General features: G+C 43.9%; 51 protein-coding genes (2 of these 51 cut by a window edge). 39 read left to right on the top strand and 12 right to left on the bottom strand.

The features are described from left to right. The 5 genes from LF822_RS16895 to LF822_RS16875 form a co-directional block, all read left to right on the top strand. Positions 1-1,232: the 3' portion of a sodium:solute symporter family protein gene (locus LF822_RS16895; protein WP_253925257.1), read on the top strand. Its footprint begins 337 nt before the window's first position; 1,232 of the gene's 1,569 nt are visible here — the last part of the coding sequence; its start codon lies beyond the left edge, outside the window; it ends in the stop codon at positions 1,230-1,232. Between the two features lie 231 nt (positions 1,233-1,463). Further along, positions 1,464-2,360, top strand: a complete 897-nt coding sequence (locus LF822_RS16890) for a VanW family protein (protein ID WP_253925256.1) — start codon at positions 1,464-1,466, stop codon at positions 2,358-2,360. A 130-nt stretch (positions 2,361-2,490) separates the two neighbouring features. Further along, positions 2,491-3,012 (top strand): hypothetical protein, encoded by a 522-nt coding sequence (locus tag LF822_RS16885; protein WP_253925255.1) that lies wholly within the window; start codon positions 2,491-2,493, stop codon positions 3,010-3,012. A gap of 229 nt (positions 3,013-3,241) precedes the next feature. Next, positions 3,242-3,652: a hypothetical protein gene (locus tag LF822_RS16880; RefSeq protein ID WP_253925254.1), complete on the top strand. Its 411-nt coding sequence runs from the start codon at positions 3,242-3,244 to the stop codon at positions 3,650-3,652. 207 nt (positions 3,653-3,859) lie between these two features. After that, the gene (locus LF822_RS16875) at positions 3,860-4,699 is read left to right on the top strand and encodes a deoxyribonuclease IV (RefSeq protein WP_253925465.1); all 840 of its coding nucleotides are present in this window, start codon (positions 3,860-3,862) and stop codon (positions 4,697-4,699) included. Between the two features lie 35 nt (positions 4,700-4,734). Here the strand turns inward: LF822_RS16875 and LF822_RS16870 are convergent, their stop codons facing one another. Further along, on the bottom strand, positions 4,735-5,625 hold the full coding sequence (locus tag LF822_RS16870; protein WP_253925253.1) for a fructose bisphosphate aldolase: 891 nt from the start codon (positions 5,623-5,625) through the stop codon (positions 4,735-4,737). Positions 5,626-5,849: 224 nt separating this feature from the next. On the opposite strand from LF822_RS16870, the gene LF822_RS16865 reads away from it, so the two are divergent. The 3 genes from LF822_RS16865 to LF822_RS16855 all read left to right on the top strand — a co-directional run bounded on the left by LF822_RS16865 (position 5,850) and on the right by LF822_RS16855 (position 9,148). After that, on the top strand, positions 5,850-6,692 hold the full coding sequence (locus tag LF822_RS16865; protein WP_253925252.1) for an aldo/keto reductase: 843 nt from the start codon (positions 5,850-5,852) through the stop codon (positions 6,690-6,692). Between the two features lie 233 nt (positions 6,693-6,925). After that, a complete protein-coding gene (locus tag LF822_RS16860) occupies positions 6,926-8,347 on the top strand; it encodes an aldehyde dehydrogenase family protein (RefSeq protein ID WP_253925251.1) in 1,422 nt (473 codons plus the stop codon). 150 nt (positions 8,348-8,497) lie between these two features. Then, on the top strand, positions 8,498-9,148 hold the full coding sequence (locus LF822_RS16855) for an SDR family oxidoreductase (protein WP_253925250.1): 651 nt from the start codon (positions 8,498-8,500) through the stop codon (positions 9,146-9,148). 51 nt (positions 9,149-9,199) lie between these two features. Here the strand turns inward: LF822_RS16855 and LF822_RS16850 are convergent, their stop codons facing one another. Beyond that, positions 9,200-11,077 carry a terpene cyclase/mutase family protein gene (locus tag LF822_RS16850; RefSeq protein ID WP_253925249.1) on the bottom strand — a complete coding sequence of 626 codons (1,878 nt, stop codon included), beginning with the start codon at positions 11,075-11,077 and terminating at the stop codon, positions 9,200-9,202. A 174-nt stretch (positions 11,078-11,251) separates the two neighbouring features. Here LF822_RS16850 and dcuS point away from each other — a divergent pair, with 174 nt between their 5' ends. The 5 genes from dcuS (at position 11,252) to LF822_RS16825 (ending at position 18,197) form a co-directional block, all read left to right on the top strand. After that, positions 11,252-12,856 carry a DcuS/MalK family sensor histidine kinase gene (gene dcuS, locus LF822_RS16845; RefSeq protein WP_253925248.1) on the top strand — a complete coding sequence of 535 codons (1,605 nt, stop codon included), beginning with the start codon at positions 11,252-11,254 and terminating at the stop codon, positions 12,854-12,856. Beyond that, positions 12,853-13,554, top strand: coding sequence for a response regulator (locus LF822_RS16840; RefSeq protein WP_253925247.1), 702 nt, complete (start codon positions 12,853-12,855; stop codon positions 13,552-13,554). The genes dcuS and LF822_RS16840 overlap by 4 nt, the downstream gene beginning before the upstream one ends. 317 nt (positions 13,555-13,871) lie before the next feature. Next, entirely contained in the window at positions 13,872-15,053 is a 1,182-nt protein-coding gene (locus LF822_RS16835) for an NAD(P)-dependent malic enzyme (RefSeq protein WP_253925246.1), read from the top strand. Positions 15,054-15,094: 41 nt separating this feature from the next. Further along, positions 15,095-16,423, top strand: a complete 1,329-nt coding sequence (locus tag LF822_RS16830) for a 2-hydroxycarboxylate transporter family protein (RefSeq protein WP_253925245.1) — start codon at positions 15,095-15,097, stop codon at positions 16,421-16,423. 202 nt (positions 16,424-16,625) lie between these two features. Continuing rightward, positions 16,626-18,197: a phosphodiester glycosidase family protein gene (locus LF822_RS16825; RefSeq protein WP_253925244.1), complete on the top strand. Its 1,572-nt coding sequence runs from the start codon at positions 16,626-16,628 to the stop codon at positions 18,195-18,197. A 153-nt stretch (positions 18,198-18,350) separates the two neighbouring features. Here LF822_RS16825 and nhaC read toward each other — a convergent pair whose 3' ends face one another. Together nhaC and LF822_RS16815 are read right to left on the bottom strand one after the other, a co-directional pair. Beyond that, on the bottom strand, positions 18,351-19,808 hold the full coding sequence (gene nhaC, locus LF822_RS16820) for a Na+/H+ antiporter NhaC (RefSeq protein WP_253925243.1): 1,458 nt from the start codon (positions 19,806-19,808) through the stop codon (positions 18,351-18,353). A 19-nt stretch (positions 19,809-19,827) separates the two neighbouring features. Beyond that, entirely contained in the window at positions 19,828-21,018 is a 1,191-nt protein-coding gene (locus LF822_RS16815; RefSeq protein ID WP_253925242.1) for a trans-sulfuration enzyme family protein, read from the bottom strand. 135 nt (positions 21,019-21,153) lie between these two features. On the opposite strand from LF822_RS16815, the gene LF822_RS23140 reads away from it, so the two are divergent. Continuing rightward, positions 21,154-21,846 (top strand): FadR/GntR family transcriptional regulator, encoded by a 693-nt coding sequence (locus tag LF822_RS23140; protein WP_253925241.1) that lies wholly within the window; start codon positions 21,154-21,156, stop codon positions 21,844-21,846. A gap of 55 nt (positions 21,847-21,901) precedes the next feature. Here LF822_RS23140 and LF822_RS16805 read toward each other — a convergent pair whose 3' ends face one another. The 5 genes from LF822_RS16805 to LF822_RS16785 form a co-directional block, all read right to left on the bottom strand. Next, entirely contained in the window at positions 21,902-22,120 is a 219-nt protein-coding gene (locus tag LF822_RS16805; protein WP_253925240.1) for a twin-arginine translocase TatA/TatE family subunit, read from the bottom strand. A 20-nt stretch (positions 22,121-22,140) separates the two neighbouring features. Next, a complete protein-coding gene (locus tag LF822_RS16800) occupies positions 22,141-23,574 on the bottom strand; it encodes an alkaline phosphatase PhoX (protein WP_253925239.1) in 1,434 nt (477 codons plus the stop codon). Positions 23,575-23,601: 27 nt separating this feature from the next. After that, entirely contained in the window at positions 23,602-24,339 is a 738-nt protein-coding gene (tatC, locus tag LF822_RS16795; RefSeq protein ID WP_253925238.1) for a twin-arginine translocase subunit TatC, read from the bottom strand. A gap of 11 nt (positions 24,340-24,350) precedes the next feature. Continuing rightward, positions 24,351-26,099 carry an alkaline phosphatase D family protein gene (locus tag LF822_RS16790; protein WP_253925237.1) on the bottom strand — a complete coding sequence of 583 codons (1,749 nt, stop codon included), beginning with the start codon at positions 26,097-26,099 and terminating at the stop codon, positions 24,351-24,353. Between the two features lie 829 nt (positions 26,100-26,928). Then, positions 26,929-27,714: an SDR family oxidoreductase gene (locus LF822_RS16785; protein ID WP_253925236.1), complete on the bottom strand. Its 786-nt coding sequence runs from the start codon at positions 27,712-27,714 to the stop codon at positions 26,929-26,931. A 236-nt stretch (positions 27,715-27,950) separates the two neighbouring features. On the opposite strand from LF822_RS16785, the gene LF822_RS16780 reads away from it, so the two are divergent. From LF822_RS16780 to LF822_RS16745, 8 genes are all read left to right on the top strand, one after another. After that, a complete protein-coding gene (locus tag LF822_RS16780; RefSeq protein WP_253925235.1) occupies positions 27,951-29,159 on the top strand; it encodes an iron-containing alcohol dehydrogenase in 1,209 nt (402 codons plus the stop codon). A gap of 155 nt (positions 29,160-29,314) precedes the next feature. Next, the gene (locus LF822_RS16775; protein ID WP_253925234.1) at positions 29,315-29,638 is read left to right on the top strand and encodes a nucleoside triphosphate pyrophosphohydrolase; all 324 of its coding nucleotides are present in this window, start codon (positions 29,315-29,317) and stop codon (positions 29,636-29,638) included. 22 nt (positions 29,639-29,660) lie between these two features. Continuing rightward, positions 29,661-30,644 (top strand): HNH endonuclease domain-containing protein, encoded by a 984-nt coding sequence (locus tag LF822_RS16770; RefSeq protein ID WP_253925233.1) that lies wholly within the window; start codon positions 29,661-29,663, stop codon positions 30,642-30,644. 145 nt (positions 30,645-30,789) lie between these two features. After that, positions 30,790-32,169 carry a sigma-54 interaction domain-containing protein gene (locus LF822_RS16765; protein WP_253925232.1) on the top strand — a complete coding sequence of 460 codons (1,380 nt, stop codon included), beginning with the start codon at positions 30,790-30,792 and terminating at the stop codon, positions 32,167-32,169. 201 nt (positions 32,170-32,370) lie between these two features. Then, positions 32,371-33,681 (top strand): CitMHS family transporter, encoded by a 1,311-nt coding sequence (locus LF822_RS16760; protein WP_253925231.1) that lies wholly within the window; start codon positions 32,371-32,373, stop codon positions 33,679-33,681. 35 nt (positions 33,682-33,716) lie between these two features. Next, on the top strand, positions 33,717-35,039 hold the full coding sequence (locus LF822_RS16755; RefSeq protein WP_253925230.1) for an acyclic terpene utilization AtuA family protein: 1,323 nt from the start codon (positions 33,717-33,719) through the stop codon (positions 35,037-35,039). An 8-nt stretch (positions 35,040-35,047) separates the two neighbouring features. Continuing rightward, positions 35,048-35,353: an AtuA-related protein gene (locus tag LF822_RS16750; protein ID WP_253925229.1), complete on the top strand. Its 306-nt coding sequence runs from the start codon at positions 35,048-35,050 to the stop codon at positions 35,351-35,353. Positions 35,354-35,536: 183 nt separating this feature from the next. After that, positions 35,537-36,358 carry a carbonic anhydrase gene (locus LF822_RS16745; RefSeq protein ID WP_253925228.1) on the top strand — a complete coding sequence of 274 codons (822 nt, stop codon included), beginning with the start codon at positions 35,537-35,539 and terminating at the stop codon, positions 36,356-36,358. Positions 36,359-36,479: 121 nt separating this feature from the next. Here the strand turns inward: LF822_RS16745 and LF822_RS16740 are convergent, their stop codons facing one another. Further along, positions 36,480-36,974 carry a hypothetical protein gene (locus LF822_RS16740; protein ID WP_253925227.1) on the bottom strand — a complete coding sequence of 165 codons (495 nt, stop codon included), beginning with the start codon at positions 36,972-36,974 and terminating at the stop codon, positions 36,480-36,482. Between the two features lie 218 nt (positions 36,975-37,192). Here LF822_RS16740 and LF822_RS16735 point away from each other — a divergent pair, with 218 nt between their 5' ends. Beyond that, a complete protein-coding gene (locus tag LF822_RS16735; RefSeq protein ID WP_253925226.1) occupies positions 37,193-37,372 on the top strand; it encodes a CsbD family protein in 180 nt (59 codons plus the stop codon). Between the two features lie 244 nt (positions 37,373-37,616). Here LF822_RS16735 and LF822_RS16730 read toward each other — a convergent pair whose 3' ends face one another. Then, positions 37,617-38,261: a glycosyltransferase gene (locus tag LF822_RS16730; RefSeq protein ID WP_253925225.1), complete on the bottom strand. Its 645-nt coding sequence runs from the start codon at positions 38,259-38,261 to the stop codon at positions 37,617-37,619. A gap of 205 nt (positions 38,262-38,466) precedes the next feature. On the opposite strand from LF822_RS16730, the gene LF822_RS16725 reads away from it, so the two are divergent. Together LF822_RS16725 and LF822_RS16720 are read left to right on the top strand one after the other, a co-directional pair. Next, complete coding sequence (locus tag LF822_RS16725; RefSeq protein WP_253925464.1) at positions 38,467-38,895, top strand: VOC family protein; 429 nt, start codon at positions 38,467-38,469, stop codon at positions 38,893-38,895. 108 nt (positions 38,896-39,003) lie between these two features. Beyond that, the gene (locus LF822_RS16720) at positions 39,004-39,375 is read left to right on the top strand and encodes a VOC family protein (RefSeq protein ID WP_253925224.1); all 372 of its coding nucleotides are present in this window, start codon (positions 39,004-39,006) and stop codon (positions 39,373-39,375) included. Between the two features lie 138 nt (positions 39,376-39,513). On the opposite strand, the gene LF822_RS16715 is transcribed toward LF822_RS16720, so the two are convergent. Next, entirely contained in the window at positions 39,514-39,726 is a 213-nt protein-coding gene (locus LF822_RS16715) for a hypothetical protein (RefSeq protein ID WP_253925223.1), read from the bottom strand. A gap of 198 nt (positions 39,727-39,924) precedes the next feature. Between LF822_RS16715 and LF822_RS16710 the strand changes: the two genes are divergently transcribed. The 14 genes from LF822_RS16710 to dgoD all read left to right on the top strand — a co-directional run. Beyond that, positions 39,925-40,353: an Rrf2 family transcriptional regulator gene (locus LF822_RS16710; protein WP_253925222.1), complete on the top strand. Its 429-nt coding sequence runs from the start codon at positions 39,925-39,927 to the stop codon at positions 40,351-40,353. A 17-nt stretch (positions 40,354-40,370) separates the two neighbouring features. Then, positions 40,371-40,967, top strand: coding sequence for a class I SAM-dependent methyltransferase (locus LF822_RS16705; protein ID WP_253925221.1), 597 nt, complete (start codon positions 40,371-40,373; stop codon positions 40,965-40,967). Positions 40,968-41,347: 380 nt separating this feature from the next. Then, positions 41,348-42,856 (top strand): response regulator transcription factor, encoded by a 1,509-nt coding sequence (locus tag LF822_RS16700; protein ID WP_253925220.1) that lies wholly within the window; start codon positions 41,348-41,350, stop codon positions 42,854-42,856. Between the two features lie 8 nt (positions 42,857-42,864). Next, entirely contained in the window at positions 42,865-44,682 is a 1,818-nt protein-coding gene (locus tag LF822_RS16695; protein WP_253925219.1) for a cache domain-containing sensor histidine kinase, read from the top strand. Positions 44,683-44,790: 108 nt separating this feature from the next. After that, a complete protein-coding gene (locus tag LF822_RS16690; RefSeq protein WP_253925218.1) occupies positions 44,791-46,095 on the top strand; it encodes an ABC transporter substrate-binding protein in 1,305 nt (434 codons plus the stop codon). A 130-nt stretch (positions 46,096-46,225) separates the two neighbouring features. After that, complete coding sequence (locus LF822_RS16685) at positions 46,226-47,152, top strand: carbohydrate ABC transporter permease (protein WP_253925217.1); 927 nt, start codon at positions 46,226-46,228, stop codon at positions 47,150-47,152. Next, the gene (locus tag LF822_RS16680; RefSeq protein WP_253925216.1) at positions 47,149-47,976 is read left to right on the top strand and encodes a carbohydrate ABC transporter permease; all 828 of its coding nucleotides are present in this window, start codon (positions 47,149-47,151) and stop codon (positions 47,974-47,976) included. Before LF822_RS16685 ends, LF822_RS16680 begins: the two co-directional genes overlap by 4 nt. Before the next feature lie 19 nt (positions 47,977-47,995). Next, positions 47,996-51,100: a beta-galactosidase, LacZ type gene (lacZ, locus tag LF822_RS16675; protein WP_253925215.1), complete on the top strand. Its 3,105-nt coding sequence runs from the start codon at positions 47,996-47,998 to the stop codon at positions 51,098-51,100. Between the two features lie 194 nt (positions 51,101-51,294). Next, positions 51,295-53,364: a beta-galactosidase gene (locus tag LF822_RS16670; protein ID WP_253925463.1), complete on the top strand. Its 2,070-nt coding sequence runs from the start codon at positions 51,295-51,297 to the stop codon at positions 53,362-53,364. Beyond that, on the top strand, positions 53,364-55,112 hold the full coding sequence (locus LF822_RS16665; protein ID WP_253925213.1) for a glycoside hydrolase family 35 protein: 1,749 nt from the start codon (positions 53,364-53,366) through the stop codon (positions 55,110-55,112). The genes LF822_RS16670 and LF822_RS16665 overlap by 1 nt, the downstream gene beginning before the upstream one ends. Before the next feature lie 149 nt (positions 55,113-55,261). Further along, positions 55,262-56,005 (top strand): IclR family transcriptional regulator, encoded by a 744-nt coding sequence (locus tag LF822_RS16660; protein WP_253925211.1) that lies wholly within the window; start codon positions 55,262-55,264, stop codon positions 56,003-56,005. Positions 56,006-56,019: 14 nt separating this feature from the next. Beyond that, positions 56,020-56,973 (top strand): sugar kinase, encoded by a 954-nt coding sequence (locus tag LF822_RS16655; RefSeq protein ID WP_253925209.1) that lies wholly within the window; start codon positions 56,020-56,022, stop codon positions 56,971-56,973. Between the two features lie 12 nt (positions 56,974-56,985). After that, entirely contained in the window at positions 56,986-57,639 is a 654-nt protein-coding gene (locus tag LF822_RS16650; protein ID WP_253925208.1) for a bifunctional 4-hydroxy-2-oxoglutarate aldolase/2-dehydro-3-deoxy-phosphogluconate aldolase, read from the top strand. Then, positions 57,626-57,671: the 5' end (the start) of a galactonate dehydratase gene (dgoD, locus tag LF822_RS16645; protein ID WP_253925207.1), read on the top strand. Its footprint extends 1,103 nt past the window's final position; only the first 46 of its 1,149 coding nucleotides appear in the window; the start codon lies at positions 57,626-57,628; its stop codon lies beyond the right edge, outside the window. Before LF822_RS16650 ends, dgoD begins: the two co-directional genes overlap by 14 nt.

Below are 57,671 nucleotides of genomic sequence, written 5' to 3'. Positions count from 1 at the left end.
CCTTTCGAAAGGTAAGTCATTTACGCACCATAGTAGGAGCTATCATGTTTATCGGATACTTTTTATTTGTCCATTTACAGGTAGTCGGATTTGGTATTGTCTTCTCGACGATCACCGGATTTGATTATCAGTATGCGATATTCGCATTTTTAATTTTCCTGCTTTTTACAAGCATCGGAGGCTTCTGGTCAGTTGCTGCAACAGATACATTAAATACGCTCTTAATCGTGTTGGGTGTCATTTTAGGTGGAGCTTCTGTGTTAGCTGCCACAGGTGGATTGGCAAACATAGTGGACACCATTTCCGCCACTACTCAACCTACAAATTTGGGTGGAAGTGAAATACCAGAAGGATCAATGATTTCCCCGGTGGGTACATTTGGTTTAGGGGCTTTGCTTGCTATTTTTATGTCAAATGCAGTCGGGTCTATTGTGTCCCCTCACTGGGTTACGAGAATGCTGGCTCCTAGAAATGTTAAAGTTGCTGTCTTGCAAGTCATGGGTTCGCTTCTCGTATTAATCGTCATCTTTATACCATTAATCATAATGGGGCTGGGTGCGAAGACATTAATCCCTAGTTTACCGGCAGATCAGACTACGGATTATATCATTCCCTTAATTGTACAGGAGTACACCCCGCCTTTAGTTGGTGCCTTAACATTAGTGGCATTATGTGCCGCCGCGGTCTCGTCAGCGAATTCAATGCTTTTACACTGTGCAACTTCCTTATATTATGACGTATACTTAAACATTTTCTCGAAAAAGCAAATAACTGAAAAGAAGTTCAACATGAATCTTAGAATTGGAATGTTTGTCATTGCGGTCATCGCAGTGGTCAGCTCCATTACTCCACCCTGGTTCCTTGCCATGGGATTCACCTACGTTTATGGAGGCTTTGGAGCAGTATTTTTTGCTGTAGTCATCTTAGGGCTGTATTGGAAGCGGATGAATAGAGCCGGAGCCTATGTATCTATGCTCGTTGGGCTTTTTACGTATATTATTGCTCAATTTCTTAATGCAACCAACCCGTTCTTGATCGCCCTGTCAGCTTCGTTAATAGGTGTTCTTCTCGTAGTCTTTTTCACCAAGAGATCTCCGGTTGAGGCCTATGAGCCTTATTTCAAAGCAGAAATAAGCCAATCAACAAAGCAGACCATTCTCGATATACAAAAAAACGAAACAGATCCAAGTGTCATTAGTGACGAGCCAAAAATTACGAAGAAGGACGCATAAACTACAGATCGAAGGGTTTGCTTGCGAGACTGTTGTTGATCAAACAGTTGAACTTGTTGAAGCAGCTGCCGGCGCTGTAAATAGATGAGACTAAAAAGCTGGGCTCTTCCATAGTGTCCAGCGTTTTCACGCTATCAAGCCCCGTTTAGAGAAATTATGAATAGTAAAGTCAAAAGTTCCCCACATGATTCATTCACCTTCTACTCATACTAGCATGTAGGAGGTTTTGTTATGAAATTTGCCTTTTTGTCTTTATGCTTACTCTTAGCACAACCCTCTATACAAGATGACCGCTTAACCATCACTGAGGATGACAAAGAAGTTATGTCTGTGAACCGAAAGGACTTCGAAGCCGAGTTTCTGGGGGAGCCCTTTGTGAATCATTCTAAAATCCAGCAGCTCATTGACCGGCTGGATGAACAAATTGGCCGGGAACCAGTAAATGCCAAAATAGGGGACTCCGGTGAAATCATACCTGGAGAGGATGGAACCAGGGTTTATCAGAAGAAATTCATGGAGAAATTCTATGAGTACCTCTATGCAAATGAAGCGTCCTCAATCTCGGTGCCGAAGCTGGCTGTCCGTCCTGAGGTGGATAGTGAACTGCTTGCCAACATCCGCACACAGCAGATCGGGCAATATGTCACCTATTTCAACTCCAACAATAAAGAACGATCTCATAACATCCGCCTGGCTGCTGAAGCTCTGGATAGTCACGTGGTCTTTCCCGGAGAGGTATTTTCGTTTAATAAGGCCGTTGGAAAAAGAACGAAAGAGAAGGGCTACATGAATGCGCCGGAGATTGTGAAAGGGGAATTGACCGAGGGAATTGGCGGGGGGATCTGCCAGCTTTCTTCTACCCTGTTTAACTCGGTCGATAAGGTGGGCGTAAAGATTTTGGAACGTTTTTCCCACAGCAAGCGGGTCCCTTATGTTCCTCCCGGCCGCGATGCGACAGTGAGCTGGTATGGTCCTGATTTTACATTTAAGAACCAGTTTAATCAGCCGCTTTTAATCAGGTCAAGAGTGGATGGGGGCCAGGTAAGTGTGACAATCTATTCTTCTGATGTGATTAATTATGACCCGCAGAAGATGGCTGAGGCCCGCGAAGGAGATATAAGTGTTTAGGTATATCAACCTAAGTCATCTCCAGGCAACCGGTGTTTTTTTAATCAATCAAAAGGCTTAGGCATCTTCTCTCTTTTTTAGTATGCTATGATATTTTATAGTCATTACTATTAAAGGAGGCCTCCCTGCTATGTTTACGTTACGAAACGCTATAGGGATGCGGTTAGAGGATATACAAGAGGAAAAAAAGCATCTGCGGGAGATGCTCAAGGAGCTTACCAGTGAACAGCATGAGCTCATAGCCCGGCTGGAGCGTATGGAGGAGAATGGTGAGAACAATGACCATTCTGTGGAGATGGCCGATGAATTAAAAGGCCCGGACCCTGAGATTAAATCTGATCTTTCAATAGATAAAGCTGAGGAAGCGTTGAAAAATGACTATATCCTTCCCACTGACCCAATAGCCTTTTCAGCGGATCGATCCAAAAACATGACATACAAGGAATTGACGCATATTTTAATAAACTATGCGAAGGACCATAATAATCAGGTGGATCACGAAGCATTTGAGCAATATTTAATCGATCAACACAACTTTACACCGGCCAATTTCTCTCATATTATATGGAGAGCAAGAAAAATGGACCGGCGGTTAAGAAGTGTCATCAGTGGAAATAGGAAGATAACGATATTAGATGAGAGCAATCGATAACAGGGAGCTTCTTCGCGTTCTTGAAACGTAGAAGGAGCTTTTTTATTATTTTATCCAGTGCATTCCAAGCTGTTGATAAATTTATTGGAGAACGACATCCAGTTCCCAGACAATTGCACCATTGTTCTTTGTGATGCTAAAACTAGCCAGAAGTCTACAATCTTCATCGAAGGAATTAAGCTTCACATCTAGAATTAGAAAGGTAAGCATATGACATGGAGGTCGATGTATGAAAAAATATTTAGCTATACTCGGTTTAGCTGCCTTGCTCGGCTGCTCAGAGGATACCAGTGCGAATGAAAGTAAGGAGCAGCCGTCTCAACAGGATTTGGAAGAACAATTAAGGGAAGAAGCGGTACCAATTGATTTTGCGACTGTTAATGCAGGGGAAGTGGAAGAGGGCGACAAGGTATTCATTCAAGGTTATATTTCCGCTGCAGCACCTGCGGATGAGGCGGCAGCCGTTTTCTCGGTAACAGCGGATGAAGAGGCTGGAGAAGGGACTTATTCGGTGGAAAATAAGGATGAAGGTGCAGAATTTATGATTAAAGATATAGTGGAAGTGTATGGAACCTATCAGGGGACAGACGATGCAGGCACGCCTGTTATTGAAGGGACCATTATTGAAAGTGTAAAATAAGGCCCTGCCGTATGTAAATTAAGTGTTTTCGCCCATAAAAAAGCATAATCGCCCGTAAACTAAGATATTCGCCCACAAAATCAAATAAACGCCCATAAAAAAGATCAGCCGCCGCAACTAAGCGAAGGCTGAACTTTTTTGTATGATGAATTATTAACTTTTGGAGAAAATAATATCTACGTACGTTTCGAGAAGAAGGGGATTAATATGATTTTTGGCAGCCACGTTTCAATTAGAGAGGGTTATTTAGGGGCGGCGGAGCAGGCAGCCGCCATGGGTGCAGAAGCTTTTCAATATTTTCCGAAGAATCCGCGAAGCCTGACGGTTAAATCGTTTAATAAAGAAGATGCAGAGCTTTGCAGCGATTTTTGCAGGCAGCAGGGAATTGTCTCAGTCGCTCACTCGCCGTACCCTACCACGTTAACGCCTTTTAATGAAAATAAAAGGGAACAGGTCACGGCTTCACTCCTCAATGATTTAGCAATTGCTGAGGCGTGCGGATCTATAGGTCTTGTCGTTCATTTCGGAAAGGATCTGTTTAACGATGATAAGCTGGCCAGCTACCGCCTTATGATAGAAGTACTGAATGAAGTGCTGGGTCAGTGGCAGGGAGTGTGCAGGATTCTCCTTGAGAATATGGCGGGAAAGCCGGGAGCGATGGGTACGACGTTGGAAGAGCTGGTACAGATCAGGAAGTTATGTGACGAGCCCGAGAAGATCGGCTTCTGTTTTGATACATGTCATGCATTTGCGAGCGGACTGTGGGACGGTGACAATTGGGGACAGGTAGTAGAAAAGGGAATGGAGTTGGATTATTTTAATCATTTAGCTGTGATTCATCTCAATAATTCCAAATACGACACAGGATCAGGGAAAGATCGGCATGCGAATATCTTTGGTCATGGATATATAAAGGAGGTCCAATTTGCTCAGCTGTTTAAGACTCACTTATTGGAAAATGTTCCGTTTATCCTCGAAACGCCAAAAGAAATCGTTCCGCATAAGGAAGAAATTAAGCAGCTGGAGGAAAAATGGGGCGAAAAATAAAGGTGCGCTCTTGGCAAGCGCACCCTGAAATCGTCTTAGTTCTTGTTCACAGACGCATCGAAAATCGTATCTACCGCATCCTTCAACGCTTCATCAAACTGATCGTCTGACTGATCAGCCTTTAAATCAGAGGCCAGCGCCCGGGAGAAGCTTGCTACCAGGCCGTCGTTTTCTTTCAACTTCTCATTGGCTTCATCACGGGAATATCCCCCTGAAAGTGCTACCACACGCAACACACGCGGGTGATCGACGAGCTCTTTGTATGCATTGGCTTTCGTCGGAATGGTAAGCTTCAGCATGACGTTCTCATCTGCCGATAAACTGTTTAAGTGTTTGAGAATCTCACCGCGCAAAATTTCTTCACATTGTTCCTTGTTCTCACTTTTAATGCTGACTTCCGGTTCAATTATCGGAACGAGATCATAACCAATTATCTGTTTTCCAATTTCGAACTGCTGGTCAACGACGTCTTTAATTCCGCTTTCGTTTGGTTCATGTATGACCGAACGCATTTTGGTACCGAAAACATTTCGTTCGTTGGCGCGGCGCAGCTTCTCATCCAGGTCGTTAATCGGCTTCATAAGCTGAACTCCGTCTTTCTCATCGGCTAGTCCTTTGTCTACTTTAAGGAAGGGAACGACGTTTATATCAGCAAGATAATCTGCCGTGTATTTTCCTTCAATCTTACGGTCCATTGTCTGTTCAAAAAGAATCGCCCCGAGGATACGGTCGCCGTCAAATGAAGGTGATGTAATAATTCTTGTGCGCATCTCGTGAACGAGGTCAAACATTTCGTCTTCCCCTGAATAAGAATGAGCAGGTACTCCATAGGTGGCGAGTGCTTTAGGTGTGCTGCCGCCGCTTTGATCGAGTGCGGCGATAAACCCTTGTCCGTTTTTGATTTTATTAAATTGACTACTGTTCATGCTTCCACTCCTTTTTTGATATAAATCATCCATTTATTCTCTTCCCTATATATCATTGTCTTTAACATTGAAAGTTAACAACTTAAGAACAAAAGACTGCAGAACATGTACTTGTCAGCCGGAACGATATTAAAGCTCCAGTGCTCTATGCTTTTTCAGGAAACTTGGAAAACTTTTCATTATAATGATACTCTTAAACTATTACTTTAAAGGAGTGAGCAGTGATGAGTTCTTCCATTCCAGAGGTTACGCTAAACGATGGAACCACTTTGCCAGCTATAGGGCTGGGCACCTATAAACTGAACGGAAATGCAGGGGCACAGGCGATCGACACCGCGATTGATACCGGTTATCGGCTGATTGATACAGCCTATAATTATGAAAATGAAGGAACCGTAGGCGAAGCCATTCGACGCAGTTCGGTCTCAAGAAATGAATTAATCATTACATCTAAATTGCCAGGCCGGTATCAGACATACGATAAGGCGGTTACAGCTATACAGGAATCCTTGTACCGCGGGAACCTGGATTATTATGATCTATATCTGATTCACTGGCCTAATCCTAAACAGGATGAATATGTAGAAGCTTGGCAAGCCTTGATTGACGCTAAAAAATGGGGGCTGATCCGTTCAATTGGAGTGTGTAACTTCCTGCCTGAGCATTTGGACCGTTTAGAAAAGGAAACGGGTACGAAGCCAAGTATTAATCAAATCGAATTACATCCTTTTTTCAATCAGGAAGAGCAGAGAGTGTGGCACGAAGAGCATAATATTAAAACACAATCCTGGAGCCCATTAGCCCGGGCAAATGATGTGCTGGAAAATGAGACACTTCAAAGAATTGCGGATCAGCACAATAAGACGATATCTCAAGTGGTTTTACGCTGGCATCATCAATTAGGTGCGATTCCTATTCCGAAGTCATCCTCTCCAAATCGGCAGCTGGAAAATCTATCAATCTTTGATTTCTCTCTCACGGATAATGAAATGAGAATGGTCGCAGAGTTAACTCGTCCGGATGGCCGGATAAACGATCAGGATCCCGCAGTTTATGAAGAGTTTTAAGCCGGCAGTAGAACGAATGCCGGGAATATATAAAAAGAAGACAATTTGCCTTGAGGGTGAATTGTCTTTTTTTGGTGAATTAATAGGGAGTACAGATTATGAATAAAACGTAAGCAGCCCTTTAAGCGAATAAAACCGGCAGGACTTCGAATAATGTTTCGATTCCCTAAATAAAGGATAAACTCTCTGCAGGAACAATAAATTTATTTTTATATATAAAGGAGAATAATCTCATGCGAAATTATTTGAAGCATTATATTAACGGTGAATGGGTAGATTCTACGGGTTCAGAAACCGAGGAAGTAATTAATCCTGCTACAGAAGAAGTGATCGGAAAAATCAGTCTCGGTACGAAAGAGGATTTAGATAAAGCGGTGAAGGCGGCGCGTGATGCGTTTCCGTCTTTTTCACAAACGACAAAAGAAGAACGCGTTGAAATGCTCGAAAACATCGCCAAGGAATATGAGAATCGAAAAGAGGATATCATTGAAACCATTACGGACGAACTTGGTTCTCCGCTTGAGATCTCAGAGAATATTCATTTTATGATGGGGTACAACCATTTTTCACAGGCCGCGGAATCACTGAAGAATTTCTCTTTCATTGAGGAGCATGACGGACATACCCGCATGAAAGAATCGATCGGTGTCAGCGGGTTGATCACACCATGGAACTTCCCGACCAACCAGACGTCTACAAAAATTGCGAGTGCGTTTGCGGCAGGAAGTCCTGTCGTCTTGAAGCCGGCGGAGCTGACACCGTTTGCTGCGGTTATTTTAACGGAAATCTTCGATAAGGTCGGGGTTCCTAAAGGCGTGTTTAATCTTGTGAATGGCTCAGGGTCAGTGATTGGTGATGGCATCAGCTCCCACCCGGACATTGACTTTGTATCCTTTACCGGCTCCGGTGCTACAGGTGAGAAAATCATGAAAAATGCATCAGAAACGATTAAGAAGGTGGCTCTTGAACTTGGCGGAAAATCACCGCTCATTGTGCTCGAAGATGCCAATGTCGAGGAGGCAGCGAAGGCAGCAGTTGGTCATATTGCAACGAATTCCGGACAGGTGTGCTCAGCAGCGACACGGACATTAATTCCAGCTTCTATGAAGGAAGAGTTTGAAGAAGCGATGAAGAAGTCGTTGTCTGAATTTCCTGTCGGTGATCCGCGCCAAGGCAATCACATCGGTCCGCTCGTTTCCAAAAAACAGTGGGATACGGTGCAGTCCTATATAGAAAAAGGGATTGAAGAAGGAGCGACAATGATTGCTGGAGGTACGGGTAAACCTGAGGGGCTGGATAAAGGCTACTATACGAAACCAACCATCTTTACGGATGTTGATAATCAGATGGTTATCGCACAGGAAGAAATCTTTGGCCCTGTCATGACGGTGCTCACTTACGATACGCTTGAAGAAGCGATTGAGACCGCCAACGAAACCATTTACGGCCTGGCTGGGTATGTGTACGGAAAGGATCCGGCCATGCTTCGAAAAGCAGCTTCAGGCATTCGTGCGGGACGTGTGAAGGTTAATGACACAGAAGCAGACTTTTCTTCCCCGTTTGGCGGCTTTAAACAATCCGGGATCGGCAGAGAATGGGGCGATTATGGTATAGAGGAATACTTGGAAGTGAAAACAATTTTAGGCTATCCATAATAAAACCTGGTCCAGACGGCTGCTTTCTAGCAGCCGTCTACTAATGTAGAGAAGGGGATTCTGACATTTAACCGCAAGCTGACTTTCTAGACATTATTCATCAATCACATTTACTATATAAGTAATATCTGCTGAGAAAGGGTGGAGAAAATGAAGGTTCTCGTTGTAGGCGCAAATGGACAGATTGGTAAGCATCTCATTTCATTCATTAAAGAAAGGGATAGTCTGGAAGCGAAAGCTATGATCCGTAAACCCGAGCAGGCGTCCTTTTTTGAGGAACAGGGCGTCGAAACCGTCGTGGTTGATCTCGAAGACGATATCGAAACGATTGCCAAAGCAGCTGAAGGTGTCGACGCAGTCGTATTCACAGCTGGTTCCGGCCCCAGCACTGGCAAAGACAAAACGATTTTAATTGATTTAGACGGTGCAGTTAAAACCATTGAAGCAGCTAAAGCATCCGGGGTGAAGCGGTTTGTTATGATCAGCTCATTTGACACGAGGCGTGAAGCGATTCAGGCGGCGGATTCATCCTTTGCACCGTATGTGGCCGCTAAGCATTATGCCGATGAGTGGCTGAAAAGAACAGACCTTGATTACACGATCATTCATCCCGGCAGGCTGACGAATGATGAGGGAACAGGTCAAGTCGAAGCTGCTGTTGAAGTGGAAAGAGGTGAAATCCCCAGGGAAGACGTTGCTTCTGTAATAGCAGCCAGCCTGGAGGATGACTCGACGATCGGCAGGGAATTTCAGGTGGTCGGTGGTTCGACACCTGTTAAAGCAGCAATCACATCTATTTAGAAAAAGGCAATTCACCCATGTGGTGAATTGCCTTTTTTGTTGAGCAGCTAACTATTCAAATTTATCACGGTAGTGTGCGAGGGCGAGTAAAGGGAATATGAAACGATAGCTGTGATAATGGATATAGAAGGTTCCCGCCATAGCCTGCCCTTTTGGATATTCGGTCGTCCAATCTTCTTTTTTAATAGAGTTTAGTAAATATTCGACGCCTCTGTGTATTTCCTTACTTGGATGATCTTCAGCCATAATCAGGGCATCAAGGGCCCAGGCGGTGTCCGTTAATGTACTTGACCTGAGGGGGACATACTCCTTTTTACTGTCGCTTAAGCAGGATTCCCCCCAGCCGCCGTCACTATTCTGAATACTTTTCAGCCATGTTACAGCTGACGGGATGGCTCGATTGGCCGTCGGGAGGCCGACAGCCCTAAGGCCGGTGACCGCAGCCCAGGTTCCATTGATGTAGCAGATGCCCCAGCGGCTGTACCACGAACTATTGGTTTCCTGATAGTCCATAAGCCAGTTTACCGCCTGTTTGATCGCCGGATGTGTTCTTGCTAGGTTCGTATAATTGCCAAAAAATTCTATCGTTCTTCCTGTAAGATCGGCTGAAGAAGGGTCGCTGAACATATATTCAGCCTTTTCTACCGGCAGAAATTCGATCCATTTATTTTTGATGTTTTTTTCAAAGGAAGCCCAGCCGCCGTCATCATTCTGCATCGTAAACAACCAATATAAACCACGGTCCCACGCTTCACGATAAGCAGGGATGCCGGGAACCATCTCGACGATTGACCTTAATACAGCGGTCGTATCATCCATATCAGGATTCATTGTATTTACGTTAGAAAAGCCCCAGCCCCCGGGCCGGCCTTGAGGGTTATGGATTGCCCAATCCCCAAATTTATAGTGCTGCCGCTCCAGTAAATAGCGGTTTGCATTAGAGATAACGGAGGCATTGGCAGGGACACCGGCAGATTGCAGAGCTGTACTAATAAGCGAGGTGTTCCAAACATTGGCCGTCGTATACTGCATATGAGGGAGACCTTTTATCTCAGTTTTCATGGAAATTAACCCATCTACGGCCTTGGAGATGAGAGTGTGATTCTTTGGATATTTCAGCGAAAGTAAAGCGAAGACCATTAAAAAAGTGGAGCTGAAATAGCTGTAAAATGTTCCGTCAGGTTCCAGGCGGTCGAGTATATAGCTTTCAGCCCTTTCTATTGCTAATGAATGCAGATGAGACGGCAGTCCGATTAAGCTCTTCACGCCACTTTCAATCGTTGAAAATAAAGAACGCCACTCCGCCGGATATTCCCACTTTTCATCTTCCGTTCTATCTATAAATAAATCGCTGAGATCCGGGCTTAAGCTGGTCTTCTTACTGAATTTATTCTCTGCCACTATTAATATGGGAGCCAGATTGGTTCTTCCATACACGGAGATTTGATAGAAGTTAAGAGGAAAAGACAGTGGCAGAAGCATCACTTCCACAGGGACGGGAAATAAAGAGGGCCATTTGTACTGGCCGGTAATCGCAAGCATAATTTTTGAGAATATATTTACCTTTTCTATACCGCCGTTAGATGTAATAAAACTTCTCGCCTCCAGCAGTCTGGAGTCGTTCTTCGCATAATACCCTGAGTATAACAGGGCATAATACGATTCCACTGTCAATGCCAAATTCCCTTTAGGTTCATCATGGTAAAGCTTCCACCATCCATTATCTTCCTTCTTACTTATGATTCTCGCAGCCAGTCCCTCAATCAACTCTTCTTTATCTTCACGCTCTAACGTTCTTATTAAAATAATCATGTAAGCGTCCGTCAGTACTCCTGTGTCAAATGGATAGTTCCAGGACCCATCAGATAATTGATCCTCGTTCAGCTTATCAATGAGCCACTGAATTCCTTGACCAGTCTGGATTGTCAATCTATACCCTCCTCACTGGTAAATACAATTCATTAGATATTTATTCTTAGATGAGTGAAAGTATTTAATATATTGAAGGGCCTCGAGGTGGAGATTTTCTTTTTAACGAAGTTTTCTACATTTACCGAAGGAATGGTACACTTTAAAATAACAACCTCAATGAGGAGCAGAATTATGAATCAATCTCGTTTTAAACTAAGTACAATGATTATTTTCTACGTGCTGCTGGTGGTTTTATTTTCATTATTAATAACCGACCTGCTGATTACTGAAAGCACAAGTGATGACATTCGTGATCAACTGGAGGAAAAGGCGCTGATTGTCTCCCGTTCCGTAGCAGAGTCCCAGGTGGTGCAGAATGAGCTGGAAGACCCATCGGGGGATGGAACTATCCAGGATTATGCAACGAGCATTCAGGAAGCTTCGGATGTTCTGTTTGTAGTTGTCATGGATATGGACGGAATTCGTCATTCTCACCCGAACCCGGAGCGAATTGGGGAGCGTTTCGTCGGCGGGGATGAGAAGAGGGTGCTGAACGGTGAAGAGTACATATCGATCTCAGAAGGAACTCTTGGGCATTCGGTCCGCGCCTTTACTCCGATTGAAGGGGATAATGGGGAACAGGTGGGAGCTGTGTCGATCGGGATTTCCCTGGATGCAGTGGAAGCTTCGCTGCAGAGAAGTCACCGCAATATTCTCATAGGTTCCTTAATTGGCGGTCTGGTCGGAGTAATGGGGGCGTTTCTCCTCGCCCGTTATATTAAAAGGAGTTTATTCGGACTGGAGCCTGTGGCGATCGCAAGAATTCATGAAGAGCGTAATCGAATGCTGCATTCGGTAAGGGAGGGAATCATAGCGGTAGACAGCGAAGCGCGGATTACCCTTGTGAACAAGTCGGCGCGTGAAATTTTTCAAAAGGCCGGCATCCAGGATGAAGATCCGGTCGGACTCCACATTTCGGATTATCTTCCTTACTCTATGATGGAGAGAGTGCTCCATTCGGGAGAGGCGGAGCTTGATGAAGAACAGGTGATCAACGGGTCATCCATTATCGTCAACCGCGTGCCGCTCATTGTAAATGATGAAGTGGTGGGCGCCATTTCGACGTTTCGGGATAAAACGGAGGTCAACCAGCTGGCGGAACAGCTGACAGGCGTCCGGTTGTACGCCGAGTCGCTTCGTGCTCAGTCGCACGAGTTTAAGAATAAGCTACACGTTCTGCTTGGAATGATCGAGCTGGAATCGTTTAAAGATGTGAAATCGTATATTAAACAGTTAGTTGATCATCAGGTACATGAAGCGGATGTGATCACGAATAAGATTAAGGACCCTGTTCTGGCGGGCTTTATGATTGGTAAATTAAGCTATGCGCGGGAACAGAACATCCGCTTATCTGTAAATTGTGAAACCATCATTCCAGCTGCAGATGATGAAACGGTCACGCATGAATTAGTAACGATCATCGGCAATCTGCTCGACAATGCGGTTGAAAGCATGGCCGGAAGCGAAGAGAAAAGCATTTCGCTTTTCCTCTCCTATGTCGATGAGCTACTGACGATAACAGTAAGCGACACGGGACCCGGCATTAAAGAAGAAGATCAGGAAGAGATTTTTCGAAGAGGGGTATCGACAAAAGGAGATGACCGGGGGTACGGGTTACATCTCGTTCAAGCCAGTGTTAATGTCCTCGAAGGCTCCCTTGAACTGGAGTCAACTGTACATGAAGGAACGACGTTTACGGTGATCGTTCCATATGAAGCGGAGGTGAAGGAAGGATGATCCAGGTACTTATTGTAGAGGATGACCCGATGGTGGCTGATTTAAATAAAAAATACGTCGGCCAGGTGGAAGGCTTTGAATTAGTTGCCACTGCCCGAAATGTAGAAGAGGCTAATAAGTGTTTGAGCCAATCACAAGTAGATTTAGTACTTCTCGACGTCTACATGCCGGGAAAAAATGGCCTGCAGCTGCTGAAGGAACTAAGGGAAAAGGATGAGCAGGTCGACGTCATTCTGATCACGGCCGCTTCTGAAAAAGAGCAGATTCAGCAGTCCCTGAGGCTCGGCGTCGTCGATTACTTAATTAAACCGTTTGAGTTTGAACGACTTCAAGGCGCATTGCAAAAATATAAAGAAAACCATAACGTTTTGCAGGATAAAAGGAAAGTAAGCCAGGAGGAGCTGGATCAAATTTTCAGCAAGCAGGACCGGGAGGAGAGTCATCGAATTCAAGTTCCTAAAGGATTGACGAAAAATACGCTGGAGCACATTATTGAAGTAATCCGCCTGAAAGAAGCTGACGCCTTTTCAACAGATGAGATTGCCCGGGAGACCGATATTTCAAGAGTATCCGTCCGAAAATATTTAAAGTTCCTAAAAGAAATTGATGTGCTGGAGGAAACTCTCATCTATGGGGTAGGCCGTCCCGTTTACCAGTATCAGGTCAAGGAAATGCGGGATCTTGAATTCTATCACTAGGAAAGCAATTAAGTATCTCTGCTTTTAACTTCTAAATACACCCTTAAGTTTTCTCGTGCTATTCTCGAGGGAGCGGACCTTTGTTTTTATCAGCGGTTTTTTATTAATATCTGCGAATTTTTAAATAAATCAGCGTAAATCAAATTATAACCGCGATTCAGAGTGTCATCATATTTTTCAACAGCACAAAAGCAGCCAACCACGGCTGCTTTTTTTAATTACAATAAGATTTTTACTTTCATATGATGGGCAGGTGAAGCTTTTTGCAGATAAGATGGAACCTATAATTGAAAGCGATTTCTTTGGAGGGTAAGCAGATGAACAGAGACAATCTAACGGAAGAGACATTAAATTTGCATCGTACGTTTAAAGGCAAGATAGAAGTAGCAAGCAAGATGCCCGTTGATACAGAAGAAGACCTAAGTTTAGTCTACACACCTGGAGTGGCTGAGATCTGTAAAGCCATTGCTGACCATCCTGAAGAAGCTGACGAGCTGACGTCAAAGGGGAATATGGTGGCCGTTGTCACAGATGGAACGGCTGTCTTAGGGTTAGGAGATATTGGCCCGAAAGCAGCCATACCTGTAATGGAAGGGAAAAGCATGCTTTTTAAAAAATTCGCAGGGATTGATGCGTTTCCGTTATGTCTGGATACACAAGATCCTGAAGAGATCATTTCCATTGTAAAAGCGCTGGCACCTTCATTCTCAGGTATAAATCTTGAAGACATTTCAGCACCAAGATGTTTCGAAATTGAAGAACGTTTAAAGAAAGAGCTCGATATTCCTGTTTTTCATGATGATCAGCACGGTACAGCTATAGTCGTATTAGCAGCTTTAATTAATGCCTTGAAAATTGTGAACAAGTCCAAACAAAATACAAAGGTTGTAATTAACGGCGCTGGCGCCGCTGGAATCGCAATAGCAGATCTACTGTTGTATGCCGGATTTACGAATGTGACGTTAGTCAGCTTAGAAGGCGTCTTGAGAAAAGGCGCATCCTGGATGAATCCCAGACAGGCTTCTATCGCGGAAAAAACGAACTTGAATCGTATGCATGGAGGTTTGAATGAAGTGATCGTTGGAGCGGACATTTTTATCGGCGTCTCAGCTCCGGAAGTATTAAATAAAGAACAGGTCCAGATGATGGAGGAAGATCCGATTATTTTTGCATTAGCGAATCCTGTGCCGGAAATTTATCCTGAAGATGCGCTGGAAGCAGGAGCTGTTGTTGTCGGAACCGGACGCTCCGATTATCCAAACCAAATCAATAACCTGCTGGCTTTCCCCGGGATTTTTAAAGGGGCACTTAATAAAAAGGTAAGAGATATTACGATTGATATGAAAGTAGCCGCAGCTGAAGGAATTGCCAAGGTCGTTTCGGAGGACGAACTCTGCTCGGATTACGTCATACCAAGCGCCCTTAACAAAACCGTTGCTGAAACGGTAGCTAATGCCGTGGAACAGTCCGTGAGTCAAAAGGAAGAGTGCTTAGTGTAACGCTAAGTACTCTCAAATCTATTAACAAAGGAGAGATTTACATGTCCAGCTCAGCTGAAAGAGTTCGTAAAGAACAAACTGGAAAGCCGAATGTTACTTCTCTAAACTATGAAAAGAAAGCGATTACAATTTTTGGTCTTCCGCTTATTTGGTTTCTGGCAATTACTGCTTTGACTTTAGTCAGCATGTATACAGGAAACTTACCAGGGGGGATGATCGGCAGTCTGCTCATTATGATGGTCCTTGGGGAGCTCTTTGGATGGATTGGTGATAAAACGCCGATTCTTAAAACCTACCTAGGTGGCGGGGCAATCTTAGCCATCTTTGGGGCCGCGTATATGGCCTATGCGGGATTAATTCCTGATTCTACGGTTACGATGATCAATGATTTCATGAAGGACGGAGGATTCTTAAACTTCTATATTGCTGCCTTAATTACAGGTAGTATTCTAGGGATGAATAAGCAGATCCTAATAAAAGTCGGTCTGAAATACTTTATCCCAATCTTTGGTGCCGTGTTTGGAGCCATGCTGGTTGCTGGTTTATTCGGTGCTCTCGTTGGATTTTCATTAACGGATGCAGTGCTTGTGATTACAATGCCGATCATGGGAGGCGGCATGGGAGCTGGAGCGGTTCCAATGAGTCAGATTTATAGTGAATTAATGGGAAATGATCCTAGTTATTATATTTCAATGCTTGTCCCTGCACTGGCTTTAGGTAACGTTTTTGCTATTATTCTAGCGAGCATGCTGAATATCCTTGGAAAAAAAGTACCTTCTTTATCTGGAAACGGTCAGTTATTAAAAGGGTTTGAATACAAAGAAGAAAAATCATCTTTTGACATCCAAAAGATGGGGGTTGGATTATTGGCAGCGGTCCTTTTCTTTACGATCGGAACGTTAGCGGCCGGATTTATTCCCCTGCATGCTTACGCATTAATGATTATTATTGTAGCCATTGCCAAAATTGCCGACATCATTCCAAAAAATATTTTAGACGGAGCGAACCAGTGGTATAAATTCGTTGCAAAAAATTGGACGTTTGCTCTTCTCTTTGGAATTGGAATTGCCTATACGGATTTAGGTCAAGTACTCGAAGCTTTAACGCTTCAATACATTGTCACTGTACTTGGAGTTGTAGTCGGTGCTGTGATCGGTGCTGGGCTGCTTGGTAAACTAGTAGGCTTCTATCCGATTGAATCAGCCATTACAGCTGGCCTGTGTATGGCTAACATGGGAGGAACAGGAGACGTAGCTGTTCTGTCCTCATCAAGAAGAATGGAGCTAATGCCATTCGCGCAGATTTCCTCCCGCCTGGGCGGCGCCCTCATCTTGCTGCTGGCAGGTTTACTCATACCATTATTAATGTAAAACATAAGATAAGGGTCTGTCCCAGCTGGGACGGGCCCTTATTTGTTCCTCTATTAAAAACCCTTTCTCCTTTTTGACTCCTATTGTAAACAAAATAGGACTTGAATGTTAAGATTATTTACATAGAAATAAGGATTATTCTGTTAAAGTTGAGGGTAATTATATGAGTATGTTTTTCAATTTCAAAGAAAAGGAGACAGATATGAAACAGTCATTATTAATAAAACCAGCCGCCGCTCTTGTGTTAACCGCGATTATTCTTCTAGTCGTACTTCCAAGCGAAGGTTCGGAAGCCGATAATAATCAACCACCGGCTAAGCTTTCAATTGGGAAGAATAATCTGCCGGAAACCAGGCCAGGTACTCGCTTAGCCGAGGGAGTAGAGTATACGGAAATTACCCGGGGCTATGTTTCAGAGCAAGCAGAATATACTGTGGAGGCTTCTTTAGTTAATTCAAGAGAAGAAGCTGAGGATCTTACTGCTGAATTAAAAGAAGACGGATACCAGCCCAAGACGGATAAAGTACATAATCGTAATAGGAAACATACGGATGTGGAGGATCGAAGCTTAGGCTACATTGTACAAATCGGAACTTTTGAGAAGGAAGAAGAAGCCGAAGAGCTGGCCGGGCAGGCATCTGCGGACGGTTATGAAAACACAAATGTTACGTATTCCGAATATGATGGCACGAATAAAACCACTGGTCCCTGGCAGTTTGATGTCCTTGAAATCAACCCGGACCAATTTAATGGAGAGTTGACGAATAAGCTGGCTCATAGCCAAATTGAGGACCGTGAAACCATATCATCCATTGCCGGTCGAACCGGGGCAATTGCTGGAATAAATGGCGGCTATTTTGTAGTAGGCTCAAATGACGGAGTGCCGGGCGATCCAGCCGGGGCTTACATGACCGACGGCCATTTAGTAAGTGAGGCCATCGGGGAGAGAACGAGCTTGCTGCTTTCCGGTAACGAGGCTGAGATTGCTGAGGTTTCGACGAATCTAAAAATGGAAACAGAGAGCGGAGAAGCGGCGGTCATTGATGGGATCAACCGAAAACCAGGCTTGAGCCGAAGCTGTGGCGGAGTGGGGGACCAGCCTTCTAATGAGCCGATGCATGACGTTACCTGTACTGATTCGTCAGAAATCATTCGATACGATGACTTTTTTGGAGAGACCACCCCTGATGGAGAAGGATTTGAAGCTGTAGTTGATGAAGCAGGTGAAGTGACAGAGCACTATTCAGAACGCGGGAGGCGTATCCCGGACGAAGGCACCGTCTTATCAGCAACAGGAGAACAGGCTGAGTGGATGAAGGACTCCGTTTCCGTTGGAGACCACCTCGCTATTGACGAAAATGTATTGGAAGGCGGCCGGCCGATGACTGATGATTCTGATTTGGGCATCATCGGTGGCGGGCCGCAGCTTTTAAACGACGGCAGCATTGATATTCAAGCCGAGGAAGAAGGATTTCGCTGGAGTAAGGGTTTTTATTATCGATTTGCCGAAACCCGCCATCCGAGATCACTGGCTGGGATAAAAGAGAATGGGAATATCCTGCTGGTGACTGTCGATGGCCGTAATCCTGAGGAAAGCTTAGGACTGACTTTCTATGAAAGTGCTCAAGTGCTTCAGTCTCTCGGTGCTGTGGAAGGTATGAATCTGGATGGAGGAGGGTCGTCAACGATGACGGTTGGAGAAGAAGATGTTAATCAGCCGTCTGACCCTGTAGGAGAACGTCCGGTTTCTGATGGGATCTTGCTGATAGAGTAGTCATAAGAAGATAAAGCGTGCTCTTCCGGCTGGCAGGCGGAGGGCACGCTTTATTAATTATCAGCTGGTAAATTAAAATCTTAATGACAAGACAAGCGAAACATTATGTTTTGCTTGTCTCTTTCGCGTAACGAACACATATTAATCTTTACATTAACCTGCTCTCTGACTGCTTTCATCTTTACTGGCACCTTCATCCAATTTCCTTATACCGAATCCGTTCGTGTAAGGAGCGAGGAAGCCGTAAAGTGCTGAGAAAACAATGCCGCCCAGATTGAAGATGGCCCACGGCATAAATTCAAAGTTTCCTACGCCAAGCGTAGTCGCCATAAAGACTCCGGATACGGTCCATGGCATGAGAGCTTCTGTAATCGTAACAGAGTCCTCCATGCTTCTGGAAAGGTTGGCTGGGTGCAGATTTCGTTTCTTATATACATCCCCATAAATATCTTTGATTAGGAAGTAGGTAACTAGAGCGTTTGATGTACAGTTAATCACGGCAAACCCTGTGAGCAGTGAAGCGAAAATAACACTACCAATAGATCTTAAGTATGTGATCACTTTTTCAAGGATGACATTCAAAGCTTGAGAGACTTCCAAAGCAGAGGCGAAGAAAAACGCACAGAATACAAAGAATGTTGCATTGTACATGGAATAAAGGCCTCCGCGGTTAAGGAGTTCCTGAATATCTTCGGAAATAAGGCCGGGTGCGACGTCGAGCATTTCGGTATTAAAGCCTTCAACGGCTGCGGTAAATAAGTTGGGTACGGTTGCACTTTGCAATAACAGGGCGGTCAGCATGGCTGTAACCGCTGAACAAAACAGAACAATCAATGGATTCTTTTTCATTAATGATCCCGCGACAACGATGACAGCGGGAAGCAGGACTAATGGATTAAGGCTGAAAAGCTCACGAATGCCGGACAGCATCTCGTCAACACTCGATAATTGACCCGGATTTGCATCGATTTGAAGGCCGGCAAAGTAAAAAACAATAATAGCAATGATGGATGAGGGAATAGAGGTATACAGCATGTGTTTAATGTGTTCATATAAGTTTGAGCCTGCTGCCAGCGAGCTCATGTTGGTTGTGTCTGATAACGGAGAAAGCTTATCTCCAAAGTATGCCCCTGATACGACAGCCCCTGCTGTAATAGCCATAGATAAATCCATGGTCTGGGCGATACTCATCAGGGCGACCCCGATGGTTCCAGCCGCTCCCCAGGAGGTGCCGGTGCAGGTCGACACGATAGCGGAAACCACAAATGCGAGTACATATAAGTGGGCAGGATTAATGATTTCCAGTCCGTAATAGACGAAGAAGGGAATGGTTCCTGAAATCATCCAAGTACCGATCAACAGTCCGATACTGAACAAAATGAGTATGGCGGGCAGGGCGGTTTTAATTTTTTCACCCATCACAGTAATAATAGTTTCCCATTTATGACCGTAAAGAACCGCGAAGATGGCAAACAGGACTCCGGCAAAAATGAGCATGAGCTCAGCTTGAAATTGCAGGACGCCGATGCCGACGATAAAAATAAGAAGTGCGAGAGTAATAGGAACTAGAGCCACGGCAACTGTTGGACGTTTCACTTCATTTGTAGTCACTTGTTATTCTCTCCCTTGCTTAAGGTTTAATTAATTCCGATGCACGAAATGCATTCTTCAAATCTGCAATCAAATCATCCGGATTTTCCAGGCCGATCGAGAGGCGGATTAATCCAGGATCTATACCCTGTTTAATCAGCTCAGAGGCATTACTGCGTTTAACCGGAGAATTAACGAGGCTTTCATATCCACCCCAGCTCACTCCAATTTTGAAAACGTTTAATTCATTGATAAAAGAGGCGACATGATCAAACCTTCCTTCCTTTAATTCAAAGCTCAGCAACCCTGAGAACCCTGACATTTGATTTTCCGTTATATCTCTATCCTGCAGGCTCGGATGATGTATGACTTTAATTTCATCTCTCGATTGAAGGAAGTCGATGATCTGGCTGGCATTGGATTCATGCTGCTTCATTCGTAACGGCAGGGTGCGCAGCCCTTTGATAACCTGCGACGCATCATGAGGGGACAGAACAGATCCGTTTAACTGATAACCATACGTGAAAATACGGTCGATCAGTTTGCTGCTTCCAATCACAGCCCCGCCAACTATGTCACTGTGCCCGCCGATGTACTTCGTAAGCGAATGAACGGATAAGTCGAATCCGAGAGTCAGCGGCTTTTGGAAGATGGGTGTGGACCACGTATTATCGATGGCTGTGTATATACCATGCCGCATGGCCAGCGCCGTAACTTTCATTAAATCCACGACCTTCATCAACATCGTTCCCGGACTTTCCACATAAATTAATTTCGTATTCGGACGAATTGCGGCCTCTACATCATTTTCCGTATAGCTGTGTTCAATTCCGAAATTCTCAAGGTGCTTCATCAACTGCTGGGTCGGACCGTAAATGTTGTTCACGAGGAGTACGTGATCTCCTTTTTGTAAAAGAGATAGAAAGACAGAGCTGATGGCCCCCATCCCTGAACCGAAGCATTTACACCTTTCTCCACGTTCAAGCATGGCTAATTTCTGCTCAAGTATTTCCGTTGTAGGATTACCCCCCCGTGTATAAACATAATTCTCCCGTTCAGCCGACTGAGCTTCTGTAAACGCTTCAAAAGTTTCGAACGCAAATAAACTCGTCTGGTAGATTGGAGGAGAAACCGCCCCGTGATGCCTGGAGGGGGTGTCATAAAGCTGAGTACATATTTGTTCATCCGTGTAATTCACCGCGACATCGACCTTTCCTAAGTAGTTAAACATACACTATCATACTTTCAACCTGTATGAAAGGTTAGATTTTTCAGAATAAAATAAATTAATCCTGGAAGAGGAGATTTTATTATCCGACGTTCCAATAGTATAATAGCTTTACATAGGTCTTTCTGAGGTGATGATGTGAAAGCGATAAAAAAGAAACGGCTCTCCGAAATCGGAGCTAATGAAATAAAGGAATATATTAAAAGAAAGAAGCTGCAAAGTGGAGATAAACTGCCCTCGGTAGCCGATCTGGTTGACATTCTGCAGATCGGACGTTCGTCCCTGCGGGAAGCACTGCAGCTGCTTGAAACACAGGGGGCCATAGAAGTTTTAAATGGAAAAGGTACCTTTATTAAAGATATAAAGCCTTTTCAAATTAGACTGGCGTTTGAAGTAGAAGACGAGAAAAATTTTTTACTTGAGGCTCTTGAAGTTCGTGAAGCATTAGAAGGGAAAGCCGTACAGCTTGCTGTCCATGCGGCAGATGAAGAGGATATTCAGTTAATGGATGAGCAGTTGAAGAAATATGTCCAGTTCATTGATGAAGGAAGAAGGAATGAGGCGAATTCAGCGGATGCCGGTTTTCACCGCGCGATCTATCGTGCGTCTAATAACCCTATGCTTGAGAGTATGATTGATTCGGTCTGGGAAACGTTCCATGAGTTCTGGAATGTACCGTTTGGGAAGGATGATATTTTTGACCAGAGCTATCCTTATCACGAAACGCTGCTGCAGGCGATCAGGGAAAGTAATGAAGAAAAGGCAGAGGAAGCTTTTCGTAAAATTATGAGGTCAGTGAGAGATTCGATAATGGAGATCAATGCCACGTAACGATCACACATAGAAAAAGGCAGGCGGAAACATTATTCCGACTGCCTTTCTCTTATCAGCTGCCCGTCTTCTGTTTGTCATCCTCGACAGCTTTTAGATTCTTCTTTTCCTCGGTCTTCTCTTCTCCATTAACGAGCTCGGTCGTCGCGTTTTTAAATTCTTTTAATGTGCTTCCGAACGCACGTCCGATTTCAGGTAATTTCGACGGCCCGAAAATGATTAAGGCAATGACGAGCACGAGAATTAATCCTGGGATTCCGATATTTGTTAACATAAGTCCACCTCCAAATAATTTTAAACAATCGGAATGCCGTGGCGCTGGAAGGCGGCGGCTTCTAAATCAGACATCCCTTGTACTTCAGCAAAGACTGAGAGCTTGTCTGATACTTGGGGCGCGTATGGCTTGGGCGGTGCTGCGTGACCCATTTGTCTTCTGCGTCCGGCGTTTTTACGGGCGAATGGTCCCCAGATGGCAAAGGTTATCCCGGGCGTCTGAATATTAACGAAAAAGGTATGGCCCTGAGTGGAGAAAGTGGGGCCCGCCAGCTCGGAATCATTGATTTTATTTTCGGCAAAAACGTACGTTTCTCCTTCCGGGGTCATGCCGATAATCCGGTCGACTCCATCGCCGTCTTCTGCGATCCAGAGGTCACCCCACGGGGTGATGCAGATGTTGTCGGGCATTTCTAAATCGTTGGCAGAGCTGGATTCATAGAACAGTTCCAACGTATTTGTTGATGGAATATAGCGGTAGACGCGTCCTAAATCTTTGTCCCCGGCAGATGTATCATCAAACCAGAAGACACCGCCGTCGAAGTAAGCTCCTTCTAATCGGCTGAAGGCAATACACCCTTTCTGTCCCGCTTCTAAGGTGGGTTTCTCTGGATCCACATCCTTCCAAACCACTCCAAACTGCTGCCCTGTATAGAATTCGCTTGTTTGATCTGATCTCATCTCCTCCATCGCCGCAGCCTGAAGATTACCGCCTTTTTGCAGGGCTCCGGCTGCCTGGCTTCGATCATTTGGGATAAAACGATACAGGTAGCTCGGCCCGGCATCCTCGGTGAGGTAAACGATCCCTGTTGCTGGGTCAATTGCTGTTGCTTCATGAGAGAAAGCGCCCATATCACGGATAGGTGTTTTCGATAGCTTGTTCTCTGGCTCATTTGGGTCGACTTCAAACACATAGCCGTGGCCTTCTACTAACGTTTCTTCACATGTTAACCACGTGCCCCATGGCGTGGCGCCTCCCGCACAGTTGCGAATCGTCCCGGATGAAGATACGTACTCCTTCTTAATTTTGCGGTCGGCTCCTACTACCAGGGTGGTCGTGCCGCCTGTATGTTCTTTTTGGTAAGGGTTCTTACCAATGACGGGATATTTCGTGTTGCCTGTCAATTCATGATTTCGTACGAGAATCGTAGAGTCGCCGGCTCCTTTAAAGGCAGCCATCCCGTCAAATTTCTCAGGAATCGGACGTCCGTCAGAGAGCTCTCCGCCTTCTTCAGAAATGATGCGGTACTGAAAGCCGCGCGGAAGGTCGAGGATGCCTCCTGGATCCTTTACTAATGGACCGTACCCGCCTGGCAGTCGTTTTGATTTGCCGGGAGAGGCGAGAGCTTTACTTTCACTGAACGACAAGAGACCGGTAGTGCTGAGAGCGAGGGCAGCTGTACTGATCCCACCCGCCTTTAGAAAATCACGACGGTTCATATTCGTTTTCTTCATAAATCATTTCCTCCTTAGGAAAATTGGTCAGGACACCATTTTCTCTGAAGATGGCCGGGCGGCAAGTTTCTTTTTATAAACGATCGTTGATAAGCTGATGCTGATTTCATATAGGATAAACAGCGGTACGATTACGAGAATATCAGATAGGAAATCAGGTGGAGTGATCATTACTGAGACCACCACTAAAATAAAATAAGCGACTTTTCGCGCTTTTTTTAGCCGGTACGGATTTAGAATTCCGAGCCTGGTGAGAAACATAATCACGAGCGGCATTTCAAATAATAGTCCAAACGGAACGGTTAGATTTAACATAAAGCGAAAATATTTGTCAGCAGTAAACATCATCTCAAACTGACCGGCTGAAAGGGACGTCAGGAATCCTAAGACGATCGGGAAAAGCAGTAGGTAGCCAAAAGCAATGCCGAAAAGAAACAGAAAGAACAAAGCCGGAATGAATTGCAAGGTGACTTTGCGTTCTTCCTCGCTAAGAGCAGGAGCTACGAACAGCCAGACTTGTAACGCAGCGACCGGAATCGTGGCGGCCAGGGCGATGACGGCCGCAATCATAAGGTAAACCCAGAGAATGTCACTCGGTCCGAGCACGGCCAACTTCGCATCAAGGTCCTTGATCAGCCAACTGTAGATCGGCTCAACAAATACAAACCCGCCAATGAGAAAGATGAGGAAGGCCGCTAACGTGATCACAATCCGCTTACGGAGCTCCTCTAAATGGCCGACGAGCTGCAGGTTTTTGTCTTCCATAGATTACTCCTTTAGTTCGGTTGTTTTTGGTTCTTCTTCTGCTTGTTATGAGCACGGTCGTGTGCTTTGTGGCGGTCATCTTCTACTTCACTGGATGACGCTTTTCCTTGGGACACGATGGTGGCGGAGACTTCTTTAATCCCTTCCTGATCTTTTTCATAGACGAAGGAAGCACGGGTTGATATGTCGGCATTGGGTTCCGTGACGAAAGGGAGTACCCGGTAATCGGCTTTCCAGCTCGTCGGAGTCACTTCACAGCGGACATAACCGCGGTAATCATTAAAAAATCGGATGTGTTCATTTTGTTCTAAAATGCGGTCTGTATCCGCGCGTTTATCGGCTCCGTTCCCGCCTGAGGAAATCGAAGTCCCGACAAATTCAGCACCAAGCATACTGGAACTCAAATCATCGAAGTCAGCGAGCAGGTTTGATGCCCAATTGGCATGTACATCGCCGGTGAGGACGATCAGATTATCCATGTCGGCTTCGTGTGCGAATTCTGTAATGCGCTTGCGGGCAGGTATGTAGCCATCCCAGCTATCCATACTGTAGCGCGGATCCTCTGCACTTGGTCCGTAGTTCCTTTTAGCGAAAAAGATTTGCTGTGCGAGTACGTTCCAATGCGCTCTGGACTGATCAAGACGACCGAGCAGCCATTGTTCCTGTTCTTCTCCAAGCAATGTACGGGAAGGGTCTAAGGATTCATCTGTCTGCGGCGAGCTTTGATCACCGTTTGCCTGATCGGAACGGTACTGGCGTGTATCCAGCACGTGAAAATTGGCCAGATCTCCATAGGAAAAATCGCGGTACAGCTTCATATCCGCTCCATCCGGCATGGAGGACGTACGGAGCGGCATATGCTCGTAATATGCCTGATAAGCAGCGATTCGGCGCTTCACAAACTCTTCAACGGATTGATCTTTTTCCGGAATGTCATTGGCATAGTTGTTCTCCACCTCATGGTCATCCCATGTTACCACCCAGGGGAATGATGCATGAGCCGACTGCAGGTCCTTATCTGACCGATACTGAGCATGACGGTTACGGTAATCCTCTAGTGAGCGGGTTTCCGGCCCTTTATGCGTGCGGACGTTACCGGAAGGCGCAACATATTCATCCGGTCCATACTCATAGATGTAGTCACCCAGATGGAAGACAAGGTCGAGGTCCTCCTTCGCCATATGCTTATAGGCCGTAAAGTAGCCATGCTCATACTGCTGGCATGACGCGAAGGCAAACGACAGACTGTTCACAGCAGACCCCGAAGCCGGCAGCGTCTTCGTCTGCCCCACAGGAGAGAAATCTTGTCCTACTTTAAATCGATAGAAATACGGGGCATTTGACTCAAGGCCATTCACATCAACGTGTACGGAATGAGCCAATTCAGGAATCGCGATTTCTGTTCCCCGCTGCGTCACCTGTCGGAAGTTCTCATCCTTCGCGATCTCCCACTGCACAGGCACTTTACGATCCGGCATTCCTCCGCCGTCAAGCGGGTCGATGGCTAACCTTGTCCATAGAATGACACTGTCCGGAAGTGGATCACCTGAGGCAACTCCAAGCGTAAAAGGATATTCTTTGAAGCCTTCTTCTTCCTCCGCTTCAACATGAAGCCCTCCCATAGACTGGGCCATAACCAACCCTAACGACACACCTGCCACTTTGCCGGCTCCCTGAAGAAAATCACGACGGTCTAGATCCTTGTGCAGTGTCTTTTCATTTAAGCGGTGAATAAGATCATTGATTGAACGATCAGACATAGATTATGCTCCTTTCTCTATTTCCAGATTGAAACAATTGCCATTATAGAGGACGAATTTTAACGAGATGTTAATACATGTAAATGAATAATATGGAAAATGAACCTTGTTTCATAGGAGAAAGGAAGGGAAACGATCTAATAATGGGAAGGCGGATACTTGCTCAGGAACGAGGAGCGGGAGAGTTGTAGTCTTAATTTCCTGAATATGTTTACTAGGATTTAATAATAAATAACAAATCAGCCTTTTAACTATACCAATCTTGTTCTTCCTTCATAGATTATAAGAGGACAGCGAGAATGTCCTTAATCATAGAGGAGCCACAGTCTTAACCCTGGACAGTGATGGCTCCGTTTCTCGAAAATTAGTATGAAGGATAAATAGCGGTGTGACTGGTAATAGTCTTTCCTGTCATATCATTCCTTTCATGTAATTATAAACATCAGAAAGGCTCCATACCGCTTTGGAGCACTGATGGGTAATACAGCCTTCCACCAAGCTGAATTACCACCCCCGGATTTAATAACTTGACCATCAAATATCAAATGAATTTTTTAGCCGCAATTCGGCATGAAGCAAGTGAAAATTACGAACGTGCAACTTCAGCTCAGTCTTCCAAGCAGCGTGCGAATTCGTAGAACGAAAGAATTCAATGCATTTATAAAGTACTTTAAGATATTCATTAGTGGCCGCGCCTTCCGCGTTTATTGCACCTCACGCGTAACAGCCGGGTCACAGAGATTAAAACGCAATCATAATGAATTATTAATATAGAAAAAGCTTGAATTGATTAGGATTCGAGCTTTTTTAACGTAGGGATAGCCATTTGTTAAAGCAATGACCCTGCCCCATCAATAAATAGTTCCGTTCCTGTAATATGGCGCGACTTATCCGACCCAAGAAAGACAATCAGGTCAGCCACTTCTTCAGGACGTCCCGGCCGGTTCTGCAGCGGCTGATTGCCCTCAGGGAACTCCACAGGGATTTTGATTTTTTCTAAATTGTCTTCTTCTGGATGCGTGTTTTCTTCAATGTTCGTCTCGATTGCGCCGGGACAGATCACGTTAACACGGATATGATATCTTGCTAATTCAAGGGCTGCCATCTTACCAAAAGCCATCTGGCCGGCTTTGGATGAGCTGTACGCAGAGAAACCGAAGTTTGAGAAGGTGCGGTTTCCGTTTACCGAGCTCGTAATAATGATACTGCCGCCTTCTTCTTTCATATGTGGTATCGCATGCTTCACCGTGAGAAACGTACTCTTTAAGTTAGTATCGATGGTCTGCTGCCACTCTTCAACCGCCATATCTTCAATCGGGGTGATCTTACCGTTTACCCCGGCATTGGCAAAGATAATATCAAGCCGGCCGAAGCGGTCAATCAGCTGCTTGTAGCACCGCTCGATATCTTCTTCTCTGGATACATCTGTTTCAATAATCAGTGCCTCTCCGCCAAAGGCTTCGATTTCTTCTTTTGTTTCCTGTGCGTCATCTTCTTTAATATCAGCCAGAGCAACTCGGGCTCCTTCTTTGGCGAGCTGTACTGCGGAGGCTTTCCCAATTCCTGAACCGCCGCCGGTAACCAGGGCGACTTTTCCTTCTAACGATTTGTCCATAACGATTCATCTCCTTTTTGCCATTGATCGAGGTTAGTTCATTTATACCCTGGTTTGTGAAAATGTAACTTATGATTTTTAGTTTATGTCGGATAAAGATTCTCTCTCCTACTATAGAGAGGCGGGGCAGCCGAATCTAACATTTCTCTATTTAAGAAATATATGTCAAAATATTTTGAATTTCGTAATCATTTTTGGGATTATATAAGGTAAGAACTATATAAGGGAGTGTCCATATGGAAAGTTATGCTGTCCTGCGAATGCCGCAAACGATTAATTATGGTCGGGATGCTTTTGAAAGAGTTGGAGAAGAAGCTGCTGAAAGAGGTCGGAAAGCATTGGTTATCACTGATAAAGTGATGGAGGAGCTTGGTTATGTCAGTGAAGGGCGGGATCACCTTACGAAAGTTGGAGTGGAAAGTTTTATTTATGCAGGGGTAGCTTCAGAGCCAACGGACATCTATGTTGCTGAAGCCCTGAAGATGTTCCAACAGACTGAATGTGAAGTCATTATTTCCATAGGCGGCGGCAGCTGCATTGATACTGCCAAAGCTGTAGCCGTCCTGGCGAAGAACGGGGGATACATTGGGGATTATATGGGTGGTAAGCATACAGCCCGTATTGCTCCGATCCCTCATATCGCCATTCCAACAACTGCGGGCACAGGTTCGGAAGCCACAGATGTAACCATTATTACGAACACTTCTAATGATGTAAAAATGATGATCAAGCAGCCTGCCTTTATGCCGGAAGTAGCGATTGTTGATCCTTTATTAACCTTGTCGTCTCCAAAGCACGTTACTGCAGCTACAGGAATCGATGCACTCAGTCACGCCGTTGAAGCCTACATTTCACGCAAATCCCACCCTATGACAGATATGATTGCATTGTCAGCCATGCAGCTGATTGTTACGAATATTGAAACAGCGTACGATAACGGAGTAAGCTTGGATGCGAGAGAGGCAATGTCGCTTGGTGCCATGCAGGCTGGAATCGCTTTTTCTAACTCTTCCGTATGCCTTGTTCATGGGATGTCAAGACCAATCGGCGCTTTGTTTCATGTGCCACATGGAAATTCAAATGCGATGCTGCTCCCTGCGATATTGGAATACAGCAAGGACTATTCAGTAGAAAGACTGGCTGATCTAGGCAGAATATTTTCAAAAGAAGAGGAGGACCTCACAGATGAAGAAGCCGCTGAGTCAGCTGTTGAATCTGTCAAAAAGCTGTGCCAGAAGCTGGAGATACCAAATCTGAGTGGATGGGGAATTGATAAGCAGGATTTTGAAAGCGTTATCATTAAAATGGCAGCAGATGCACTGGGAAGCGGAAGTCCGGCAAATAACCCTCGTGTCCCTAATCAGACTGAAATTGAAGAACTCTATAAGGTTTGTTACGAATACGATTTTATATCAAAAAGCAAAGCAGGCAGATTAAAAACATAATGACATAAGCTATTAGAGGATCTGGCTCAATAAAAGCAATGGGGCAGATCCTCATTTTGATCACCCGCCAACATTTCACATAAAACCTTATACAATTTAAACCTAGCAGAGATTTGGCAGTTTTTGTTACAGTAATAATAGACGGAGGGGTATATATGCCGATTTATAATAAACTAGTCCGCGACAGAATTCCTGAAATAATTGAAAAGAGCGAAAAAAGCTATGAAACTAAAATATTAGATCAAGACGAATACATAAAGTCGCTGAAAATAAAACTTCAGGAAGAACTCCAAGAATACTTGACCTCGGAAAACGATCAAGAAGCTGCAGAGGAATTAGCAGATCTACTAGAGATAATTTATGTTCTATCAAAAATTCATGGCAGTTCCATTAAGCAAGTTGAAGAAATACGCAGGCAAAAAGCTGACGAGCGAGGCTCCTTTAATGAAAAAATATTCTTGAAAAGTGTCGAAGACTGAGCCCCGCCATTGGAGTGATTTGGTGAGTCATAAATTAAGAGTTGGAGAATTGAGAGCTCTCTATTTAACGGAAGAAGAAGTATGGCGCATCTTTACAATTGTGTTGACGACAAAATCAAAAAAGTCAGCAACTTATAAGTTTGGATTGTTAAAAGCGATGATCGAAAATCTTTATCAGGTGAATGAAAGTGGGGAAGTTACATACGATCAGCTGGCTTATTCCTTTACTAAAGTTTATTGGAATTTAGTGATTCATCATGAACTTGAGCAGGGTACAAGAGGTTCTGCTGTGGTAACTAAGTTAATGGAAATCAAGCAAACTTATAATATTCCTAAAGAAATGACCTTTGATAAATTAGATGCCACCATTCAACTGGCTGCGACTAAACGTGTTAAAGCTGTTATGAAGACAAACGTGTTCGGGGCCCTGTATGGAGATACCCAGGGTTCATTTTACGCTTTTGACCATAAAACGGAACAGTTCAAGTTTAATAAGGCTGTGTTGACATTTATGAGAAAGTACCAACGGCTGTTGATAGATTTGGTTAATTATCATATGGCAAAGATGATCGAGCAATTAAATGATGTTCCCCACATTAATTACTTGTTGGATAAAGTGGAAAGTATTGCAAAACGTTCTACTTTAAAACCATTTGAGAAAGTTTTAGTGCAGTATTTTGAACAAACTTGTTTCTATTGTGGGAAAAAACTTAATAAAAATACAATTCAAACTCACGTAGATCACTTTATCCCCTGGTCATTTGTTCAGTCCGACCAACTTTGGAATCTGGTTTTAACGTGCAGCAAGTGTAATACTTCTAAAAATGATAAGCTGGCTGTCCGAAGTTATCTAGATGACATGATTGATAGAAATGAACGTATGGTGAAGTCTCCAGAACTCCTCGCCAGTAAAAGTGAGTTAGCAACCTACAATAAAGAAAAAATCATTCATTTATATGATTACTCAATACAGAACGGGTATGAGAACATTTGGGTTCCGAGTTGAGTATGTGAAAATGGGCCAGCCCCAAGTAATAAAAAATATATATTTTGAAAACGAGCCACTTACCAAGTGGCTTTTCCTATTGAATTCGTAAACATGATAAAATAATATTAGAAAAATCAGAAGATAATGAAAAGGAGGGGCAGCAGTGGGGAACGGGTCTATAACAAATAACTTATCTGAGAATGATTATACGGACTGGCTTGAAGAAACAATTGACTCTATTAATGATGGGATCTTAGTAATAGATGTACATGGAGTCGTCCAATTTGTTAATACGGAATATACAAACATTACAGGTGTCCACCCAGATACGATTGTTGGTAAACCCTTAAAAGATGTACGTAAGGGAGCGGTTTTACCGAAGGCTTTAAGAGATGGTAAACGAAGAGAAGGAATCTATCGACGAGAAGGACAAACCGAGTATGTTATTGATACAGCACCCGTGTATAAAAATGAGGAAATTATTGGAGCAGTATCAGTTTGTAAAAGTTTAAATGAAGTTCATTATCTTACTAAAGAGCTGAAAAAAAGCAAAGAGCAGTTACTCAGACTCGAAAACACTGTTGGTCATATGTATAGAACCAGGTACACGTTTGATGATATTGTTGGAAAAGATAACGGCCTAAAGACCCCTGTGGAAACGGCGAAGAAAGCAGCTTACTCTGAGTTGAATATTTTAATCCAAGGGGAAAGTGGTACGGGAAAAGAACTGTTTGCGCAGGCCATTCATAGTGAGGGCCCACGCTCAAAGTTTCCTTTTATACCTATTAATTGTGCTGCTATTCCAGCCGAGCTTCTTGAAAGTGAATTATTTGGATATGAAGAAGGTTCATTTACTAGTTCTAAAAAAGGGGGAAAAGTCGGCCTCTTTGAATTATCGAATTATGGAACGTTATTTCTTGATGAAATAGGAGATTTACCTATAGAACTTCAAGCCAAGCTGCTTCGTGTATTGCAAGAAGGAAGAATCCGTAAAGTAGGAGGCTTGGAAGAAGAGGAAGTTGATGTTCAAGTTATTACTGCTACGAATAAGGACCTGGGAAAATTAGTGGAAAAGCAGAGGTTCAGAGAGGATTTATATTATCGTTTAAACGGGGTGGCCATTAATATTAGCCCTCTGAGAGATAGAAAAGAAGATATACAATTGTTCATTGATATCTTAATGGAGGATGCAGGATCTCCTGAAATACCACATGTGAATTTGACAAAAGAAGCTTCCCAAACTCTCACTCAATACGATTGGCCGGGGAATACGCGGGAACTATTTAATGCCATTCACTATGCCCTCAGCATGAGGGAAGGAAATTGTATAGAACCTTGTCATTTACCAGAATTAGTTCGTAAGCATGGTTCAATTACCGAATTTGATAATCCACAAAGCCTCAAAGAAATTGTGAAATATACAGAACAAAAGATTATCAAACAGAGTATAAAAAAATATGGAGATTCTTTAGAAGGGAAGAAGAAGACGGCAAAAAAATTAGGTATTTCTTTAGCGACTCTTTATAATAAAATTGGAGAATAAATTCTAAAGAAATAGAATTTGTTTTAATTTTTTATAATTAATGACAACGCTTTCAATAATGAAGACTGAGATTACATCTGAATAAATTCATTCTAATTTTTTAGAAAAGAAGAAAATAAAAGCCTTACAGTAAGGCTTTTTTCTTTGGCATGTTTCTTGCATATTACATAAATGAACCCAATTTTAAAAGGAGGAATATTTATGCTCGCTTTGTATGGTTTTTTAATTATTGCTATTTTGCTGTTCCTTGTACTGACTAAGAGAACTTCTGTTCATTTTGCCTTAGTTATTGTCCCAGTTGTTATTGCGCTAATTGCAGGCTTTGGAGCTGGAGAACTTGGTGAGTTTATGGGAGAAGGTATGTCTAGTATTGCAATGACGGGTATTATGATTACTTTCGCTATCCTCTTTTTTGGAATTATGTTTGATGCAGGGTTATTTGATCCTTTGATAAAAGGTGTAATCAAGTATGCCAAGGGGGATCCGGTAAAGATTGCTTTAGGCACAGCTATTATTGCCATGGCATCACATTTAGATGGGTCAGGGTCCAGTACCTTCCTTATTACAATTTCTGCTCTTTTACCTGTTTATAAAGCGTTGAAAATGAGTCCTTTAACCTTGGCGGTAATTGCTGCTTTAAGTGCGGGAACAATGAATTTAGTTCCTTGGGGAGGACCTACTATAAGAGCAGCTACGGCTCTTGATGTAGATGTGTTGGAACTTTATGGGCCACTAATTCCAGTACAAATAATTGGGTTAATTTCTGTCCTAATCGCTGCTTTTTGGCTTGGGAGACAGGAACGTAAACGTTTAGGTGTTATTGAGACTGCGGCAAGTGCGAATGCGGAAGAAGATTTGTTCACAGATGAAAAGAATTCAGAAAATCAAGAATTAAAGAGACCGAAATTGCTGATTCCCAATTTCTTGTTAACCGTTGGTGTAATAGTTGTTTTAATTATGGAGATTGTTCCACTGGCTGTTCCATTTGTTATTGGAGTGCCGCTGGCTCTAATGATCAATTATCGCAAGGTGGCAATGCAGCAGGATCGGATTGAAGCCCATGCTCGTGGTGCGATTTACACTTCTTCTGTGATTTTTTCCGCTGGGATATTTACAGGTATTCTTTCAGGTACAGGGATGATTGAGTCGATGGCTAATATATCAGCTTCAGCAATTCCAAATGGATTGGGCCCGGCGTTACCCATAATATTAGCTTATTTATCGATGCCGCTAAGTCTACTGTTTGATCCCGATTCGTTTTACTTCGGTGTCCTGCCTGTATTGAGTGCAACGGCTGAAACGTTTGGAGTACAGCCTGAAACCATGGGGCGAGCAGCTCTTTTAGGGCAGATGACAGTAGGGTTTTCAGTAAGTCCGCTGACTGGCTCAACATTTTTGCTGATAGGACTTGCAGGTGTAGATTTGGGAGACCTTCAGAAAAAAGCTATTCCTTTAGGGTTTGGAATCACGGCTGTAATGGCGACTGTAGCATGGATAATAGGAGTATTATAAGGGTCTATTGAAAATTTAGGAAAGAAGGTTAATACATGTTAAGAATAGGATCAGGAGCAGGATTTTCAGGTGACAGAATTGAACCAGCTGAAGTTTTATTAAAAAATGCAGATTTGGATTATTTAGTTTTAGAATGTTTGGCAGAACGTACAATTGCGCTTGCTCAACAGCGGAAAATCCATGAACAAAGTGGAGGATATGATCCATTATTAGAAAAAAGGATAAAGAGATTACTTCCGTTACTATTAGAAAATAAAGTACGCTTACTTACAAATATGGGGGCTGCAAACCCTATTGCAGCAGCAAGAAAAGTACTGAAAATTGCACAAGAATTAAATTTTTCATGTACAGTTGCTGCTGTTGTGGGCGATGATGTTCTTGACCAAATAGATTTAAACTCTGTTCCATGGGAAGGAAATTGCCTAATTGCTGAATTTGGTCCAATTATTTCAGCAAATGCTTATATGGGAATTGATGCAATATTGCCGGCTCTAGAGTCGGAGGCAGATATCATTATAACTGGAAGGGTAGCAGATCCATCTTTATTTCTTGCGCCTCAGGTGCATCATTTTGGGTGGTCCAGAGAGGATTATAATAAACTCGGACAAGGTTTGATAACAGGTCATTTGCTTGAATGTTCGAGTCAAATTAGTGGAGGTTATTTTGCAGATGGACATAAAAAAGAAGTGCCTGATCTTGCAAATATTGGGTTTCCATACGCCGCAATAGATGAAGATGGTCGGTCTGTCATTACTAAGGTAGAAGGAACTGGGGGTCTAATTGATCTAAGAACAGTGAAAGAGCAGTTATTATATGAAGTACATGACCCTGCAGAATATTTAACTCCAGATGTGACGGTTGATTTCTCTACGGTCCAGTTGAAAGAAATAAATAATAATCAAGTGGAAGTAGTAAATGGGGGTGGTAAAGCGTGTCCCCAATCTTTAAAGGTTTCTGTTGGGTATCATGCCGGTTTTTTGGGAGAAGGAGAAATCTCTTATGCGGGTTCCAATGCGTTGGCTCGAGCCGAACTGGCTGCTGAAATTTTGAAAGAGCGGTTACTAGATGATTTTCCAGACTTAAGGATAGATTTCATTGGACTATCGTCAGTGCACCGTACACATTTTAATGGTCCAGAACCATATGAAGTAAGGCTTCGTGTAGCTGGCTATCATTCTTCCAAAGAAACAGCAAGTTTAATTGGAGAAGAAGTAGAAGCACTGTATTTAAATGGACCGGCTGCGGGCGGGGGCGCTAGAAAGAAAGTAACAGAATCTATTGGTGTTTTATCTACTTTAATAGACCGGAAGAAAGTAAAACCTGAAATTTATCTATTAGGGACAGAAAAAGGGAGTTGAGCTGCAAAGTGAAATTAATTGATATTGCGCATAGTCGCGCAGGTGACAAGGGAAATATTCTTAACCTTTCCCTGATTCCTTATAAAGAAAAGGATTATGAACGGTTATGTCAAAAGGTTACTCCAAAAGCGGTTAAGAATCACTTGAAAGATATAATTCAAGGGGATGTTATACGTTATGAATTACCTAACGTTAAAGCTTTAAACTTTGTCTGTTATCAAAGTTTACTTGGAGGGGTTACGACCTCCCTGGCTATGGATACTCACGGAAAATCATTGAGTAGTGCCTTGCTGGAAATGGAGATCGACTATTAAAATTTAGTAAATATAAAATTTGGGGCGTTTGCATTAAGCGAGCGTCTCTTTTTTATGATAAATTATTAAAACTTTTAGGAGTAAGGCCTAGATTTCCCCTATCAAAAAAAGGGGAAACACAACATCAGTTGGATATTTATGTACATAGAAGATAATTTTTCAAAAAGGAGAGAGGAAAACAATATGCCAGCAAAATTACTCACTTATCCAGTATTCGCTGCACTAATAGGTCTTACTATGGGAGGCTGCCAGGAACAAACGAGGGAAACGGGTGCACCCGAAGAGGAAGAGCAGAACGATAGCGAAAGTAATGAAGAAACCGCTGAATGGTCTTATGAGGGGGATAATGGACCTGAGAATTGGGGAGAGCTCGACGATGATTATGCAGCTTGTGCCAATGGTAAGGAGCAGTCGCCTGTGAATATAGACTCAGCTCACGCGAACGAAAATGAAGAGAGAGAAGACATTGAGATTAACTATCAGTCAACTTCTTTTTCATTGGCGAACAACGGTCACAGTATTCAGGCAAACTCTTCTTCTTCAGACAATCATCTCATCATGAATGAAAAGGAATATGAACTAGCGCAATTTCATTTTCATCAGCCAAGTGAGCATTTATTCAATGATCATCGCTACGAGATGGAGCTCCATCTCGTCCATGAAACCGAAGATGGTGATGCTGCGGTCATAGGAATCATGATCGAGGAGGGCGAAGAGAATGATACATTATCGGATTTATGGGACCAATTGCCTTCGGAAGAAACGGAGGGGGATGTGAACATAGAAGAACCTGTGGAACTGCGGGAGCTTCTCCCTGAGGATCAAACGTCATTTCACTATGAAGGTTCTCTTACCACTCCGCCTTGTACAGAAGAAGTGAAGTGGATGCTTTTTGAAGAACCGATTGAGATGTCAGAAGATCAGATTCAAAACTTCAAATCGATCTATCATGAGAACCATCGTCCTGAGCAGCCCTTAGAAGACCGCGAAGTTATTGAAAATTAAAGTGAAGAATTTTTGTATGGGATTAAAGGTCGATTAGGTGAAATGGATGTGAAAAGCCTTCTCCGCGTAGAGAAGGCTTTTTTTGATCGGGGTTTCCGAAAGTGAATATCTATCTTTTTTATTACCAATAACGGGGTCCAGGATGAAAGTAGTATGGAGGACCTGCGTAGTGATTTCTTCCAAACATACGGGCGCCCTGCCCTTGACCGCCTCCCATTCCTGGAAAACCTGGCATTCCACCTTGCCCATTGCCCTGGCCTGGAGAAGGGAATCCGGGCATCATGCCGCCTTGCCCATTCCCGTTCCCGTTACCATTACCCTGCCCTGGGAAAGGGATCTCGGGTAACGCATCCATGTCCGGCATAGCTTCTTCGCCATTCTCCCCATTTCCATTTCCGTTCCCGTTTCCATTCCCATTTCCATCTTCCTGAGGTGCTCCAGGCTGGCCGGCTCCTTGAGGGAAGGGAAAGCATACAACAGAGAGCTCCTCGTCATCTGAAGTAGTAATTGTGCCCTCCATGCCACCTTCAAATTCGTACTGATCCGCTGGAATACAAATATAGCCTTCCTGTTGACGAGGGTACCGATAAGGGTAGTAAGGATTGTAGTAATACATGAATCATTCGCCTCCTTGATATACTTCTTCATCCTATTCAAATCATTTAATTTGGGCACTCTCATTTACGAATTAGTTTATTTGGCTATATGGATTTGTTTGAGTATGGAGGTAGTCGTCGGGAGAACTAAACACTGTTTTTATCTTAAGAGTGCATGTTTTAGTTGGAATGTCGCGGGTATATACATACCAAAACATCACGAGGAGGATGAATATCTATGGCAGATAGAAACGGGATGAGTGATAAAGTAAAAGGAAACATTAATAAGGCAAAGGGAGAAGTGAAGGATCAGGTGGGAAATGCGAAAAACGATCCTAAATTACAATCTGAAGGAAAGAGAGATAGAGCCAAAGGGTCAACGCAAAAAGGAATTGGAAACGCCAAAGATAACCTATAATTGTACAAAGCTCGTTTAAGATTTATTTACAGTGATGAAAAGCACGCATTCTGGTTAATGCTTTTTTGAGTTGTTGGTAATAAGCTGCTAATAAGGAGCTCGAGTAGAGTCCTTGACAGAGTGCCCTGAGAGATAGCGCCGTAACGGGTGAAGATAACGTCCTAATCCAGGCAGATAGTGCCCTAACCATGTCCCGGTAGTTGAAAGAGAAACGGTAGAGTGAAATTTACGCTGCATCTCCAAATTATTTGTCAAACTTCTCTGGAAACTGCTTTACAATCCCCTCGGAGATTGCATCGGCCATTATGATGATATGGGTGACTCCTTCATCAATTGCGGTGATTCTTTCATCCCATTCTTTTTCTAAGCTTGCGTTTAAGTCAGCGGCCACTAATTCCAGGTGCTCATACAACATTTTTGTTAAATCTTCATTTTTTAATTCAGGGTTGGCCTCACTAAGGAAAGACGCGATATCATCAGCATTTCTATTCCATTCTTTGTTTAGCTGATTCACCTTGTCTTCTTCACCGTTTTTAGCTGCATCTACAATCTTGCCGGCAATCACAATATGCTCCTTAAGCAGCTCAGTAAGTTTATTCCCTGCTTCCTCTCCGTATACCGGCTTCACAGCATTTCCGATATCCTCCTGGTTTTTCAGCAGCCTCGCCAGTACTTGCTCTTGATCCTCCGCTCCTGTCGTTGTGGCACTTGTAATATAATTACTTGTCCATAATACGTGATCAATCCAAAGTTTCCTGAATTCATTTTGGAATTCTACCTCTGATTGACTAATACTTTGTTCCTCTGTGTTACTGTTGGCACTAATTAACCCAGGTTGGATGTTTAGCAGAAATAACAATGTTAATACCATAAACCATAATTTTTTCATCAAACCGACTCCTTTCGAAATAATAAGTACCTTCATATTATTGCTGTATGGATTTTTTTAATTCGTTAAAATCATTCAGCTGAATAATATCGTTTAAATAAAGGGGGTCCCTGAGCGGGAAACTAAATGTTGGCTGTTTGTCTCTTACTATTTTTGGTATATAATTAATGTGGTTGTCCAAATGAATTAAAGGGAGAGTTGAATGATGTCAATGAGTTTGAACCCCTATTTAATTTTTGACGGTAAGACGAGAGAGGCAGTCAATTTTTACGAGAAAACACTGGACGGGAAAGTGATGGGAATAATGACGTTCGGAGATATGCCGGCGGACCCCGATCAGCCGTTGTCGGATGACATGAAGGAGCGCGTTATGCATGCTCACTTAAAAGTCGGCGACTCGGATCTTATGTTCTCCGATACATTTGCAGGCATGCCTCATCAGCAGGGTGATACGATACAAATTGCCATCCATCCTAAACAAGAGGAAAAAGCGAGAGCCATATTTGATGCACTTGAGGACGGCGGGGAGGTTGTCATGCCCCTTCAAAAGACGGATTGGAGTCCTTTGTACGGAATCGTAAAGGACAAATTCGGCGTTACTTTCCAAATAAATGTTCCTGAGGATCAGTCGTAGTAACAGCGTACAGACTTCTGCTGGAAAGCCTTGATGATGTAGTTATCCATTTTTGTCTTTCAAAAGTTGTTCCTTGGAGATGATTGTAATAATTTAGGAGGAAAAGATATGGAACTTGGTGCTTTTTCTGTAAGTTTAAGTGTGAAAGACATCAACAAATCTAAAGCGTTTTATGAAAAGCTGGGATTTCAGACCCTCGGTGGAGAAATTACTCAAAATTGGCTCATTATGAAGAATGAAAGCTGTGTTATCGGGCTTTTTCAAGGTATGTTCGAGAAAAATATTCTTACCTTCAATCCTGGATGGAATCAACAGGCGGAAGAGATTGATTCGTTTACTGATGTTCGGGAGCTTCAAAAGCAGCTAAAAGAACACGGTATTAAAATCTTGTCTGAAGCAGATGAAACGAGTGAAGGACCAGAAAGTCTTACGATTGAAGACCCTGATGGCAACCCCATTCTGATTGATCAACATAGATAATATTACACAAAAGACATATATTCCTTAGATTTATAAACAGGCTGAGAAAGGGTGGTGTTCGTGACAGGGACACCACCCTTTTCTTATTTATTAGATCTATTTTGACAAAAACTTAGCGCTAGTTTTAAAAAAAGATAATCAATTTCTTTCATCAAGCTCAGTTATTTCTCTTTCAATAAGAAATACTGAGATGTTAAAAGCCTCTATCCGCCTTTTAGCTAAGGTGATTTGTGAGCTATAGTTATTAGGGTTCTCCTTAGCTTCAAGAGTTTTTACTGTTTCTTTAAGTTTGTGTAGGGTGGAGTCAATTTGACGTTTTGCTTCAACTAATTCGGATCGTTTTAAATCCATTTATATTCATCTCCTTTGGCAGCTGAATGACAATCAGAACTATGTATTGTATCCGATGTTGATCGAACTGTCTACCTTTCATTTTTGAGTTGCGAGAGCTTCTTCGTTGACTCGCTTCATACGGAGTGCTAAGCTGATAATCAATTACAGATAATATAAGTCTTTAATATCTTTAATGTGTTGGGTAAGGAGGAAATTATGAAATATTCAAAAGCTACGAACTACGCATTACACACTATGGTGTATTTAATTGCTTTACCAAAAGGAAATACGATAGGTGTTCATAGCCTGGCAGAAATGCAGGATCTTTCTCCAACTTACCTGTCAAAAATATTAACGAAACTTGCTAAAGGCGGGTTAATTGAATCAACACCCGGAGTGAGAGGAGGTTATAAGGTTTCCAAAGCGAAGGATAGTATTTCATTTTTGGATGTGATCAAAACAGTGGAAGGAGAGTCCAATTTATTTAACTGCTCCATGGATCATCATGAAGGCTGTATGATTGAAAATGTGATGATAGAGGCTGAACAGAACATGAAAGATGATCTTGCTGCCAAATTTCTCATTGAGATCACAAATAAGATGGATGAACAGAGCATTAACAATATAAAAGGAAAAGCAAATTAAAACTAAGGGGAACAGATATGAAAGAGAATTGTAAGACCAGCCATATGGGCAGCCTGAGAAAAAAGGTGGATTATTTAGACAGTAACAAACGAAAAGAGCAATTCTCTCCAGAAAGTTTACTGAAGCTGCTGCCTTTTAATAGTAGAGATAACATTCTAGATATTGGAGCTGGCACAGGTTTCTTAACTATACCAGCTGCCAGAAAAACTAACGGTATGGTTTATGCGCTGGATATAGATTCGAATATCCTGGAATTCACTAGATCCAAAGCTAATGCTGAAGAGCTTGACAATGTTACGATCATACATGGAGAAATGAAGGATGTAAAGCTGCCTGAGAACTCAATTGATATAGTATTGGCATCTTTAGTTCTTCATGAAATAAAGTCTTTACCTGACACTTTACACCTGATTAATCAAGTACTTAAAGTTCATGGCTACTTTGCATGTGTTGAATTAGAAGAAAACCAGGGTCAAGAACATAATCACCCAAGGATTTCCTCAACACAAATGGAGCAGGAATTAAAAAAAGCGGGGTTTAAAGTAGGAAAGAAACTTTATCCGTCAGAGGCAATTTATGTTTTAATCGCTCAAAAAGTAAATTACGTTCCTTGAGGAATAATTTTTTTGTTTAATAGTAGACATTAAAGGTCTTTAATATATATTTTAAAATGAAAGGATATACCTTTTCGTTTTACATTCAGGGAGTGTATGCTTTACACATAAGGTCCATATTATCCGTTTTTTAAAGAGGTCTGTCACAGGAGGAATTAGAGCGCTTCTGGGGCAGCCCTTTTTTTGACATGTAGGCATGTTTACGTCTTGAATGAAAGACATTATAATTAAAATATCAGAAATTTTAAAATTCGGTCGATGCCTGTAACATTTTCTGAAGAATCACTAGAACTTGCTAGAAAATATGTACACCAATTTTTTCGGGGAGGCGGCAGGCTGTTTCTCTGAAAGATGAGGGAACACCTTAAGGGGAGATTGTTATGAGTGGTCTGTACAGGGTTTTAGTCGTGGATGATGAAATGCTGATCAGGCAGGGAGTGATCAATTATATTGATTGGGTTGAGGAAGGCTTTCAAATTGTGGGGGAGGCTTCTAATGGGAATGAGGCTTTGAGATTGATTGAAGAGCTCCGTCCTCATCTGGTCATTACGGATGTGGTGATGCCGGGAATGGATGGGATTGAATTAGTCCGCGTCGTGAAGGAGAAGCATCCTGAGATTGAGATCGTGGTGTTAAGCAGCTTCGAGGATTTTGAATATGTGCGGTCCACGTTTCAGTCCGGGGTGGCGGATTATATTCTAAAGCCGAAGCTCAATGGCGGGGAGTTAATTAAAACGCTGCGGAAGGTGATGCCGGAGTCGAGGAGGTCCAATGGAGTCGCTCAAAGCGCTCCGTCGATGGAGGAGTTATTACAGAAGAGTCTTGCCGGCTATTCGTTAACAGCCGGCGAAGAGCAGTTGGTTAAGGGTTTTGCTTTTAATCACTACAGTCTGATTGCAGTTTGTGGTTCTCAGAATCCAGATTTCTTACGCATGGAAATGTTTGATGAGCGGGCTATCGATGCATTTTTTATCCCTTCAAATGTAAGCGGAACCATGTTCGTGTTGATTAATTTTGACCGGGAGAAGTTGCAGTTGGTGAAGCGGGGGATCACCGAGCTGGGTGAGGCTGAAAAACACTCAAGGTGGTTAATGAGTGTTCCATTCACGTCTATTTATGAGCTGAAGAGGGTTTATGAAGATCATTTGCTTAAGATGAAGGATTATCTTTTCTATTTAACAGACGAGAAGGTGTTAATCTATGATGCACTGCCTCAGGTGCCGGAAGCGGAAAAGCCTTTTGACTTAGGGAGGTTTCTTGACCTTATTAAACAGAAAAAGTTTGAGGCGGCCATTCCTTCCCTGACGGAGCATGTCGATGTTCTCATGCGCAATTATACGAAGGATATCTTTGAGTTTAAGTCATGGCTTGAGAATATTTTATTTAATGTGATCGTTTTGTTAGGAAATATGAATTATGACGTCGACGAGCTTGAGATGAAGAAATATGAGTACTTTGCTGAGATCAACGAGGCGGCGTATGCAAAAGATGCGGTAGCCATTTTTCATACGTTTATCGAGGATGTGAAAAGAATTGTGTTGGTGGAAGACAATAAGAGCTGTCCGGCCGACATGAAGCGGCTTCTGCAATATATTGAAGAACATTATACTGAGCCTCTCTCGCTGACGACCTTATCGGAAACGTTCCACTTTAATCCTTCGTATCTGTCCAGTTATTTCAGTACCCACCTAAACATTGGGTTCAGCGATTACTTAAATCAGGTGAGAATTGTCAAGGCTAAGTATATTCTGGAGACGAGCCAGGCGTCTGTCAGCATGGTCAGTGAAATGGTCGGTTATTCCGACCCGAGCTATTTCTGCAAGGTATTTAAACGGATGGAAGGGTCTTCTCCCGGCAATTATCGCAAGCAGACTCCGGCCATGAATTGAGGCGGGCCATGAAGAAGCTGATAAGCGTTATTCATCATAACAATTTATTTATTAAGATGTTTCTCGTCATGGTGATCAGCATTATTTCTGTCTCCCTGCTCATTACCTTCAGCACGATCAGAATGTCGAATAATCTATTTATGGAGACGTTCAGCATTACGAATACGAAGGTGCTCAATCAAATTAAACAGCAGTTCGAATCGTTCAGTTATTCGGTTGTTGTGACCTCGATGGAAGTGGAGAATAATGCCACCATTAAGCGGATGTTGACGGAAGAGTATGTCAGCTCGGTTGATGCCTCTACTTCCTTTTATTCGATTAAAGAGCAGATGGAAAAACTGTATGCAGACCGGCCGAATGAGGCGAATATGATCATATTAGGGGAGAATGAGCGTTTGTTTAATATGAAGTATATGAACTGGTCGGTTACGGGGGATGACTTAATTAACCATCGCATCACAAAAAACGCTGAGGAGCATCCTAATCAGATTCTTTATCAATTTGTTTCCGGCGGTGAGATTACGAACGGCAGTCCGATGGTGGTAGCGACGAAGGCACTGACGGAGCGGTCCTCCAATAATATATACGGGTATTTGTATATTCCGATTCGAGAGCTCGATTTAAGAGGGTTCTATGATGATTATACAAGTCAAGGCAATAGTGTGATGCTGGTGAATGGGAGCGGGAAGATCATCTCGAGTGATGATGAGTCATACATCGGTCAGGATTCTCCTGAGCTGCTTGCGCTGGCGAAGGAAACGGAAGAACAGAGACTGGAGTATCAGGAAGCCAATGTATTTGGGAAGGATCAGCTGCTGCTGACTTCCGCGCTGCCTGCTCTTGACTTATATATTGTTAATCTTGTCGATCAGGAGCTAGTCATAAATAACCTTGTCAATACTAAAGAAATTGCGTTAATCAGTACGGTCATTGTGTTGCTGGCTTTAGTAGTTGTTTTTATTATATCGAGAAGAGTGACGAATTCGATCAGCCGTCTGGTGAAGCAGATTTCGAATATGGCTAAGTATGATTTCAGTAAACCGGTCGAAGAGAGCGGCGGTTATGAAGCGAGAAAAATTGCTCATGCGTTTAACTATATGCTGAACGAATTACAGGAGCATGTCGATGTGTTAATGAAGGCGCAGAGGAAGCAGCGCAAATCAGAGCTTGAGGCTTTGCAGCATCAGATCAATCCTCATTTTCTTTATAATACGTTAACATCGGTAAAGTTATTGGTGAAGGACGGTAAGAAAGAAGCGGCCTTTGAAACGATCGATGCCCTCATTCCATTGCTGCAAAATGCTCTCGGAAACGTCGATGAGACAATCACAGTCGAGCAGGAGGCAGCCAATATACAAAACTATGTGTTGATTAACCAAACTAGATATGGCGATCGGATTAAAGTGAATTCGCTCATTTCACCTGATTGTTTACATTATCATCTGCCGAAGCTTGTGATTCAGCCGTTTATAGAGAATGCCTTCTTCCATGCCTTTACAGAGAAGAAGAAAGGCTTCATTCAAATTCTTATTGCTCAGCGGAACGACAAGCTGGTCTGTGAGGTCATCGATACAGGAGACGGCATGAGGCTGGATAAGATAGAGAGTAAAGGGAAGCGGCAGCTGTTCAGCGGAATAGGTGTACGGAATGTCCATGAACGCATCCAGTTATTGTTTGGCGAGGATTACGGTGTGGAGATCTCAAGTGAATTGAAGAAAGGAACCAAAGTAAAAATTATCTTACCTTTGTTAGATGAAAACGCTAAATATATTACCAAATCTAAAAATAGTACCAAAGAGCGTCTGTCGGAAGGAGGAAACTTCTAAAGATAGTTAAATAAATTTCTAAAGATCGTTCTAACGGTCTTTTTTTTTCGGTGATATGCTTTAAATAAGCGTATTGGTAACGCTTACAAATAGAAGGGGGTATTAGTTATGGAGGATTTTCGCTTTAAGAAGAGCTGGCTGTCAGCTTTAGTCTTACTTACATTTCTCGTTTTGGCAGCATGTTCTTCAGATGAAGAGGGCGGAGCTTCAGAGGAAGGAGAGGCAGCAGAGGACCCGGATACGATTACGGCCTGGGCATGGGATCCGAACTTTAACATTGCGGCGTTGGAAACTGCCAAAGAATCCTATGATGGAGATGTGGAGCTTGATGTTATTGAAAACGCGCAGGATGATATCGTCTCGAAGCTGAACACAGGGCTTAGTTCGGGAACGATGAAAGGGATGCCGAACATAGTATTAATTGAAGACCAGCGGGCACAGAGCTTCCTGCAGTCTTATCCAGAGGCTTTCTTCCCGATCGACGATTACATCAACCCGGAAGATTTCGCTTCGTACAAGCTGGCACCGACCAGTCTTGATGATAAGCAGTATGGGTTACCTTTTGATACAGGTGTAACGGGGTTATTCTTCCGTACCGATTATCTAGAAGAAGCGGGATATACAATGGAAGACTTAACGGATATTACGTGGGAAGAATATATCGAGATTGGGCAGGATGTAAAAGAAACGACAGGTAAAGATATGATTTCACTTGATCCAAATGACCTGGGTCTCATTCGTGTCATGATTCAAAGTGCGGGTGCCTGGTACGTCGATGAAGAAGGCACAAACGTAAATATTGAAGGCAACGAACCGTTAAGAAAAGCATTCGAAAACTATAAAGCTATGATGGAAGCTGACTTTGTCAAAGCTAATTCAGATTGGAGCCAGTTTATCGCTTCCTTTAACAGCGGCGACGTAGCCACGGTACCAAGCGGAAACTGGATTGGAGCCAGCATTGAAGCTGAAGAATCTCAAGCTGGAGACTGGGCGGTTGCTCCGATTCCGAGGTTGGACATGGAAGGTGCGGTGAACGCATCGAACCAGGGAGGAAGCTCTTTCTACGTATTGAATGTCCCTGGAAAAGAAAAAGCAGCTGAATTTCTTGGACAGACGTTTGGAGAAAATGAAGAATTCTATCAGGACCTAGTAAACGACGTTGGAGCGATTGGGACTTACACCCCTGCTTCTGACGGAGAAGCTTATCAAACTGAAAATGAATTCTTTGGCGGACAATCTCTCATTTCCGACTTCTCTACATGGGTGGAGGACATTCCGAGTGTCAATTACGGCATGCACACGTATTCGATTGAAGATATTTTAGCTGCCGAAATGCAGAACTACTTAAAAGGAAAAAGCCTAGATGATGCATTTGCTGATGCGCAGGCACAGGCAGAAGCTCAGTTGAAGTAGGAACTGTAAAAGCAGAATAAGAAAAAAAATTTTCATAGAATAAGGGATTCTGCGAAAGATGTCAGTACTTTCAAAGAATCCCTTTCTTTCAAACCTGGGCATGTCTTATTGCGTAAGGAGGAGTCGAAAAATGAGTAAAGTAGTAAACAGAGCAGGATCCCCGTACCTCGAACGCAACAAATCGTTCGGCCGCTGGTACAGGAAGAATTATATTGGATGGTTGTTTATCCTGCTGGCTGTTGCAGGTATTTCGTTGTTTTACTTTTATCCAATGGGGAGAGCCTTACTTCTCTCTTTTCAGTCTGGAATGGGATCGAACCTTGAATACGTTGGATTAAATAACTATATTCGATTATTTAGTGACCCGACTTTTATTGCTGCACTGACGAATACATTTATTTATCTGCTCATTCAAGTTCCTATAATGATTCTTCTGGCCTTATTCTTTTCTGTACTTTTGAACGATGCGACCTTGAAATTTAAAGGTTTTTTCCGGACAGCTATCTTTTTACCATGTGTCACTTCACTGGTAGCATATGCGGTTATCTTTAAGTACCTATTTGGGGTCGACGGCCTGATCAACCAGTTTCTTATGGATCTGTCGCTGATTTCACAGCCGCTCAATTGGCTGTCGGACCCTGTATTGGCGAAAATCACAATCATTGCGGCGATTACGTGGAGGTGGACGGGCTACAACATGATCTTCTACTTATCTGCCCTGCAGAATATCGATCGTTCCATGTATGAAGCTGCCAGGATTGATGGAGCGACCTCTTTTCAGCAGTTCTTCTACATTACGGTGCCGATGCTGAAGCCGATTATTTTATTTACTTCAATCATTTCCACGATTGGAACGCTGCAGATCTTTGATGAAATTATGAATATTACGAATGGCGGACCTGGGAATGCGACGCTGTCTATTTCCATGTACATTTATAACCTTTCGTTTGAATACAGCCCTGATTTTGGCTATGCCGCTACTGTATCTTACGTCATTGTTATTCTAGTCGTTATATTATCGCTCATTCAGTTTAAAGTGGCAGGTGATGACAAGTGAGAAAGTTAAAAAGAATTGGTGTGTATACCTTCTTAAGTATTGCTGCGCTGGTATCTATTTTTCCATTCTTGTGGATGCTCGTCAGTATGACCAATAAATCTGTGGATGTAACGCAGGGCCGGCTGCTGCCGGGAGGACATTTATTCGAAAATGTAAGAGTTTTGTTCGAGTCTGTCAGTATGGTGACGGCATTAGTCAATTCGACTATTATTGCTGTCATTACTACCTTTTTAACGCTGTTAATTGGTTCTCTTGCGGGGTATGGATTTGAAATCTACCGGACCCCGGGCAGGGACAGGATCTTTAATATTCTTCTGTTGTCAATGATGATTCCGTTTGCAGCCATTATGGTTCCTCTCTATCGTATGTTTGGCGGGGTGTCTGCAAGTATTCCATTCCTGGGGATTGATACACTGGCTGCAGCTATTCTGCCTACAGTAATTACGGCGTTTTTTATCTTTTTCTTCCGTCAGAATACGAAGATGTTTGCGAAGGAATTGGTGGAGGCAGGCAGAATTGACGGCTTAAGTGAGCTGGGGATCTTTTTCCGTATTTACTTGCCGACGATGAAGACAGCGTATGCAGCTGCGGCGATTATTGCTTTCATGAACAGCTGGAATAACTATTTATGGCCGCTGGTCGTGCTGCAGTCCCCGGAAAATCAAACGATTCCATTATTGATCTCGAATCTTGGGGCTGGGTATTCGCCTGATTATGGAGTCATCATGACGGCCATTGTCATCGCGACGCTGCCAACGGCACTTGTGTTCTTCATCATGCAGAGGCATTTCGTTGCAGGTATGATGGGATCGGTAAAAGGATAACTTGAGGAGGTTGAAAACAATGTCAGTGAATGATTGGGAAAATATTCAAGTATTGCAGAGAAACCGGAGGAAGAAGCGGGCTCACTTTATTCCGTTTGCCGACAAAGCAAGTGCGTTAACGTTCGAGCGCGGGAAGTCGCCCTCTTTTAAACTATTAAATGGATTATGGAAGTTTCAATACGCCGGCAATCCAGATCTGGCTCCGGAACAATTTTACAAAGAAGACTTTGACACAGGGGAATGGGACGAGCTGTATGTCCCTTCCTCCTGGCAGATGCATGGTTATGGCAGCCCGGCTTATACGAATGTTGTCTATCCCTTTCCAGTCGATCCGCCGTTCGTTCCTACTCAGAATCCCACAGGTTCTTACGTTCGTGATTTCTGGGTGACGGAGGAGGGGCTCGATCAACAAGTAACCCTGCGCTTTGAAGGGGTGGACAGTGCTTTTTACGTCTGGGTAAACGGCGAGCGCGTCGGCTACAGCCAGGGAAGCCGGATCCCCTCTGAATTTGATCTTTCTTCCTATCTAAAGGAAGGAAAAAACCGGCTGGCCGTCCAGGTGTACCAATGGTCGGACGGCTCTTACATTGAAGATCAGGATATGTGGTGGCTGAGTGGGATTTTTCGTGATGTATATTTACTGGCGGTCCCTAAGGTGCATGTGGAGGATTACTTTGTAAAAACAAGTTTTGATGACAACTATGAGCATGGCACGCTGCGTGTTGAGACTGTTGTTGAAAACAGCAGCGATGACGATGTTTCTCATTATACACTTGAGTATCATTTACAGGATGCGGATGGGCAGGATGTGATAAATGAACGTGAACCTGTTTCCGTTGCTGCCAAAAGCACGAAAACGGTGGTCCGCGATTTTTCCATTCCGAATCCAGGTAAATGGTCGGCGGAAGATCCTTATTTGTATAAGCTGCTGCTTTCATTAAAAAAAGGGAAAGCTGCCGAAGTAATTCCAGTCAATGTCGGCTTTCGTACCGTGGAGCTGAAGGATGGCTTGTTCTTAGTGAACGGCAAGGCGATTAAGCTGAAGGGTGTCAACCGCCATGATCACCACCCCGACTTCGGCCGGGCTGTGCCTTTTGAGTGGATGGAAGAAGACGTCAAGCTGATGAAGCAGTACAATATTAACGCTGTACGGACGGCTCATTACCCGAATGATCCAAGGTTTTATGACTTATGTGACCAGTACGGCTTGTATGTTATTGATGAAGCAGATCTGGAAACGCACGGTTTTGAGGTGATCGGCAATTGGGATCAGCTCAGTGACGACCCTGATTGGGAAGACGCTTATCTCGACCGGATGAAGCGGATGGTCGCAAGGGATAAAAATCATCCTTCCATCATCATGTGGTCGCTTGGAAACGAATCCGGCTTTGGAAGAAACCACGTAGCGATGGCAGACTGGGCGAAGGATTATGATGATACGAGGCTCATTCATTATGAAGGAGAGTGCCGGGCGATCACGAGATCTGAAAGCACCTATGACCCTCAAAGGGATCCGGAAGCTTCGGATGTGTTTACGACGATGTACACAGCTGTCGAAGTTATGGATGCTTTAGGAGCGCGGAATGATTTAGGCAAGCCGCACATTTTGTGTGAATATGCACATGCGATGGGGAACGGTCCGGGAGGGTTGAAGGAATATTGGGAGACATTTTATCAATACGACCGGCTTCAAGGCGGTTTTGTCTGGGAGTGGCTCGACCATGGAATCCGCCGGGTAACTGAAGACGGGGAGGAATACTTTGCGTACGGAGGGGACTTCGGTGAAGCTGTGCACGATTCCAACTTTGTCATTGATGGGCTGGTTATGTCTGACCATACGCCTTCTCCGGCCCTTAAAGAATACAAAAAAGTAATTGAGCCTGTGGTTATAGAATCGATTAATTTGGAAAAAGGCAAAGTGAAGATAATGAATCGTTATGATTTTGTTTCACTGGAACATCTGCACGCGTCGTGGACCGTTACTACAGGGGAAGAAGTTGTCGCGGGCGGCACTATCTTATGTGATGGAATAGAGTCGGGATCAAGTGACCAGGTGACATTGCCTTATAACATTGGCCAGTATCATGGAGCGGCAGAAGACTATTGGTTAAACGTTGAATTCACGCTTGCCTGCGATACAGCCTGGGCAGAAACTGGACATCTGGTGGCCTGGGCTCAGTACGAACTCCCAGTTCAAAAGGCGAAGCCTCTAGAGTTCGGCTTTTCCCGCCAGCCTTTAGCAGTGGAAGAGTCAAAGCACGAATTGACCGTTCAAGGGGAGGATTTTATTGTCCGCTTCAATAAAGTATTCGGAAACTTGAGTGAATGGAAACATCAGGGGATTGATTTAATCAAAACAGGCCCCGTTTTGAATTTATGGCGTGCCCCTATAGATAATGATCTGTGGGCCCAGGCTCATTGGAAGGATACCCCGTCCATTACAGAATGGAAGAAGCATGGTCTTCATAGATTGCAGCAGCGAATCCATTCCGTCAGCTGTCACAGTCAAGGGGAACATCAAGCGGAAGTTATAGTGTCCGCCCGTGTCGCTCCGCCTATTTTAAATTGGGGCTTATCTATGACTTATACGTATACGATTGATTCTAGAGGGAGGGTTGGTATTGATGTACAGGGCGAGCCGTATGGAGAACTGCCGCGAACCTTTCCACGCCTTGGGCTTAAGATGGAAGTGCCGTCGATGCTGAATCGAGTGAAATGGTATGGCCGAGGTCCGGGGGAGTCGTACGTCGACAGCAAACTGGCGAACCGATTTGGCGTCTGGAAGAAAAAAGCGGAAGAATTCTATACTCCCTATGTCTATCCGCAGGAAAACGGCAATCGGCACGACGTTCGCTGGGCTGAGGTGACGAGCGGGAAGGGAGTCGGGATTACTTTTGTGGCTAAGCCTGCGTTTAATTTTAACTGCCAGTACTACACAATCGAAAACCTGGAAAAAGCGCAGCATACACATGGTTTAGTCAAACAGGATTTCCTGACCATTTTAATTGATCACAAGCATCATGGTCTTGGCTCGGCTAGCTGTGGTCCGGATGTGCTTGAGAAGTACCGGTTAAACAGCGGGGCGTTTCAGTTCGGGCTGGACATGAAGCCAGCCTTTCATTAATCCGGCAAAAAAAGACATAGATACTGCATCGAGACTACCTGCTCCTTATCCTGCCACGAGGACAGGTAGTTTTATTTTTGAAAAAGGAAGGAGTCCGTTACCCGGGGTTGGAGAAAGTGAGCGCGTTACCTCACTATCCATCGTATTTTCAACAGGATAAACAGAATCACTTTATAAGAAAGAAAGGTGAGAATATGAAAGAAAAATACAATCCAGTCAGCGCAAAAATTCCAAAAATGCTCCATGGAGCGGACTACAACCCGGAACAATGGGAGAGATACCCGGGGATATTGGAAGAAGATATCAGATTAATGAAACAAGCGAAATGTAACGTGATGTCCGTCGGAATATTTTCCTGGGGAAAGCTTGAACCTGAGGAAGGCGTATTTCACTTCGAGTGGCTGGACCGGGTTCTCGATCAATTAGCCGAGAATGGAATTTACGCTTTTTTAGCTACGCCGAGCGGTGCGCGGCCAGCCTGGATGTCCGAAAAGTATGAAGAAGTACTTCGAGTCAGCGATAACCGGGTGAGAAATATGCACGGACTCAGGCATAACCATTGTTATACTTCTCCGGTTTACCGTGAAAAAGTCACTATCATGAACCGTAAACTGGCTGAACGATATTCTGAGCATCCGGCCGTCATTGGCTGGCACATTTCTAATGAATTCGGCGGGGAGTGTCATTGTGATCTTTGTCAGGAGGCGTTCCGTCATTGGCTGAGTGAAAAGTATAACACGCTTGATGAGTTGAATCATAGCTGGTGGACGACGTTCTGGAGTCATACATATACTTCGTGGTCTCAGATTGAGTCTCCGGCTCCTCACGGTGAAACGATGGTCCATGGCTTAAACCTGGACTGGAAGCGATTTGTGACTGATCAGACGCTTGATTTCTATGAGCACGAGGTCAAGCCGTTAAAAACCAAAAACCCGGACTTACCTGTGACTACCAACTTTATGGAGGCCTTTGAAGGGTTGAATTACTCTAAGTTTGCGGAAGCCCTCGACTTTGTCTGCTGGGATTCCTATCCGACGTGGCACGACCTGGAGGGAGATATTCAGCAGGCAGCCTGGGTAGCGATGAATCATGACATGTTCCGTTCAATTAAAGACGGGCAGCCATTTTTATTAATGGAAAGCACACCAAGTCTGACAAACTGGCAGCCGATCAGCAAACTGAAGCGCCCGGGTATGCATTTGCTGTCTTCGATGCAGGCAGTGGCCCATGGTTCAGATTCGGTTCAATATTTTCAATGGCGGAAGAGCCGGGGTTCGAGCGAGAAGTTCCATGGCGCAGTAGTGGATCACTCCGGAAGTGAGCATACCCGAGTATTTCAGGATGTTACCGAAGTTGGTGAGACACTGGATCAGTTGGATGATGTAGTCGGAACGAGGGTGGAGGCTGAAGTCGCCATCATCTTTGACACCGAAACCCGCTGGGCCGTCAAGGATGCTCAAGGACCGAGGAACAAAGGCGTCAATTATGAAAAAACTGTTGCCGCTCACTACGAGGCATTTTGGAAACAAGGGGCTGCTGTCGATGTCATTGATATGGACAAGAATATATCCGGCTATAAATTAGTTGTGGCGCCGATGCTGTATATGGTCAGACCGGGAGTTGGTGAGAGGATTGAGGAGTTTGTGAAGCAGGGGGGGACGTTTGTGGCAACCTACTGGTCGGGGATCGTGAATGAAAATGATTTAGCTTTTCTTAGCGGCTTCCCTGGTCCTCTTCGAAACACTCTTGGTATCTGGGCGGAGGAAATTGATGGGCTATATGACGGCCAGACGAATGGAGTAACAATCGGCACAAATAGCTTAGGACTCAGCGGCGAATATACGGCTTATGAATTATGTGATTTAATCCATTTAGATGGAGCCGAGGCCCTGGCTTACTACAAAGATGACTTTTATGCCGGACGTCCTGCTCTAACAGTTAATCAACTGGGGAAGGGTAAAGCTTACTATATCGCCTCCCGTAACATACAGCCGTTTCAACATGACTTTTACGAAGCCCTTATTGAAGAGGCTGGGATTAGAAAAACGATACCAGGTACGCTGCCGGACGGGATATCGGCGCAGCAGAGGACGGACGGCAAGTACGACTGTATTTTCCTGATGAACTTTGGGGATGCTGAACAAACTGTAGAGCTGTACGGTGAGGTATTCTCACATTTGATAGACGGGAGACCAGTCCAGGGGAACGTAAACCTGCCTCCTTTTGGCCTCTCCATTTTAAAAAGGGAAAAAGGTGGTCAATAATGCTGCAGGCAAATAGCGGACAATTTTATTTAGATCAGGAACCATTTCAAATTCTCTCAGGCGCTATGCATTACTTCCGCACGGTACCTGAACACTGGGAAGACCGACTGCAGAAGCTCAAAGCGTTAGGGTTAAATACAGTAGAAACGTATATCGCCTGGAATGTACATGAACCGAAAAAGGGAAATTTTCATTTTTCTGGTCTTGCCGATATCGAGCAGTTCATTCAGCTTGCACAAGAGCTGGGATTGTATGTCATCATCCGCCCTTCGCCTTATATTTGTGCGGAGTGGGAAATGGGCGGTCTGCCCTCCTGGCTGCTGAAGGAACATTCGGTAGTGCTGCGCAGCAGTGACTCTCGTTTCTTAACGCACGTGGAAGAATATTATAATGTCCTGCTTCCTAAGTTCCGCCCTTATCTCTTTCAAAATGGCGGTCCCATAATAGCAATGCAGATAGAAAATGAATACGGTGCTTATGGAGATGATCAACGCTACTTGGAGTTTTTTAAACATCAGTATGAAAAACATGGAATGGATACGTTTCTGTTTACTTCAGATGGTCCTGAATTCATAGCTCAAGGCTCTCTTCCTGACGTCACTACGACGTTAAACTTCGGCTCTAAGGTAGAGGCAGCTTTTGACCAATTAGAGAAAATGAAACCGGGTTCGCCTAAGATGGCAGCTGAGTTCTGGATCGGCTGGTTTGACTATTGGACGGGGGAGCACCATACAAGAGAAGCAGAAGATGCAGCTGAAGTTTTTAAAGAGCTGATGGAGAAGAAGAGCTCAGTTAATTTCTATATGTTCCACGGGGGGACTAATTTTGGTTTCATGAATGGCGCGAACCATTATGATCTCTATTACCCTACGATTACAAGCTATGACTATGATAGTTTACTGACGGAAAATGGAGAAATTACCGAGAAATACCGTGCAGTTAAACGAATATTAGGCAACTATGCAGAAGTTCCTGATGATTACGTTAGTACGATTTCAGCAAAAAGCTACGGCACGATATCAATGCTGGAGTCCATCAGTTTGTTTGATACGATCCATCAAATCAGCCGCCGTGTGGAAAATATTACACCCCTTTCCATGGAAGCGATCGATCAGTCGTATGGCTATACGCTTTATCGTACGACAGTCAACAGGCAGGGAGATTTAAGTATGGGAATCGATGAGGTTCATGACCGTGCTTACGTTTATATTAATGGAAAATATGATACTACTATTTATAAAAACGATTCAGAACGGAAGGTTGTACTGACTTTTCCAAACGAAAGCAATACGCTCGAAATTTTGGTAGAAAACATGGGGAGGGCGAATTATGGAGAGCACCTCTCTGACAGGAAAGGAATCACGAGCAACATATGGCTGGGAGAGCAGTACTTTTTTCATTGGGAAATGTTTGCGGTTGAATTAGATGTCCTTCCCGACAGCTATGGTGGAGAAGGAGGTTCAAGGTATCCTAAGTTTTTCAGAGGAACCTTCGACGCAGACGGATTACACGACACATTTATTGATAGTACCGGCTTTACGAAGGGAAATATATTTATTAATGGGTTTAATTTAGGAAGGTATTGGAATCCAGCCGGTCCGCAGCAGAGGCTTTATCTTCCTGGTCCTTTATTAAGAGAAAAGGATAATGAGTTGGTTATTCTGGAGTTAGAGCAGACCTGCACTGATGAAGTCCAGCTGCTTAAGCACCATAAACTCGATAAAGAAAATAACGCTTCAATAATATAGCAGCAGAAGGCAGTTCCTGGAATTAATGAGGAATTGCTTTTTTTCTTGCTGTTTTCTATTGATGAAAGCGTTTTATTATGATAGTGTTATGGGCAGTTATTCATATATAAGAATTATATTTACATATGTGAATTAAGGAGGGGTGCGGGATGTCGGTTAAATCAGCTGGCCGTGTGATAGATATTATGAATTTATTAAAGGATTACCCGGGCGGCCTCCCTTTGAAGGAAATAGCTGCTAAGCTTTCACTGCCGCAGAGCAGTACGTTTCATTTAATACAGACGATGCATAGCAGACAGGTGTTAACGGTGACGGAACGAAAGCAGTACAAGCTCGGACCGAAGTTAATTCAAATCGGCACGAGGGCCTTAGAGACGCTCGATGTCAATACAGAGGCTCAGCCCTTACTTCGGGAGTTAATGGAAAAGGTGGAAGAAACCATCTTTATGGCTGTATTGATGGAGAAGGAACTCGTATACGTGGCCAAAGTAGATAACTACCGATCAGTGCGGACGAGTGCTCAAATTGGAATGAGAAAGCCGCTGTATTGTACAGGCCTTGGCAAGGCATTTCTTGCATTTTTGCCGGAGGCTGTAAGTGATAATATACTGTCATCTATTGATATGGAAGCGATCACGAATAATACGATTACAGATCCTGAGGTGTTAAAGGCTCAGTTTCCACAATTTCGAGCACAGGGATATGCGATTGATGATGAAGAGAATGAAAACGGCTTATTCTGCCTGGCTGCTCCGATCTACAATGCAGCCGGTGAAATGATTGCGGCAGTGAGTGTGGCCGGTCCGAAGAGCAGGGTATCTCCGAGGCATCCGTTCATAGCAGAAGAACTGCAGCACACAGCGAAGGTCATTTCACAACGTAATGGATACTAGAAAGGAAGGGTAATGTGGATGTAATCACACTAGGGGAGACGATGGTCTTGTTCACCTCAAAATCATCAGGGCTTATGCGCTACACGGGTGATTTTTCTACGAAAATTGCCGGAGCCGAGTCAAATGTCGCGATTGCTTTATCAAGGCTTGGCCATAAGTCAGGCTGGGTCAGCCGGCTGGGAGATGATGAATTTGGAGAAAAGGTACTTGCCTTTATACGTGGCGAAGGAGTGGATGTCAGCCGGGTTACCTTAGACGATGAAGCTGACACGGGGATTTTTTTTAAAGAAAGACTGTCACCTGATGAAATCAGAGTGAAATACTACCGGCGGCATTCGGCTGCGAGCCGTATGAGGCCTGAAGACATAGATGAGGAATACATTGCCGGGGCGAATTATTTACATGTCACGGGCATTACCCCGGCACTTAGTGACAGCTGTTATGAAACCGTTTTAAAAGCGGTGGATTGCGCGAAACTAAATGGAGTGCCGGTGATTTTTGATCCGAATCTGCGCCGTAAATTATGGACAGAAGAGCAGGCGCGCGAAGTATTGCTTAAGCTCTCTGGTCTCGCAGACATTGTGCTGCCGGGAATCGATGAGGCTGAATTCCTATTTGGCCGTTCAAGCCATGAGGAATTAGCCCGGCAATTTGTTGGAAATGGAGCCGCTGCTGTTGTGATGAAGCTTGGGAAAAAGGGGGCTTATGTATACTCTGAGCAGACTTCAGGTTACGTCGAAGGATTTCCTGTGAACCAAGTGGTAGATCCTGTCGGAGCCGGGGATGGATTCGCTGCCGGCTGTATCTCGGGTCTGCTTGATGGATTAGAACTAAAGGAAGCCGCCAGACGCGGGAACGCTGTTGGGGCAATGGTGACGATGGTTGATGGCGATGTTGAAGGGCTGCCGGACAAGAAGAGGCTTACTGACTTTCAAAACCAGGTCAGTAAAGAAGATGTAGACCGATAGGAGGGAGCTTGTATGGAAAACACTTTTCAGAAAATGATGAATCATAAACTGGTTGCCGTCGTTCGTGGGGCGGCAGGCGAAGATGTTGTGACGATCGCCCGGGCACTGCATGAAGGCGGGGTTCACATTATGGAAATTACTGCGGATACTCCGGAATGCAATGATTTAATTAGGCGGGTGAGCGGGGAATTCGGTGAGGAAATGGTGGTTGGTGCGGGGACGGTGCTCGACCCGGAAACGGCGAAAGCAGCAATTTCGGCTGGAGCCGACTTTATTTTTTCCCCAACCGTCGATAGAGAAACCATCCGAATTACGAAGCGGTATGGGGTAGTCAGTATTCCGGGTGCAATGACTCCGACAGAAATTCTAACCGCTTATGAACATGGAGCCGACTTGATTAAAGTCTTTCCGGCGGGGGTTATGGGACCGGGCTATATGAAGGATATCCACGGACCGCTTCCCCATATCCCGTTAATGCCGACCGGCGGTGTCAATTTGTCGAACGTCAGGGAGTATTTTGAAAAAGGCGCGGTTGCCGCCGGTCTAGGGAGCGCCCTTGTGAATACGAACCAAAAGATAGATGACGAGGCACTGAAGAATATAACAAAGAGCGCTCAACAATTCGCAGCAGCGATAAAGGATGTGGAAACCTATGAAAATTACTGATTTTAAACTCTATCAAGTGCCGCCGCGCTGGC

The sequence above is a fragment of the Halobacillus sp. A5 genome (genome assembly GCF_024189315.1).
Lineage (GTDB): Bacteria > Bacillota > Bacilli > Bacillales > Halobacillaceae > Halobacillus_A.
This window is presented reverse-complemented; position numbering and strand designations above follow the sequence as displayed.

What these genes read in the sequence shown, in the direction of transcription:
- LF822_RS16890 (WP_253925256.1), top strand. Translation starts at nt 1,464, where the DNA reads ATGAAATTTGCCTTTTTGTCTTTATGCTTACTCTTAGCACAACCCTCT.
- LF822_RS16885 (WP_253925255.1), top strand. Translation starts at nt 2,491, where the DNA reads ATGTTTACGTTACGAAACGCTATAGGGATGCGGTTAGAGGATATACAA.
- LF822_RS16880 (WP_253925254.1), top strand. Translation starts at nt 3,242, where the DNA reads ATGAAAAAATATTTAGCTATACTCGGTTTAGCTGCCTTGCTCGGCTGC.
- LF822_RS16875 (WP_253925465.1), top strand. Translation starts at nt 3,860, where the DNA reads ATGATTTTTGGCAGCCACGTTTCAATTAGAGAGGGTTATTTAGGGGCG.
- LF822_RS16870 (WP_253925253.1), bottom strand. Translation starts at nt 5,625, where the DNA reads ATGAACAGTAGTCAATTTAATAAAATCAAAAACGGACAAGGGTTTATC.
- LF822_RS16865 (WP_253925252.1), top strand. Translation starts at nt 5,850, where the DNA reads ATGAGTTCTTCCATTCCAGAGGTTACGCTAAACGATGGAACCACTTTG.
- LF822_RS16860 (WP_253925251.1), top strand. Translation starts at nt 6,926, where the DNA reads ATGCGAAATTATTTGAAGCATTATATTAACGGTGAATGGGTAGATTCT.
- LF822_RS16855 (WP_253925250.1), top strand. Translation starts at nt 8,498, where the DNA reads ATGAAGGTTCTCGTTGTAGGCGCAAATGGACAGATTGGTAAGCATCTC.
- dcuS (WP_253925248.1), top strand. Translation starts at nt 11,252, where the DNA reads ATGAATCAATCTCGTTTTAAACTAAGTACAATGATTATTTTCTACGTG.
- LF822_RS16840 (WP_253925247.1), top strand. Translation starts at nt 12,853, where the DNA reads ATGATCCAGGTACTTATTGTAGAGGATGACCCGATGGTGGCTGATTTA.
- LF822_RS16835 (WP_253925246.1), top strand. Translation starts at nt 13,872, where the DNA reads ATGAACAGAGACAATCTAACGGAAGAGACATTAAATTTGCATCGTACG.
- LF822_RS16830 (WP_253925245.1), top strand. Translation starts at nt 15,095, where the DNA reads ATGTCCAGCTCAGCTGAAAGAGTTCGTAAAGAACAAACTGGAAAGCCG.
- LF822_RS16825 (WP_253925244.1), top strand. Translation starts at nt 16,626, where the DNA reads ATGAAACAGTCATTATTAATAAAACCAGCCGCCGCTCTTGTGTTAACC.
- LF822_RS16815 (WP_253925242.1), bottom strand. Translation starts at nt 21,018, where the DNA reads ATGTTTAACTACTTAGGAAAGGTCGATGTCGCGGTGAATTACACGGAT.
- LF822_RS16805 (WP_253925240.1), bottom strand. Translation starts at nt 22,120, where the DNA reads ATGTTAACAAATATCGGAATCCCAGGATTAATTCTCGTGCTCGTCATT.
- LF822_RS16800 (WP_253925239.1), bottom strand. Translation starts at nt 23,574, where the DNA reads ATGAAGAAAACGAATATGAACCGTCGTGATTTTCTAAAGGCGGGTGGG.
- tatC (WP_253925238.1), bottom strand. Translation starts at nt 24,339, where the DNA reads ATGGAAGACAAAAACCTGCAGCTCGTCGGCCATTTAGAGGAGCTCCGT.
- LF822_RS16790 (WP_253925237.1), bottom strand. Translation starts at nt 26,099, where the DNA reads ATGTCTGATCGTTCAATCAATGATCTTATTCACCGCTTAAATGAAAAG.
- LF822_RS16785 (WP_253925236.1), bottom strand. Translation starts at nt 27,714, where the DNA reads ATGGACAAATCGTTAGAAGGAAAAGTCGCCCTGGTTACCGGCGGCGGT.
- LF822_RS16780 (WP_253925235.1), top strand. Translation starts at nt 27,951, where the DNA reads ATGGAAAGTTATGCTGTCCTGCGAATGCCGCAAACGATTAATTATGGT.
- LF822_RS16775 (WP_253925234.1), top strand. Translation starts at nt 29,315, where the DNA reads ATGCCGATTTATAATAAACTAGTCCGCGACAGAATTCCTGAAATAATT.
- LF822_RS16760 (WP_253925231.1), top strand. Translation starts at nt 32,371, where the DNA reads ATGCTCGCTTTGTATGGTTTTTTAATTATTGCTATTTTGCTGTTCCTT.
- LF822_RS16755 (WP_253925230.1), top strand. Translation starts at nt 33,717, where the DNA reads ATGTTAAGAATAGGATCAGGAGCAGGATTTTCAGGTGACAGAATTGAA.
- LF822_RS16745 (WP_253925228.1), top strand. Translation starts at nt 35,537, where the DNA reads ATGCCAGCAAAATTACTCACTTATCCAGTATTCGCTGCACTAATAGGT.
- LF822_RS16740 (WP_253925227.1), bottom strand. Translation starts at nt 36,974, where the DNA reads ATGTATTACTACAATCCTTACTACCCTTATCGGTACCCTCGTCAACAG.
- LF822_RS16735 (WP_253925226.1), top strand. Translation starts at nt 37,193, where the DNA reads ATGGCAGATAGAAACGGGATGAGTGATAAAGTAAAAGGAAACATTAAT.
- LF822_RS16730 (WP_253925225.1), bottom strand. Translation starts at nt 38,261, where the DNA reads ATGAAAAAATTATGGTTTATGGTATTAACATTGTTATTTCTGCTAAAC.
- LF822_RS16725 (WP_253925464.1), top strand. Translation starts at nt 38,467, where the DNA reads ATGTCAATGAGTTTGAACCCCTATTTAATTTTTGACGGTAAGACGAGA.
- LF822_RS16720 (WP_253925224.1), top strand. Translation starts at nt 39,004, where the DNA reads ATGGAACTTGGTGCTTTTTCTGTAAGTTTAAGTGTGAAAGACATCAAC.
- LF822_RS16715 (WP_253925223.1), bottom strand. Translation starts at nt 39,726, where the DNA reads ATGGATTTAAAACGATCCGAATTAGTTGAAGCAAAACGTCAAATTGAC.
- LF822_RS16710 (WP_253925222.1), top strand. Translation starts at nt 39,925, where the DNA reads ATGAAATATTCAAAAGCTACGAACTACGCATTACACACTATGGTGTAT.
- LF822_RS16705 (WP_253925221.1), top strand. Translation starts at nt 40,371, where the DNA reads ATGAAAGAGAATTGTAAGACCAGCCATATGGGCAGCCTGAGAAAAAAG.
- LF822_RS16700 (WP_253925220.1), top strand. Translation starts at nt 41,348, where the DNA reads ATGAGTGGTCTGTACAGGGTTTTAGTCGTGGATGATGAAATGCTGATC.
- LF822_RS16695 (WP_253925219.1), top strand. Translation starts at nt 42,865, where the DNA reads ATGAAGAAGCTGATAAGCGTTATTCATCATAACAATTTATTTATTAAG.
- LF822_RS16690 (WP_253925218.1), top strand. Translation starts at nt 44,791, where the DNA reads ATGGAGGATTTTCGCTTTAAGAAGAGCTGGCTGTCAGCTTTAGTCTTA.
- LF822_RS16685 (WP_253925217.1), top strand. Translation starts at nt 46,226, where the DNA reads ATGAGTAAAGTAGTAAACAGAGCAGGATCCCCGTACCTCGAACGCAAC.
- lacZ (WP_253925215.1), top strand. Translation starts at nt 47,996, where the DNA reads ATGTCAGTGAATGATTGGGAAAATATTCAAGTATTGCAGAGAAACCGG.
- LF822_RS16670 (WP_253925463.1), top strand. Translation starts at nt 51,295, where the DNA reads ATGAAAGAAAAATACAATCCAGTCAGCGCAAAAATTCCAAAAATGCTC.
- LF822_RS16665 (WP_253925213.1), top strand. Translation starts at nt 53,364, where the DNA reads ATGCTGCAGGCAAATAGCGGACAATTTTATTTAGATCAGGAACCATTT.
- LF822_RS16660 (WP_253925211.1), top strand. Translation starts at nt 55,262, where the DNA reads ATGTCGGTTAAATCAGCTGGCCGTGTGATAGATATTATGAATTTATTA.
- LF822_RS16650 (WP_253925208.1), top strand. Translation starts at nt 56,986, where the DNA reads ATGGAAAACACTTTTCAGAAAATGATGAATCATAAACTGGTTGCCGTC.